Annotated in this window: 54 protein-coding genes and 1 riboswitch (3 of these 55 running past the window's edge); of the genes, 30 read left to right on the plus strand and 24 right to left on the minus strand. The window is 33.8% G+C overall.

The genetic code is table 11. The features are described from left to right. Positions 1–57 carry the 5' portion of a DUF4249 family protein gene (locus OF897_RS17100; RefSeq protein WP_407648342.1) on the minus strand. The gene continues 597 nt to the left of window position 1, outside the view, so 57 of the gene's 654 nt are visible here — the first part of the coding sequence; it begins with the start codon at positions 55–57; its stop codon lies off the left edge, out of view. Further along, positions 1–2,281 carry the 5' portion of a TonB-dependent receptor gene (locus tag OF897_RS17105; protein WP_267266891.1) on the minus strand. It extends 56 nt beyond the left edge of the window, so only the first 2,281 of its 2,337 coding nucleotides appear in the window; its start codon is at positions 2,279–2,281; its stop codon lies beyond the left edge, outside the window. Before OF897_RS17105 ends, OF897_RS17100 begins: the two co-directional genes overlap by 113 nt. Positions 2,282–2,446: 165 nt before the next feature. Continuing rightward, entirely contained in the window at positions 2,447–3,088 is a 642-nt protein-coding gene (locus OF897_RS17110) for a DUF4272 domain-containing protein (RefSeq protein ID WP_267266892.1), read from the minus strand. A 216-nt stretch (positions 3,089–3,304) separates the two neighbouring features. Beyond that, positions 3,305–3,397, plus strand: a riboswitch (TPP riboswitch). A gap of 60 nt (positions 3,398–3,457) precedes the next feature. On the opposite strand from OF897_RS17110, the gene thiM reads away from it, so the two are divergent. From thiM to tenA, 4 genes are read left to right on the plus strand one after another with little or no spacing between them, the layout of a single operon-like run. Continuing rightward, positions 3,458–4,255 carry a hydroxyethylthiazole kinase gene (thiM, locus tag OF897_RS17115; RefSeq protein ID WP_267266893.1) on the plus strand — a complete coding sequence of 266 codons (798 nt, stop codon included), beginning with the start codon at positions 3,458–3,460 and terminating at the stop codon, positions 4,253–4,255. Further along, positions 4,252–4,887, plus strand: coding sequence for a thiamine phosphate synthase (thiE, locus tag OF897_RS17120; RefSeq protein ID WP_267266894.1), 636 nt, complete (start codon positions 4,252–4,254; stop codon positions 4,885–4,887). The genes thiM and thiE overlap by 4 nt, the downstream gene beginning before the upstream one ends. Then, positions 4,884–5,717 (plus strand): bifunctional hydroxymethylpyrimidine kinase/phosphomethylpyrimidine kinase, encoded by an 834-nt coding sequence (gene thiD, locus OF897_RS17125; protein ID WP_267266895.1) that lies wholly within the window; start codon positions 4,884–4,886, stop codon positions 5,715–5,717. The genes thiE and thiD overlap by 4 nt, the downstream gene beginning before the upstream one ends. Next, positions 5,704–6,354 carry a thiaminase II gene (tenA, locus tag OF897_RS17130; protein WP_267266896.1) on the plus strand — a complete coding sequence of 217 codons (651 nt, stop codon included), beginning with the start codon at positions 5,704–5,706 and terminating at the stop codon, positions 6,352–6,354. Before thiD ends, tenA begins: the two co-directional genes overlap by 14 nt. A gap of 176 nt (positions 6,355–6,530) precedes the next feature. On the opposite strand, the gene OF897_RS17135 is transcribed toward tenA, so the two are convergent. The 3 genes from OF897_RS17135 to OF897_RS17145 form a co-directional block, all read right to left on the minus strand. Continuing rightward, on the minus strand, positions 6,531–7,442 hold the full coding sequence (locus tag OF897_RS17135) for a helix-turn-helix domain-containing protein (RefSeq protein ID WP_267266897.1): 912 nt from the start codon (positions 7,440–7,442) through the stop codon (positions 6,531–6,533). Positions 7,443–7,907: 465 nt separating this feature from the next. Next, positions 7,908–8,666 (minus strand): SDR family NAD(P)-dependent oxidoreductase, encoded by a 759-nt coding sequence (locus OF897_RS17140; RefSeq protein ID WP_267266898.1) that lies wholly within the window; start codon positions 8,664–8,666, stop codon positions 7,908–7,910. 85 nt (positions 8,667–8,751) lie between these two features. Further along, positions 8,752–9,693: a helix-turn-helix domain-containing protein gene (locus OF897_RS17145; RefSeq protein ID WP_267266899.1), complete on the minus strand. Its 942-nt coding sequence runs from the start codon at positions 9,691–9,693 to the stop codon at positions 8,752–8,754. Positions 9,694–9,913: 220 nt separating this feature from the next. Here OF897_RS17145 and OF897_RS17150 point away from each other — a divergent pair, with 220 nt between their 5' ends. From OF897_RS17150 to OF897_RS17160, 3 genes are all read left to right on the plus strand, one after another. Beyond that, entirely contained in the window at positions 9,914–13,264 is a 3,351-nt protein-coding gene (locus tag OF897_RS17150; protein ID WP_267266900.1) for a DEAD/DEAH box helicase, read from the plus strand. Positions 13,265–13,750: 486 nt separating this feature from the next. Then, the gene (locus OF897_RS17155) at positions 13,751–14,731 is read left to right on the plus strand and encodes an aldo/keto reductase (protein ID WP_267266901.1); all 981 of its coding nucleotides are present in this window, start codon (positions 13,751–13,753) and stop codon (positions 14,729–14,731) included. 96 nt (positions 14,732–14,827) lie between these two features. Further along, entirely contained in the window at positions 14,828–15,400 is a 573-nt protein-coding gene (locus OF897_RS17160; protein WP_267266902.1) for an NAD(P)H-binding protein, read from the plus strand. A 54-nt stretch (positions 15,401–15,454) separates the two neighbouring features. Here the strand turns inward: OF897_RS17160 and OF897_RS17165 are convergent, their stop codons facing one another. Next, complete coding sequence (locus OF897_RS17165; protein ID WP_267266903.1) at positions 15,455–15,769, minus strand: nuclear transport factor 2 family protein; 315 nt, start codon at positions 15,767–15,769, stop codon at positions 15,455–15,457. A 111-nt stretch (positions 15,770–15,880) separates the two neighbouring features. Then, positions 15,881–16,672, minus strand: a complete 792-nt coding sequence (locus OF897_RS17170; protein ID WP_267266904.1) for an SDR family oxidoreductase — start codon at positions 16,670–16,672, stop codon at positions 15,881–15,883. Between the two features lie 128 nt (positions 16,673–16,800). Between OF897_RS17170 and OF897_RS17175 the strand changes: the two genes are divergently transcribed. From OF897_RS17175 to OF897_RS17190, 4 genes are all read left to right on the plus strand, one after another. Further along, positions 16,801–17,169 (plus strand): winged helix-turn-helix transcriptional regulator, encoded by a 369-nt coding sequence (locus OF897_RS17175; protein ID WP_267266905.1) that lies wholly within the window; start codon positions 16,801–16,803, stop codon positions 17,167–17,169. Positions 17,170–17,267: 98 nt separating this feature from the next. Then, positions 17,268–18,143, plus strand: coding sequence for a helix-turn-helix domain-containing protein (locus OF897_RS17180; protein ID WP_267266906.1), 876 nt, complete (start codon positions 17,268–17,270; stop codon positions 18,141–18,143). Positions 18,144–18,265: 122 nt separating this feature from the next. Continuing rightward, the gene (locus tag OF897_RS17185) at positions 18,266–18,961 is read left to right on the plus strand and encodes an NAD(P)H-dependent oxidoreductase (protein WP_267266907.1); all 696 of its coding nucleotides are present in this window, start codon (positions 18,266–18,268) and stop codon (positions 18,959–18,961) included. A gap of 21 nt (positions 18,962–18,982) precedes the next feature. Continuing rightward, complete coding sequence (locus tag OF897_RS17190) at positions 18,983–19,588, plus strand: NAD(P)H-dependent oxidoreductase (RefSeq protein WP_267266908.1); 606 nt, start codon at positions 18,983–18,985, stop codon at positions 19,586–19,588. Positions 19,589–19,656: 68 nt separating this feature from the next. Here OF897_RS17190 and OF897_RS17195 read toward each other — a convergent pair whose 3' ends face one another. Then, positions 19,657–20,541 (minus strand): DMT family transporter, encoded by an 885-nt coding sequence (locus OF897_RS17195; RefSeq protein WP_267266909.1) that lies wholly within the window; start codon positions 20,539–20,541, stop codon positions 19,657–19,659. A 66-nt stretch (positions 20,542–20,607) separates the two neighbouring features. Here OF897_RS17195 and OF897_RS17200 point away from each other — a divergent pair, with 66 nt between their 5' ends. Further along, complete coding sequence (locus OF897_RS17200) at positions 20,608–21,465, plus strand: LysR family transcriptional regulator (RefSeq protein ID WP_267266910.1); 858 nt, start codon at positions 20,608–20,610, stop codon at positions 21,463–21,465. On the opposite strand, the gene OF897_RS17205 is transcribed toward OF897_RS17200, so the two are convergent. Genes OF897_RS17205 through OF897_RS17215 form a run of 3 tightly spaced genes read right to left on the minus strand, consistent with a single transcriptional unit; the run spans position 21,457 to position 22,889 of the window. Further along, a complete protein-coding gene (locus OF897_RS17205; RefSeq protein ID WP_267266911.1) occupies positions 21,457–21,903 on the minus strand; it encodes a GNAT family N-acetyltransferase in 447 nt (148 codons plus the stop codon). The genes OF897_RS17200 and OF897_RS17205 overlap by 9 nt on opposite strands. Before the next feature lie 4 nt (positions 21,904–21,907). Further along, the gene (locus tag OF897_RS17210) at positions 21,908–22,429 is read right to left on the minus strand and encodes a GNAT family N-acetyltransferase (RefSeq protein ID WP_267266912.1); all 522 of its coding nucleotides are present in this window, start codon (positions 22,427–22,429) and stop codon (positions 21,908–21,910) included. A gap of 4 nt (positions 22,430–22,433) precedes the next feature. After that, positions 22,434–22,889, minus strand: a complete 456-nt coding sequence (locus OF897_RS17215; protein ID WP_267266913.1) for a GNAT family N-acetyltransferase — start codon at positions 22,887–22,889, stop codon at positions 22,434–22,436. Between the two features lie 251 nt (positions 22,890–23,140). On the opposite strand from OF897_RS17215, the gene OF897_RS17220 reads away from it, so the two are divergent. The 3 genes from OF897_RS17220 (at position 23,141) to OF897_RS17230 (ending at position 25,265) form a co-directional block, all read left to right on the plus strand. Next, positions 23,141–23,941 (plus strand): SDR family oxidoreductase, encoded by an 801-nt coding sequence (locus OF897_RS17220; RefSeq protein WP_267266914.1) that lies wholly within the window; start codon positions 23,141–23,143, stop codon positions 23,939–23,941. A gap of 63 nt (positions 23,942–24,004) precedes the next feature. Continuing rightward, the gene (locus tag OF897_RS17225; RefSeq protein WP_267266915.1) at positions 24,005–24,922 is read left to right on the plus strand and encodes a helix-turn-helix domain-containing protein; all 918 of its coding nucleotides are present in this window, start codon (positions 24,005–24,007) and stop codon (positions 24,920–24,922) included. A 10-nt stretch (positions 24,923–24,932) separates the two neighbouring features. Next, on the plus strand, positions 24,933–25,265 hold the full coding sequence (locus OF897_RS17230; protein WP_267266916.1) for a nuclear transport factor 2 family protein: 333 nt from the start codon (positions 24,933–24,935) through the stop codon (positions 25,263–25,265). A 48-nt stretch (positions 25,266–25,313) separates the two neighbouring features. Here OF897_RS17230 and OF897_RS17235 read toward each other — a convergent pair whose 3' ends face one another. Continuing rightward, positions 25,314–25,712: a winged helix-turn-helix transcriptional regulator gene (locus OF897_RS17235; RefSeq protein ID WP_267266917.1), complete on the minus strand. Its 399-nt coding sequence runs from the start codon at positions 25,710–25,712 to the stop codon at positions 25,314–25,316. A 126-nt stretch (positions 25,713–25,838) separates the two neighbouring features. Here OF897_RS17235 and OF897_RS17240 point away from each other — a divergent pair, with 126 nt between their 5' ends. The 7 genes from OF897_RS17240 to OF897_RS17270 all read left to right on the plus strand — a co-directional run bounded on the left by OF897_RS17240 (position 25,839) and on the right by OF897_RS17270 (position 30,628). After that, positions 25,839–26,276, plus strand: a complete 438-nt coding sequence (locus OF897_RS17240) for a nuclear transport factor 2 family protein (RefSeq protein WP_267266918.1) — start codon at positions 25,839–25,841, stop codon at positions 26,274–26,276. 121 nt (positions 26,277–26,397) lie between these two features. Then, entirely contained in the window at positions 26,398–27,276 is an 879-nt protein-coding gene (locus tag OF897_RS17245; RefSeq protein WP_267266919.1) for a helix-turn-helix domain-containing protein, read from the plus strand. An 85-nt stretch (positions 27,277–27,361) separates the two neighbouring features. Further along, positions 27,362–27,952 (plus strand): sugar O-acetyltransferase, encoded by a 591-nt coding sequence (locus OF897_RS17250; protein ID WP_267266920.1) that lies wholly within the window; start codon positions 27,362–27,364, stop codon positions 27,950–27,952. Between the two features lie 10 nt (positions 27,953–27,962). Continuing rightward, complete coding sequence (locus tag OF897_RS17255) at positions 27,963–29,000, plus strand: alpha/beta hydrolase (protein WP_267266921.1); 1,038 nt, start codon at positions 27,963–27,965, stop codon at positions 28,998–29,000. A 169-nt stretch (positions 29,001–29,169) separates the two neighbouring features. Further along, the gene (locus tag OF897_RS17260) at positions 29,170–29,589 is read left to right on the plus strand and encodes a cupin domain-containing protein (RefSeq protein ID WP_267266922.1); all 420 of its coding nucleotides are present in this window, start codon (positions 29,170–29,172) and stop codon (positions 29,587–29,589) included. 72 nt (positions 29,590–29,661) lie between these two features. Continuing rightward, entirely contained in the window at positions 29,662–30,483 is an 822-nt protein-coding gene (locus OF897_RS17265) for a carboxymuconolactone decarboxylase family protein (protein WP_267266923.1), read from the plus strand. Beyond that, entirely contained in the window at positions 30,428–30,628 is a 201-nt protein-coding gene (locus OF897_RS17270) for a putative quinol monooxygenase (RefSeq protein WP_267266924.1), read from the plus strand. Before OF897_RS17265 ends, OF897_RS17270 begins: the two co-directional genes overlap by 56 nt. Before the next feature lie 69 nt (positions 30,629–30,697). Here OF897_RS17270 and OF897_RS17275 read toward each other — a convergent pair whose 3' ends face one another. Next, positions 30,698–31,081: a winged helix-turn-helix transcriptional regulator gene (locus OF897_RS17275; protein ID WP_267266925.1), complete on the minus strand. Its 384-nt coding sequence runs from the start codon at positions 31,079–31,081 to the stop codon at positions 30,698–30,700. 278 nt (positions 31,082–31,359) lie between these two features. Between OF897_RS17275 and OF897_RS17280 the strand changes: the two genes are divergently transcribed. Next, positions 31,360–32,283, plus strand: coding sequence for a DsbA family protein (locus tag OF897_RS17280; RefSeq protein WP_267266926.1), 924 nt, complete (start codon positions 31,360–31,362; stop codon positions 32,281–32,283). A gap of 109 nt (positions 32,284–32,392) precedes the next feature. On the opposite strand, the gene OF897_RS17285 is transcribed toward OF897_RS17280, so the two are convergent. Then, entirely contained in the window at positions 32,393–32,725 is a 333-nt protein-coding gene (locus tag OF897_RS17285) for a DMT family transporter (RefSeq protein WP_267266927.1), read from the minus strand. Between the two features lie 153 nt (positions 32,726–32,878). On the opposite strand from OF897_RS17285, the gene OF897_RS17290 reads away from it, so the two are divergent. Then, complete coding sequence (locus OF897_RS17290; RefSeq protein WP_267266928.1) at positions 32,879–33,604, plus strand: NUDIX hydrolase; 726 nt, start codon at positions 32,879–32,881, stop codon at positions 33,602–33,604. Between the two features lie 15 nt (positions 33,605–33,619). On the opposite strand, the gene OF897_RS17295 is transcribed toward OF897_RS17290, so the two are convergent. The 5 genes from OF897_RS17295 to OF897_RS17315 form a co-directional block, all read right to left on the minus strand. Next, on the minus strand, positions 33,620–34,402 hold the full coding sequence (locus tag OF897_RS17295; RefSeq protein ID WP_267266929.1) for a hypothetical protein: 783 nt from the start codon (positions 34,400–34,402) through the stop codon (positions 33,620–33,622). 17 nt (positions 34,403–34,419) lie between these two features. Then, entirely contained in the window at positions 34,420–34,971 is a 552-nt protein-coding gene (locus tag OF897_RS17300; RefSeq protein WP_267266930.1) for a DUF7691 family protein, read from the minus strand. A gap of 137 nt (positions 34,972–35,108) precedes the next feature. Further along, the gene (locus OF897_RS17305; RefSeq protein ID WP_267266931.1) at positions 35,109–35,468 is read right to left on the minus strand and encodes a response regulator; all 360 of its coding nucleotides are present in this window, start codon (positions 35,466–35,468) and stop codon (positions 35,109–35,111) included. Between the two features lie 48 nt (positions 35,469–35,516). Next, positions 35,517–36,677, minus strand: a complete 1,161-nt coding sequence (locus tag OF897_RS17310) for an FAD-dependent oxidoreductase (protein WP_267266932.1) — start codon at positions 36,675–36,677, stop codon at positions 35,517–35,519. A gap of 24 nt (positions 36,678–36,701) precedes the next feature. Next, positions 36,702–37,448: a helix-turn-helix domain-containing protein gene (locus OF897_RS17315; RefSeq protein ID WP_267266933.1), complete on the minus strand. Its 747-nt coding sequence runs from the start codon at positions 37,446–37,448 to the stop codon at positions 36,702–36,704. 126 nt (positions 37,449–37,574) lie between these two features. On the opposite strand from OF897_RS17315, the gene OF897_RS17320 reads away from it, so the two are divergent. Next, positions 37,575–38,927, plus strand: a complete 1,353-nt coding sequence (locus tag OF897_RS17320; protein WP_267266934.1) for a WG repeat-containing protein — start codon at positions 37,575–37,577, stop codon at positions 38,925–38,927. Positions 38,928–38,936: 9 nt separating this feature from the next. Here OF897_RS17320 and OF897_RS17325 read toward each other — a convergent pair whose 3' ends face one another. Next, positions 38,937–39,713 carry a DUF4919 domain-containing protein gene (locus OF897_RS17325; protein WP_267266935.1) on the minus strand — a complete coding sequence of 259 codons (777 nt, stop codon included), beginning with the start codon at positions 39,711–39,713 and terminating at the stop codon, positions 38,937–38,939. A gap of 1,122 nt (positions 39,714–40,835) precedes the next feature. Here OF897_RS17325 and OF897_RS17330 point away from each other — a divergent pair. Both OF897_RS17330 and OF897_RS17335 read left to right on the plus strand, forming a co-directional pair. Beyond that, complete coding sequence (locus OF897_RS17330) at positions 40,836–41,048, plus strand: SMI1/KNR4 family protein (protein WP_267266936.1); 213 nt, start codon at positions 40,836–40,838, stop codon at positions 41,046–41,048. 840 nt (positions 41,049–41,888) lie between these two features. Next, positions 41,889–47,582 (plus strand): Ig-like domain-containing protein, encoded by a 5,694-nt coding sequence (locus OF897_RS17335; RefSeq protein WP_267266937.1) that lies wholly within the window; start codon positions 41,889–41,891, stop codon positions 47,580–47,582. A 684-nt stretch (positions 47,583–48,266) separates the two neighbouring features. Here OF897_RS17335 and OF897_RS17340 read toward each other — a convergent pair. Further along, positions 48,267–48,683, minus strand: a complete 417-nt coding sequence (locus OF897_RS17340) for a hypothetical protein (RefSeq protein WP_267266938.1) — start codon at positions 48,681–48,683, stop codon at positions 48,267–48,269. A gap of 235 nt (positions 48,684–48,918) precedes the next feature. Continuing rightward, positions 48,919–49,629: an ankyrin repeat domain-containing protein gene (locus OF897_RS17345; protein WP_267266939.1), complete on the minus strand. Its 711-nt coding sequence runs from the start codon at positions 49,627–49,629 to the stop codon at positions 48,919–48,921. Between the two features lie 311 nt (positions 49,630–49,940). Here OF897_RS17345 and OF897_RS17350 point away from each other — a divergent pair, with 311 nt between their 5' ends. Then, the gene (locus tag OF897_RS17350) at positions 49,941–50,117 is read left to right on the plus strand and encodes a topoisomerase C-terminal repeat-containing protein (protein WP_267266940.1); all 177 of its coding nucleotides are present in this window, start codon (positions 49,941–49,943) and stop codon (positions 50,115–50,117) included. Positions 50,118–50,230: 113 nt separating this feature from the next. On the opposite strand, the gene OF897_RS17355 is transcribed toward OF897_RS17350, so the two are convergent. Continuing rightward, positions 50,231–50,539, minus strand: coding sequence for a hypothetical protein (locus tag OF897_RS17355; protein ID WP_267266941.1), 309 nt, complete (start codon positions 50,537–50,539; stop codon positions 50,231–50,233). A 415-nt stretch (positions 50,540–50,954) separates the two neighbouring features. Here OF897_RS17355 and OF897_RS17360 point away from each other — a divergent pair, with 415 nt between their 5' ends. Further along, on the plus strand, positions 50,955–52,814 hold the full coding sequence (locus OF897_RS17360; RefSeq protein WP_267266942.1) for a hypothetical protein: 1,860 nt from the start codon (positions 50,955–50,957) through the stop codon (positions 52,812–52,814). Positions 52,815–52,862: 48 nt separating this feature from the next. Next, a protein-coding gene (locus OF897_RS17365) for an RHS repeat-associated core domain-containing protein (RefSeq protein WP_267266943.1) crosses the window boundary here: on the plus strand, positions 52,863–57,671 show its 5' end (the start). The gene runs 5,610 nt beyond the window's last position; 4,809 of the gene's 10,419 nt are visible here — the first part of the coding sequence; its start codon is at positions 52,863–52,865; its stop codon lies off the right edge, out of view.

Here is a 57,671-nt window from a genome sequence, read left to right on the forward strand (position 1 = left end):
TTGCTCTTGTTGTTCCAGGATTGTTCGGATTATCTTCAAAAGTAATTGTGTATGCATTTTCTCTTCCATAAACATTGTAAATTCCGAATGACCAGGAACCTTTCCAGCGTTTGTTAGAAATTGGTTCATAGGTTGCGCTCAAATCCATTCTGTGATAAGCAGGCATTCTGTCGGCGTTTCTGTTGCTGTATTGGAAAATAGTTTGTCCGTTCAGTTCATATTTTCCGGTTGGGAAAGTCACTGCATTTCCTGTGCTGTAAAGGAATAATCCAGAGAAAGACCATTTTGGATTTAACTGATAAGTTGCTACAACGGAAAGGTCATGCGTTTTATCTTGTCTTGCATCATACCATTGATTATCATTGATTCCGTCTATTTTTCTCTCGGTTTTAGATAAAGTATAAGAAATCCAACCTGTTAACTTTCCGCTTTTCTTTTTGGCAATTAATTCTAAACCATAAGCTCTTCCTTTTCCGAATAACAACTCACTTTCTACATCTGCGGCAGTATCAAATGAAATTTGCGCACCGTTTTTATAATCGATTTGATTCTGCATTGATTTGTAATAAATCTCGGCATTCAATTCATAATTATTGTTGTTGAAATTTCGGCTGTAACCTGCACTGATTTGGTCTGAAATTTCTGGCTTTACAGTGTAACTGCTTCCAATCCACTGATCGGTCGGGTTTCCGCTTCCGCTGTTGCTTAATAAATGTAAATTCTGTGTATTTCTAGAGTAACCTCCTTTCACACTGCTCACTTCATTAATTCTGTAATTCGCTGTAATTCTGGGTTCAAGATTGATATACGTTTTTCCGAATTTTCCTTTTTCTAAAAATTCAGAATCAGTTAAAACTCCATTTTGATAAGTGTTAAAAGTATCGCCACCCAAAACACTGAACATTGCCAATCTCGCTCCGTAATTAATTGTCAGTTTTTCAGTTGCTTTAAAATCATCGTTGATATACACTGCATTTTCCCAGGAATATCTCGGGTTTCGTGGAAAACTACTTACACTCGTTCCCGAAGCACTACTTGGCGTAATCGTATGATAAATAGATTGTAAACCAAATTTAACTGAATGTTTATTTCCTGCAAACCAAGAGAAATCCTGTTTTAAATTCCAGTCTTCAATTTCAGAATCCAATCCGAAAGTATTGTTGTTACTGCTCAACGCAACATTATAATTGTAATTGCTGTAAATGAATGAAGTATTTGAAAATAATTTACTGTTGATAATACTGTTCCAACGCAAAGTTGCTGTTGTATTTCCCCAGTCTGTTGAAAAAGTATCGCCCAAACCTAAAACATCTCTTCCAAAATATCCCGATAAATACAAACGGTTATTGTCATTAATCTGATAATTGGCTTTTAAATTTAAATCATAAAAATAGAGCTTACTGTCTTTAAAATCATCCGTTGCTTTCAAAAAAACATCGGCATAAGTTCGTCTTCCCGAAACAATAAATGAAGATTTTTCTTTCTGAATCGGTCCTTCTACGCTTAATCTACTACTGATTAATCCAATTCCTCCGTTTACGTTATAATCTTTGTTGTTTCCGTCTTTCATTTTAACGTCTAAAACAGAAGAAAGTCGACCTCCGTATTGAGCCGGACTATTTCCTTTAATGATACTCACATCTTTCAACGCATCACTGTTGAAAGTACTGAAAAATCCAAGCAAATGCGAAGCGTTGTATACCGCTGCTTCATCCAATAAAATCAAATTCTGGTCGGTTGCGCCACCTCTTACGGAAAATCCGCTGCTTCCTTCACCATTACTCTTAATTCCGGGCAAAAGTTGAATGGTTTTCATCACATCTTTTTCACCGAATAATACAGGAAGCTTATCGATTTGTTTAATACTTAAAGTTTCAGTTCCCATTTGTGCAGATGAAAGATTTTTGTCTTTCTTCACCGCAGAAATTACAACTTCATCAATTTCTTTCACTCTGTCATTTCCTTCCTGATTCAATTGCAGATTTAATTTTAAATCACTTTCAACTGTAATATTTTGTTGAAAATCTTTAAAACCAGGATTGGAAACAACCAAAGTATAAGTGCCTTGCGGAAGAGAAAGCGAGTAAAATCCGTATTCATTGGCGATAACAGAAATCGTTGGATCTTCGGCAACTTTCACGGCAACTCCAAGAAGTAACTCACCGTTTTTCTGATCTTTAATTGTTCCGCTTACAGAATATTTCTGCTGTGCAAAAACGACTGTGCTGAAACAGACCGCAGCAATAGTTGTTGCAACTTTAAAGGATGTTTTGTGTATCAATTTTTCTAGTTTATTTTTTTAATGAAGGATAAGTTTTAAATTCCAATCAATGATTTTTAACTTTTAATTAAATATTTTAGTCATAGATTTGAGAAATATAAGCTTACAACTGCCTAAACAACGAGGTTGTGGTAGATTTATTGTTTAATGAATATTAATTGTTGTTTACGTTCCCATCTCTATATCATCCCAATCAGAATCTTTATTAATGAGCCATTCCAAAGCTTTTCTTCTCTCGTAGACAATACCTTCATTAATTTTGGCTTCAACACCTTTTATTCTTTCATCCACACAATACCAATGATAACGATAATATAAATCAAGCATATTGTAAATTTCATCATCAGTTCTTAATTCAGTTAGCTGTTCGATTTTTTCATTATTTTCATTTTCCTCAAGATTGGGTAAAAATGTTGCCATGTTTTCGCCACACCATTCTGTTTCATCTATATTTGAAACTACTTTTGTTGCCCACATCAATGCCCAAAGTCCTTCAAGATACCATCGCAGAGAGTTATTTTCGTAATCGCTCAGTTCGTCATTATCTTTAAGCAGAATTTCATTTTCCCAATTGGAAAGATGTGAAGTTAAATCATGTTTTTCAATCCATTTTCTGATAAAAGATATCGGAGCTTCAAATGAAATATTAATTAAAGCATTCATCACCGACATTCTGCCTTTTATTTTGTCTAAACTTCTTGTATTTGGGTCTTCCAAAACAGGAAGCCAAGAATTGAATCTATAATTTTTGTCAGCTATAATTTGATTGTTAATTTCTCTTACCTTAATTTTTTGTTCTTCAGTCATTTTTTTTGGATTTGATAAATGAATGGATTAATATCTCTAATTTGAGATTTATAATTTTTTTTCGTTCGCTAACATACAAAAAATGGTTTTATATAAGGTTCTTTCAGATGTTAATCATTTACTAAATATGTAAGAACTATAAGTTCGTTTCATCATTAAATTTGAGATTTCATCATGATTATTTTTGAGTTTAACTCCAAAATATTGTATATTTGTTTCACGCTTTAGGGGTATTCTGAAAAGAATTGAGAGAGTCCCTTTGAACCTGATACGACTCACATCGACGTAGGGAAAAGCAGGAATGCATCTTTTGATGTTTTCTTTCTTATTCTATCTGTTTTCCTAAAGCTTATTTAAATCAAAAAGTAAATGGAAAACAACCTTTGGAATTACATTCAATCTGTAAAAAATCAATCGCCGCTTGTTCATAATATTACCAATTTTGTGGTAATGAATAACACCGCCAATGCGCTTTTGGCAGTCGGAGCTTCACCGATTATGGCTCACGCAAAATCAGAAATCAAAGAAATAGTCGCCATTTCTAATGCCGTCGTTATCAATATAGGAACACTCAATGAATATTGGTCTGAATCGATGTTGATTGCTGCAGAAGAAGCTTTGAAACTTAATAAAACTTGGATTCTTGATCCGGTGGGAGCGGGTGCAACTTCTTTCAGAGATGAGGTTTTGGCGAAGCTTTTACAATTCAAGCCAACTGTAATTAGAGGAAATGCCTCGGAAATTATCGCTTTAGCCAAAGCCAATAAAACTGTCACAAAAGGAGTTGACAGTACAGCAGAAAGTAATGAAGCAATTAATGCCGCAAAATATCTTGTTGAAAACTATCAATCTGTAGTTTGCATTTCGGGAGCTACAGATATTATTATTGATGATAAAGAAACTTATTTTGTTGAAAACGGACATCCATTAATGACCAAAGTAACAGGTTTGGGTTGTTCTGCTTCAGCAATTGTTGGAGCTTTTGCCGGAATTTCTGAAAATAAAAATGAATCTACTGTTGCTGCGATGGCACTTCTTGGAATTGCAGGAGAATTATCTGAAAAAATTTCAAACGGACCGGGAAGTCTTCAAATGAATATTTTAGATAAGCTTTACAATATTTCTGAAAAGGAATTTTTTGAAAATGTAAAAGTTTCTAAGAAATGAGTTTAATACAATCATTTCCTTATCAATTATATCTTGTGATTTCCGAAGCTGATTGTAAAGGAAGAAACTTTCTTGAAGTTGCCGAACAATCAATTTTAGGTGGAGTAGATATTATTCAATTACGTGAGAAAAATGCTTCTGACCAGGATTTTCTTGAAAAAGCCATTCGTCTCAAAGAAATTACTGACAAGTATGGAATTCCTTTAATCATTAATGATAATACTTTCGTAGCCAAAGAAGTCGATGCTTTTGGAATTCACGTCGGTAATAATGATACTCAACCAACTGTTTTGAGAGAAAATTCATTTCAAAATAAAATGATTGGGTATTCCATCGAGTATTTGGAGCAACTTGAAAATCAGGAAACTGTTGTTTCGGATTATTTGGGAATTAGTCCGGTTTTCAGAACTGACACGAAGACAGATACGGTTACAGAATGGGGATTGGAAGGTTTAATGAAAATCAGAAAACTGACAGATAAACCACTGGTTGCCATCGGAAATATTCACTTAAAAAATGCCAGAGCTGTGATAGATTCAGGAGCAGATTGTATCGCTGTGGTTTCTGAAATCTGCAGTGCTGGAAATCCTCAAAAAGCAGCTTTTAATCTAAAAAATGAAATCAACAAATGACAAAATACAAATATCCATCAGTTCTCACGATTGCTGGTTTTGACGGAAGTGGAGGCGCCGGAATTCAGGCTGATATAAAAACGATTTCAGCTTTAGGATGTTATGCAACGTCAGTTTTGACGGCTTTGCCTGTTCAAAATACGATGGGCGTTCGAAATATTTTTCCGATTCCAGTCGAAGCAGTTTCCGAACAGATTGAATCAATTTTAGATGACATTTTTCCTGACGCCATCAAAATCGGAATGGTTCACACTCCTGAATTGGTTGAAACCATTGTGGAAACTTTAGCCAAATATAAAAAAGCTCCGATTGTATTTGACCCTGTGATGGTTGCAACAAGCGGACATCGGCTGATTGAAGAAGAAACCATTCAGACGATTATTGAGAAACTTTTCCCAATTTCAGATATCATCACTCCGAATATGGATGAAGCTTCAATTTTAGCCAATATGGAAGTGAAAACTTTAGATGATATGAAAATTGCCGGAGAAAACATCAAAAAGTTAGGTTGTAAGCATATTTTATTGAAAGGCGGTCATCAAACCACCGAAAAAATAACCTCTCTATTTTATAGTGATAATGATGATTTTCAAAATTTTGAATCTTTAAAATTAAATACAAAAAATACCCACGGTTCGGGTTGCACATTGTCATCAGCGATTGCTTCTTTCATTGCGAGAGGAAAATCTATGGGTGAAGCTGTGGCTTTTGCTCAAAACTATGTTTCAGAAGCGATTCTTAAAGGAAGCGACGTAAAGACCGGAAAAGGAAACGGGCCTTTGAATCACTTTTTTAATCCTCAAAAACTTATCAAGAATGAATTGGTCTGAAAACGCCTGGAAATCAATTGAAAATATTTACAACGACATCATTGAAATGCCTTTTATTAAGGAATTGTCCGATGGAACTTTAGACAAAGAAAAATTCCAGTTTTATATTGCTCAGGATTCTTTGTATTTGGAACATTTCGGAAGAACTTTAGCCTTAATTGGCAGTAAGGCGCATCAGATTGAAGATGCTTTGGCGTATATGAGATTTGCAGAAAATGCGATTGTCGTTGAAAATGCTTTGCACGAATCTTATTTTAAAGAATTTGAAATTTTCAACAAAGGAATTTTAGAGCCTGTTTGTCATCATTATATTCATTTTTTGAGAAGTACCGCAGCTTTTGAGCCTGTTGAAGTGGCTTTTGCAGCGACTTTACCTTGCTTTTGGATTTATAAAGAAGTCGGAGATTATATTCTGAATCTTGAACAAACCTCAGAAAATCCTTACCAAAGCTGGATAGAGACTTACGGCGGAGAAGATTTTGCCGTTGCCGTTAAAACTGCCATCGAGATTTGCAACAAAGCCGCCGAAAACACAACTCCAGAAATAAGAAACCGAATGAATGAAGCTTTTATCACAGCTTCCAAACTCGAGTTTCAGTTTTGGCAGGCTGCTTATGACTTGAAAGTTTGGGAATAATTTAAACCACAAAAGTCACAAAAGAAAATCTACAAAAAAGCTGAACAAAAGAGCAAAAAAGTTAAGTTTTAAAAACAGATTCCTTTTTTGAACTTTTGATAAACTTAAAAAGTGTAACAACTTTTGTGACTTTTGTGGTTTAAAGATTTTTTATCATTTTTAAACAGCCTCTTAAATCAATTCAAATTCCTATACTCATTCGGGCTCATCCCAACCTTCTGCTTAAACAACCTCGTAAAATGCTGAGGATATTTGAATCCCAAATCACAAGCCACCTGACTAATCGATTTTTCCACATCAAAAATCCGTTCTTTCGCAATATCAATCAACTTTTGCTGAATATATTCCTGAGCAGATTTTCCCGTTTCTTTTTTCACCAAATCACCAAAATAATTAGGAGACAGACTCAGTTCATCCGCACAATAACTCACCGACGGAAAACCAATATTCTGAGGTTTGTCAGAAGAAAAATAATCATTGAGCAAAACTTCAAAACGTTCAAGAACACCTTTGTTAACGTTGTCTCGAGTAATAAATTGACGGTCATAAAAACGGTCGCAATAGTTCAAAAACAATTCGATATTCGAAGTAATCAACTTCTTGCTGTGCTTATCAATCGTCTGTCGTAACTCAAATTCAATATTCGCAAAACAATCCAAAACAACCTGCCTTTCCTTTTCCGAAAGATGCAAAGCCTCATTCATCTGATAAGAGAAAAATCCATAATCCTGAATAATCTTCCCCAGCGAAGTCCCGTGAATCAAATCCGGATGAAAAATCAAAACGTGACCTTGAGGCTGATAATTAGATGTCTCATATTCCACGTTCCAAGCCTGTCCAGGACCCACAAAAACCATCGTTCCTTCCTGATAATCGTAGTAATCACGACCATAACGGATGTCACCACAAACCACATCTTTCAGGAAAATTCCGTACACACCAAAATTCATTTTCACCGTCGTTCCGGCTTTCCACTTGCGTGGCGGACATTTCGACAAATCCAGAATACTCACCAGCGGATGCGTCGTTTCCGCACCACAAGACGTGTTGTAATCGCTCACACTGTTAAAAAATAGGGTTTCATTCATCACACAATCATTTTACAGAGCAAAATTAAACAATCTAACCCGCTAATCATCATTCCTTTACGCCAATCAGTAATAATGGTAAGAGAATCCGTAATCCGTATCATTTTTCGGTGTTTCTGGGCGTATCCCTTTGCATTTTTGCCAGAAGTTTTGGTTTTCGAAAGAACATTTCCACAAGGCAAAAATGCAAGCGGGTCGGGCTATCCGCTATATCTTTTTTGTTATTGCGAACGAAATTAGATAATCAATAGAACCTTTCAGCAATCGCAATAACAAAAAAGGATGCCGCTACTATCCCTTACGCAAAAAGCCCGCTCAACAATTCGTCGAACGGGCTTTTTTATAAATTTTAGCCTGATTTTTAGAACTTATCAATTCAGAATAAGATTTTATTTCTCATCAATTTGACAAATGAAAATTAAAAACTTGCTCAATCTGCAAAATCAGCGAGAAAAAATCCATCAATTAGATTCTAAATCCTCCTGCAACTTCGATTCTCTGCGCATTAATCCATTTAGAATCGTCTGAACAAAGAAACGCAACCACACTTCCGATATCATCCGGCAAACCAACTCTTCCCAAAGCTGTTTGTGAAGAAACCAACTGATTATATTCCGCACTATCACGAACTGCACCGCCTCCAAAATCAGTTTCAATCGCACCGGGTGCGATAGAATTCACTCGGATTTTTCTGCTTCCCAATTCCAAAGCCTGATATCTTGACAAAGAATCGATTGCCGCTTTCATCGCACCATAAGCCGAATATCCTGCAAACGAGAATCTTGCCAATCCAGAAGATGTATTCACAACGCTGCTTCCGTCGTTCAATAATGGTAATAGTTTTTGAGTTAAGAAATAAGGCCCTTTGAAATGGATATTCGTCATCGCATCCAAAATTTCTTCAGTAGTCGTTTCAAAACTTTGATTGATTCCGATTCCTGCGTTGTTGACCAAAGCATCCAATTTTGCAGAAGAAAACTGAGTGTCCAAAACCTCTTTTACTTCAGTTGCGAATTGGTCAAAACCTGCAGTGGTAGAAATATCCAAAGGTAAAGCGAATGCTTTTTGTCCGATGTTTTCGATTTCTTTTACCACTTCATCTGCAAACTCTTTTTTGGTTTGATAAGTCAATATGACATCGAATCCTCTTTTTGCCAATTGTAAAGCTGAATCTTTACCCAATCCACGGCTTCCGCCAGTTACTAATGCTATTTTACTTGCCATTTTTTTATTGTTTTATTTAATGGTACAAAGTTGAAAAATTAGTACATCAGAGTGTTTGCATAAATCAAATTAAAGTTTGTGAAAATCAAACAATCGATAATTCTCGGTAATGTTGTGGCGATTGCTTGCTGTGTTTCTTGAAGAAGTTAGAAAAATGAGCAACTTCTTCAAAACCTAATGTGAAAGCGATTTCCGAAACATTCCATTGTGTTTGGGTCAGCAATATTTTGGCTTCCTGAAAAATTCGGCTTCCAATGATTTCGCCAGTTGTTTTTCCTGTTGTTTCTTTTAGAACTCTGTTGAGATGATTCACGTGAACGCCTAATATTCCTGCAAAATCTGCCGGTGTTTTCAGTTGTAAAAGCTGACTGATATTTTCAATAGGAAACTGTCTTTCCAATAATTCAATGAACAGCGTTGTGGTTCTGGAAGCGGCAGTTTTGTTATTTTCGACAGGTAAAATCGGTTGTAATTTCTGACCAAAATGTATCAATTCCATCACGTAATTTCTCAGCAAATCATATTTATAAACATAATCAGACTTGATTTCTTCGTGCATTTTCAGAAAAATTGCTTCAAATTGATGAAACTGTTCTGTCGAAATTTGAAAGATAAAATCGCTCTGAGGCGAGAAAACCGGAAGAAGGTCGAGTTCCAATCCAATCTTTGAAGTTGGTAAAAAATCTTTAGTAAAAACACAAAAATGTCCCGATTGCTCAGTGCATTGATGGGTGTAATTGTAAGGGATTTTTGGAGAAGCAAAAAGAACGGCGCAATCTTCAATTTCGATGGTTTTGTCTGCATATTCCACTTTATTTTTGCCGTTTATGAGACTTATTTTGTAATAAGTTCTCCTGTTGTAAGGCATTTCGGTTTTCGATTTGCAAGTTCTGTAGATTTCAGAAATATCAAAAACATTGAAGTGACCAATATCCTTATTGATGTTTTCAGTAAGGAATTGATTGATGTCAGGACAAGTTTCTCCCAAAATATCCTGATAAAATTCTTTGATGGTAATCGAACTCATTTTCTTTGTAAAAATCAAAGATACGAGATAATTATTTCAATTGAAAGATTTCCTTAATTTGAATATTTTAATTCCTAAAAATTGTAACGGAAACTCAGCATTTTTTTATTAATTTAGCTCATCTTAAAGTTGAGTATTTCCTTTATTAAATGTACTTATTGACTTTAAATAAACATAAAGAAAATCTGAACTCATCCAAATATCAACCTCTAAAAAAATAATGCAGGAACTTAGAAATCAATACATTTTTGAAAACATCAACTTCTCAGGTTTTTCGATTTTTGATATTCAAAAGCATTGCTCAGAAAGGATTGATATTGAGAAGGAAAATTTGAAGGATATTCAGCCTTATTTTATTGAAATCAATTCCGGTGTGTTTTATAAACCTTTATCGAACATTGATTTTCCCAGCGTTGCAGTCAATTTTATTGGTAGTTCGCTTATTTTAGAATGTCCGTGTGATACTCCAAAAACCAAAATGTGCAGCCACCAAGCTCAGGTTTTGTACACGATTATTGAACGACCGGATTTACGTGTTTTCTTTGATGAAATGCTTCGACGGAAGAAATTGCAAGACTTCGCAAAAGATTATGGTTTAGAAAATGAACCAAATCTTGATGAATATTTCCAGCCGGAACACGTTCATAATTCTTTAAGAATCGAGCCTAAAATTAAAGAATTAATTAAGCTGAATTCTGATGAACTGCAGCAGAAATTATTGCCTAAAAAAAACAATCAATTTCACGAAATTAAAATTCAAAATCCTTCAAAAAAAATGTTTTTGGTCATTAAAAAGCATAAATATTACGACCGATTCGGTATTGAACTTTTTGAAGCAGAAACCACACAATTTGGAAAAATTAAAAATCCAATAATGGCGATTAACCCTTCAAATCTGATTTGGAAAGCCGAAACCATCGATGAAGCAAAATTCTATACCGCTGTTTTGACATTTGAGAATCATCAAACCGAAGAAAAGGATGATGCCGACCTCGAAGCTTTAAAAATGGTGGTGAAAAATCCATTACAATTGCCAACATTTTATCACGACAAAGATATTTCAGAGAATATTTCCACAAAATCCATCGTTTCGGTTGATTTAAAATCATTAAATGCGGATATTGAACTTTCTGTTTTCAAAAAAGAACCTTTCTTCGAAATCACGGGTGGGCTTTGGCTGAATGACGTTTTGCAGCCGTTTAGAAATATTAAAATTCAGTTTAATTATTTCCTTTTCCAAGACAAAACGCTGCATTTGGTTACCAATCTGGATATGCTTCGGGTTTTGGGATTTTTTAAATCGAACAGAGAGATTCTGCTGGTTCACTCATCCAAATTTGAGGAATTTAAACAAAACATTCTAACCAATTTAGAAAAGCAAATCAAGATTAGCTATGCCTACATACAACCCGCTACACAAAAGCAATTGGCGGAGAAATCGTTTGACGAAAAGGTCGAGAAAATCATTTATTTGGCAGACCAGAATGAGTATATTTCGATAACGCCGGTGATGAAATATGGCAATGTGGAAATTCCTGTTTTTTCGAGGAAACAGATATTTGATACCGACCGAAACGGCAATGTTTTTCAGGTAGAAAGAGATGACCAAGAAGAGATAAAGCTTACGGCGATGATTATGCAGCAGCATTCGGAATTTGCCGAACAAATCGAGCAATACGAATATTTTTATCTGCACAAAGACAAGTTTCTGGACGAAAATTGGTTCTTAGAAGCTTTTGAAAAATGGCGGAATGAAGGCATTGTAATTTTAGGTTTTAATGAATTAAAAAAGAACAAGCTCAACGCCAATAAAGCGGTGGTTTCCATAGCGGTTGTCAGCGGAATTAATTGGTTTAATACAGAAATTGATGTGAAATTCGGGAAGCAGAAAGCTTCATTGAAACAATTGCATAAATCTATCCGAAACAAAAGCAAATTTGTACAGTTAGACGACGGAACGAACGGGATTTTGCCCGAAGAATGGATGAAAAAACTCAATCACTATTTCGATTCCGGCGAGATTTATGATGAACTTTTGAGATTGCCAAAAAGTAATTTTTCTGAAATTAAAAACCTCTTTGATGAGAACGTTTTAAGCAAAGAAGTCAGTGAAGAAATCGAAACGTACAACAAAGCGTTGTCTGAAAATCAACACATTCCCGAAACTGAAGTTCCAGCAGAATTGAATGCAACGCTTCGGGATTATCAAAAACAAGGGCTCGACTGGCTGAATTATCTCGATGATTTCAATTTTGGAAGTTGTCTTGCCGACGATATGGGACTTGGGAAAACACTTCAAATCATTGCATTCATCCTTTCACAAAATAAAAAGCATCCTCAAAATACCAATCTTGTCGTGGTGCCGACTTCCTTGCTTTTCAATTGGCAGGCAGAAGTGGAAAAGTTTGCGCCTTCGATTAAAATTTTGACACATTACGGTGCCAACAGAATTAAAAATACGCTTCATTTTGCAGGTCACGAAATTGTGCTCACGACTTATGGAATGCTGCTTTCCGATATTCGGTTTTTAAAAGAATTTAATTTCAATTATGTGTTTCTAGACGAATCTCAAGCCATTAAAAATCCAAATTCTGAACGCTACAGAGCTGCAAGATTATTAACATCGAGAAACAAAGTCGTCTTAACAGGAACTCCTATTGAAAATAATACGTTCGATATCTATGGGCAACTTTCCTTTGCTATTCCTGGTTTGTTGGGAAGTAAGCAATATTTCAGAGATATTTATTCCATCCCGATTGATAAATTTGAAAATACAAAACGGGCGACAGATTTACAGCAAAAAATAAAACCTTTTATCCTCAGACGAACCAAAAAGCAGGTTGCAAAAGAACTTCCAGACAAAACAGAAATGGTGATTTATTGCGAAATGGGAGAGGAGCAAAGGCGGATTTATAATGCTTACGAAAAGGAATTGCGGGAATATATTTCGGCAAAAGACGAGCACGAAATCGCCAAAAACAGTATGCACGTTTTGACGGGATTGACGAAGCTGAGACAAATTTGCGATTCTCCGGCGCTTTTAAAAGACGAAGAACAATTCGGTGATAGTTCGGCAAAAATTGAAGTTCTGATGGAGCAGATTGAAAACAAATCTTCCCAACACAAGATTCTGGTTTTTTCACAGTTTGTTTCAATGCTTGATTTGATAAAAGAAGAACTTCAAAAAAGAAATATCCCGTTCGAATATCTTACCGGACAGACAAAAAACAGAGCCGCAAAAGTCAATCAATTTCAGGAAAATGACCAAGTTCGTGTGTTTTTAATCAGTTTAAAAGCCGGCGGAACTGGATTGAATTTAACCGAAGCCGATTACGTCTATCTCGTAGACCCGTGGTGGAATCCTGCCGTTGAAAATCAGGCCATCGACCGCTGTTACCGCATCGGACAAAAGAAAAACGTCATTGCCGTACGGTTGATTTGTCCCAACACGGTTGAAGAAAAAATTATGAAACTTCAGCAATCAAAAAAAGAGTTGGCGAATGATTTGATTACCACAGACAATTCGGTTTTCAAAAAGTTATCGAAGCAGGATTTGATGGAGATGTTGTAAGAATTTATTTTTTATGGCAGCTTTTCCGCCTTCCGTTCCCGCTTTTTTGCAAATTTCCCAAAGCTTTCCCACTGCTGAAATTTGCAAAAAGAGCTCCACTCAAGTCGGGCTGCGAGATTCGGTTTCATAAGATATTCTCTCTATTATAATTGTTTTATTCCACAATCACTTTAAACAAACTGTAAATACCCCAATCTGTAAAAATGGTAAGCAGAGCAGTAATCTGTATAACAAAAGCTTTGAGGATTCATCGGACATTTGTACTGTGAAAAAAGAACATTTTCTCTCGCAGATTAAGTTGATTTTGCAGATTCATTAAAATTAAAATCTGCTTCATCTGCAAAATCAGCGAGATGAAAAAAAATGACCTTATATAAGCGTTAGCGGCTTTGTGAACCTTAAAAAGTTAGTTAAATAAAAGCTTTGTGAACTTAGTGTTCAAAATTTTCCATCCATAAATAGAGATAAAATAGAATTAAAAAAAATATGAAAACAAGAACTTTAGGACAAAACTTAGAAGTATCCGAATTAGGATTAGGTTGTATGGGATTGACTTTCGGTTATGGTCCTGCAACCAGTGAAGCCGATGCAATTGCATTGATTCAAAAAGCATACGATTTAGGAATCACATTTTTCGATACGGCGGAAGCTTACAGTCAAGGTTTGAATGAGCAATTTCTTGGAAAAGCGGTGAAATCTTTCAGAGATAAAGTGGTTTTGGCTACGAAATTCGGGTTTCCTGATGGTGATGCTACAAAAGGTGTTGACAGCCGTCCGGAAAGAATTCGTCAGGTTGTAGAAAATTCTTTAAAATACCTTCAGACTGACGTTATCGATTTGTTGTATCAACACAGAGTTGACCCAAATGTTCCAATGGAAGACGTGGCGGGAACTGTGAAAGATTTGATTGCTGAAGGAAAAGTAAAACATTTCGGAATGAGTGAAGCCGGTGTGGAAAGCATCAGAAAAGCGCACGCAGTTTTGCCTGTGACGGCGCTTCAAAGCGAATATTCTATGTTTTGGCGTGAACCGGAAAATGAAATTTTGCCATTGTTGGAAGAATTAAATATTGGTTTTGTTCCGTTCAGCCCGCTTGGGAAAGGGTTTTTGACGGGAGCAATCAATGCTGATACAAAATTTGATGCGAATGATTTCAGAAATATTGTTCCTCGTTTTTCCGAAGAAAACAGAAAAGCCAATCAGGAGTTGGTTGATTTGGTAAAAGCGGTAGCTATCGAGAATAATGCGACTTCGGCGCAGGTTGCTTTGAGTTGGTTGTTGGCTCAGAAATCTTACATCGCTCCGATTCCGGGGACAACAAAAATCCATCGTTTGGAAGAAAATGTTGGTGCCGTGAATGTTCATCTAAATGAAGAAGAATTAAACAGAATCAATTTAGCTTTAAAACAAATTCAGATTGTTGGAGAACGTTATCCTGCTTCTTTGCAGGCGAGAGTTGGGAAATAATTGTTCAGTCAATTCAAAAAAAATAGTAGTGTCAATCTGCGGAGAAAATGTTTTCCGCAGATTTTTATTTAAAAGTCAAATAAAATCTAATAAATTATGAAAAAAGTACTGATAATCGGCGCTTCGGGAAGTTTGGCGCAATCTGTAATCGAAGCTTCCAAAAATTTAGAAAATATAGAACTCACTTTGTTTTTAAGAAACAAAAACAGAATTTCAATAGAACTTTCAGAAGATTGTAAAATCATTGAAGGCGACGCTTTGGATTTTAATGATATCAAAAAAGCTGTTGCCAATCAAGATATTGTTTATGTAAATCTTGAAGGAAATCTCGAATTGATGACCAAAAATATCGTAAAAGCAATGCAGGAAGAAGGCGTGCAAAGAATCATCGCCATCAGTTCAATCGGAATTTATGAAACGCCACTGAAACCGGTTTTGGTTCCTTACAGAAAATTGGCAGATGTGATTGAAGATTCAGGTTTGGATTACACGATTTTAAGACCGGATTGGTTTACCAATGCTGATGAAATCGATTACTCGGTCACAATAAAAGGAACGCCTGAAACGGGTTCTGCAATTTCCAGAAAAAGTATTGCAGATTTTGTTTCGAAGCTGATGATTTACCCAAATCTTTATATCAATGAAAACTTAGGAATCAGTAAACCATAATAAAAGGCTGAAGTTCAAACTTCAGCCTTGTTTCATAAATCATAAATATTCGTTTTAAACGATTTTCAAAGATTGAATTAACCCGTCTTCAAATTCGTAATGATAAGTCAATGTAATCGGACTTCCTGGAAATGTTCCGGAAACTTCAGTTTTTAATGTATGTTCGGTTTCGGAATATTCAAGAGGTTTCATCGTTGCCTGATATTCTTTATTGGCCTTTTCTATCCAATTTTCGATTTCTTTTCTTCCGTTGTGCGTTTTTCCTTCGTCAAAAACTACGGCTGTTTCGGTAAAACATTTGGCGTAAGAAACGCTGTCAAAATTGTTTTGTGTTTCAATTAATTCGGTAACTACTTTTGGTAAATTCATATTTTTTGATTTTTATTTTTTGCCACGAATGCACATATTTTTTAGTTTTTCGAATAAAATTTCTTCAAAATAGAATACGATTTTTATTTGTGCATTAGTGGCGATTTTATTTTAAATGGTAGGAACTGTTCCTCCATCAATTATATATTCTGTACCTGTCAGATAATTGGCTCTTGGCGAAACTAGAAAACCAACCAATTCTGCTACATCTTCCGGTTCAGCAGGTCTGCCATTTGGTATTCCGCCCAATGCATTCATAACACTTTGCTGTGCTTCTTCTACAGTACTATTTGCATTTCTCGCAATCTCATCCAAAAAGGCTTTCGAAGCTGTTGTATTAATCCATCCTGGCGAAACAGTCAGCACGCGAACACCTTTAGGCGAAACTTCATTAGATAAGCTTTTACTATAGTTTCTCAAACCTGCTTTTGCAGATGCATACGGCAAAGTAGAGTCATACAAAGGCAGTTTACCCTGAATGGAAGCAATGTGAATAATTACACCATTTTTTCGTTCAATCATTTGTGGTAAAAATCCTCTGTCTAATCTTACAGGTGCAAGCAAATTAGCTTGTAAAGTCGATTCCCAATCTTCATCAGACAATACACTAAAACCACCTGCAGGTGTTGACGAAGAACCAAGATTATTCACAAGAATATCCAACCTCCCATAAGTCGATAACACTTCGTCGATTACTTTTTGCGTTCCTTCTGCTTTACTTAAATCTGCCGAAATGAAATGTAGTTTTTCGTTGGTTGCTTCTGGCGTATTTCTCGCAGTAATAATTACGGTTGCACCAGCTTGTGAAAGTCTTTCTGCAATTGCTTTTCCGGTTCCTTTTGTTCCGCCAGTTACTAAGGCAATTTTGCCAGATAATTCGTTATTGAAATTAAATTGTTCCATTTTTAATAATTATTTATAGGACAAAATTGGAACATAAAAACAGTTTAGACAAGTACGGAATTACGATTCAGATAGGGATAAATTTTTCCCCTATTGTACAATTTGGAACATAGGTTTACATTTGTCTTATGTATGAAAGAAAAATTTTACCGAACCTGAACTGCGGATTAGATTTGATTGGCGAAGTGCTTTATGGCAAATGGAAAATCCGTTTGTTATGGTTTATCAACCAAGGACATCAACGGCCAAGTGAACTTCAGCGAAAAATTCCCGATGCGACAAGACGTGTTTTAAATATTCAATTAAAAGAATTGGAAGACCACGAACTGATTACAAAGAAAATTTATCCTGTCGTACCACCAAAAGTGGAGTACAGTTTAACTGAATTTGGAGAAACCTTAATTCCCGTAATTTCTACGTTGGGAAATTGGGGCGACAAAAATGAGGAACGTCTAAGGTCGGTTATTTTAAAGCGTTTGAATTCTGAAAATCAATAATTTGATTCTTAAAAGAAAGAAAAGGTTTAACCAAATTTGTATTTGAATTAAAAATTGAGAAATTAGTCAAAGAAAAACGTTTTTATATATTTGTTTCAATGAAAATTTTCAAAGACTTCACTTCTTACAACGAATACATCGGTACAACAAAACCGCTGGATAATGACATCGATGTTGGTTATTACGACCCGCCAAATATGTTGTTGAAGTCAGAACCGATTGCGGTAGATTTTTACAGAATTTCTTTTAAAATTAATCTTAAAAATAAAAATACGCCAGACAAAAAACCAATTACGGCTGTGTTTTTCAACAGTCCGGAAATGATTGTCAATGAAGGTTGGGACGTAGAACCGACTTACACCGGAATGTACCTTCAGCTTTCAAAAAAAGTGATTGAAGAAAACAGATTTCTCTTCAAAACTTATCTGGATTACGGACAGCACGAAGCTTTGTATTTGACTAATGAAGAAGTGGCGGAGATTTCTGCGGTTTTTCAATTAATGCTGAAATATTACGAAAGTGAAAAACAACATTTTGGAGTGTTGCTTTCTTACGTTAATGTGGTGGTTTCTTTGGTAGAAGCGTTTTACAAAAGACAATTTTCTACCGACCCGAAACAGTACAATAGAGTAGTCACAGATTTTCAGCAAAGTTTGATTGAATATTATCATCAGCCTGTAAAGCAACTTCCAAATGTGCAGTATTTCGCAGATAAATTGGGATTGACAGCCAATTATTTAGGCGATATTATCAAACATTTTACTCAAAAATCTGCATTAGAAAACATTCACGAATTTGTCATTAAAAAAGCCAAGGAATTATTAAAGCAAAACATAGAAATGAACACGACTGAAATTGCTTACGAACTAGGCTTTGAGTATCCCAATTACTTTTCAAAGTTCTTCAAAAAGCAAGTTGGCTTGAGTCCTAAAGAATATCGATTGCAAATAAAAAAGGAAATTCAAAATATGTAAACAGCGTCTTCGAAAGAAGGCGTTTTTTGTTATCCGTAATTTGTTTCTTTTTTATTGGTAATCTGTCTCCGTCGGTTTTTTCAATCGCTTTTACTTTTGTATTGTCATTAAATATTAAATCAATGAAAGCAAAAAGTATCATTACTCTATTTCTAATTTTAATTTCATTAGGAATAAAATTAAACGCTCAAAAAACTTCTTCAAAAGAAATTCCCAAACAGAAAACTGTTTTGTTGATAAACACCCATTTGACTTATGTCGGTTGGTCTGAAGGTAAATTGAACGCTTCATTTTATAATAAAGCCAAAGAATTTTTTATTACTAAAAACTATCAAGTTCTGGAAACAAAAGTGGAAAATGGTTACAATCCCGACGAAGAAGTCGAAAAGCATTTGCAAGCAGATATTGTGATTTTGCAAACGCCAGTCAATTGGGAAAATACACCTTGGATTTATAAAAAATATGTGGATGAAGTTTTTAACAGCGCCTTAAAAAGCAAAAAATTCCTTTCCGGAGACGGACGTTCGGCAGAAGAAGGTTCAAAACAATACGGAATGGGCGGAAAAATGCAGGGCAAAAAGTTTATGATTTGCGCAACTTGGAACGCGCCGGAAAAAAGTTTTAACGATAAAAATCAATATTTGTTTAAAGGAAAAAGTGCCGATGATGCTTTGTTTAATGTAGGCGCCAATTATTTGTTTACGGGTTTTGAAGTCGTTGCCGGATATTACTGCTACGATGTTTATCACAACAAACATATCAAAGAAGATTTGGAAAATTATCCAAAATATTTACAGAAAGTATTTAAAATGAAATAAAAATATTCAATAGAAATTACAATGAATTCAACTAAAAAAGTACTCTTAATTAATACCCATTTAAACTATCCCAATTGGTCGGAAGGCCTTCTGAATGATGCTTTCAACCAAAAAGCCAAAGCATTTTTTCTGAAAAAAGGTTTTGAAGTTTTAGAAACAAAAGTAGAAGACGGTTACACTGCCGATGAAGAAGTTGAAAAACATATCGAAGCAGAGATTATCATTTTGCAAACGCCCATCAATTGGTTTGGCGCACCTTGGATTTATAAAAAATATGTAGACGAGGTTTTCAATAGTGGATTGCAAAGCGCAAAATTTCTTTCCGGTGATGGCAGAACAAGAGAAGATGTAACCAGACAATATGGAACGGGCGGAAAAATGCAAGGCAAAAAATTTATGGTTTGTGCTACTTGGAACGCACCAAAAGCTAGTTTCGATGACTCAAATCAGGTTTTATTTGAAGGAAGAGGTACTGCAGATGTTCTCATTCAAATTACCAGCAATTACCGTTTTTGCGGTGCAGAAATCGTTGCTGATTATAATTGTTTTGACATTTTTAAAGACGGAGATATTGCCGGAGATTTAGAAAATTATCCGAAACATTTGGAAGAGGTTTTTGGAGTTTAAAAGTGATTTAAATTTAGAAATCAATAAACCTGACGAAAAGACCTTTCAAATCGAAAGGTCTTTTTTATTTAAACTGATTTTACTTTTCTAAGTTTTGAAAATTTAATTTCAGAAATTAAAGTCGCAATCAAAATTAAACTTCCGCCGATTAATAAACGCCAAGTCAGATTTTCATTGAGAATAAAAAACGAAGCAATGGAAGCAAAAACGGGTTCGAAAAGATAAATAATCGCCACTTTTTCTGCGCTGATGTATTTCTGCGCAATGTTTGAAACCGAATACATATAAGCTGTTGAAAGTAACGAACAAAACAAAACGCCAATCCAAAAATTGTTATTTTCCGGAAACCAATTTGCAGAACTATCAAACAAAGATATCAAAAACATCAAGATTGCCGAAGTTGTAAACATCGGAACCAAAGTCTGAATAATACTGTTTTTCCCTGCAAAATGCTCAACTTTTATCAGGTAATAAGAAAATCCAACCGTTCCGATTAAGATATACACATCGCCGATACTGATTGAGAAATTCTTTGTAAGTGAGATTATTCCCAAACCGAGCAGAGCTAACGTTGCTGAAAACCAAATCTTCGGTTCAATAACGCTTTTGTAGAAAACAATTTTTAAAATCGGAATGATGACAACGCACATTCCTGCAACGAAAGCACATTGCGAAGCAGACGTATGTTTCACAATTCCCAAAGTCTGAAAATGAATTCCAAAAGTTAACGGAATTGCCAATCCGATTCCAGCTTTTATGGATTTTAGATTGATGTTTTTCAGTTGTTTATGGAAAATTAAACCTATCAAAATTGACGCAAAAAAGAATCTGTAAAACAAAAATGTCGATTGTGAAATGTTCCCGATGGACATTTTGGTAACAGGAAACGAAATTCCCCAAAATGCTGTTCCGAGAATCAACAAAAAGAGATAAAAATTTTTCTTTTCCATCATTTTATGAATTAATTTTTAATTCGATTTAATTATTAAATTTGAATAACTAATGATTAATTTGCATTAATGGATATTCAGCAACTCAAATATTTTCTGGCTTTGGCAAAAGAGCTTCATTTCTGGAACACTTCTGCGAAAATGAACATCACACAATCTGCTCTCAGCCGGCAGATTCAGTCTTTGGAGAATGAATTGGGCGTTCAGTTATTTTATCGTGACAAACGAAATGTAAAACTCACGCCTGCTGGAAAATTCTTGCAGGAAAAATGGGGACAAGAGCTCAATCAGATAGATTCTTTTCATCAGCTTGCCCGACAAATCCATCTCGGCGAATCAGGAACGATAAGAATTGCACATCCAGATTCTATCTCGTCTTCGGTTTTGCCTGAATTTGTGAAAAAAGTTTCTTCGGCCTTTCCCAATCTCAATCTTGAATTGTTTCAACTGACGAACGAAGCGCAGGAAGATTATCTTAAAAATTACAAAATAGATTTGGCTTTTTCCCGTGATGTGAACACCTCTTCCACGATTAACGAGAAAAAATTAGGATACGAAAATCTTTCATTTGTGGTTCCCGAAAATCATCATTTCAAATCGTTGTCAGACATTTCGGAAGAGACTTTGAAGGACCAAAAATTCCTTTTGACGACCGGAGATTACAGCAGTAGTTACAATTTGCTCGTTCAGGAAGTCATTCATTCTTACAATATTAAGCTTGATTCTTATATCCGATGCGAGTTTGGTTCTACGATTATTTCCTTGATTAGAAATGGGTTGGGAATTTCCATTTTGCCACATTCTTATCAGCTTCATCAGAACGCCGGAATCCGTTTTATTCCGCTTCCTTTCGTGACCGATTTGTACATCCAATGGCGAAAAGATGACCCAAATCCGATTCTCAAAAATATTCTGGAATTAGTTTAAAACCATTTCTATGTGCGGAATTCCGTCTTCATCGTAAGGATTTCCGGTTTCTTTGAAACCTAAAGAATTATAGAATTTCAACAAGTACAATTGTGCACTGATTCGGATTTTTGACTCTTTGAAAATATCTTCACAAGCTTTAATTGAATTTTCCATCAATTGCTTTCCCAAACCCAATCCACGAAATTTTGAACCGATAACAACCCGCCCAATCGAAGCGTCTTTATATGACAAATTTGTCGGAACAATTCGGGTGTAGCCAGCCAATTTTCCATCAACCAAGCACATCAAATGATGACACTTCAAATCTTTCTCATCAATATCCTGATAAGCGCAGTTTTGTTCTACGATAAAGACATCGCTTCTTAATTTCAATATTTGATAAAGTTCGGTCGTGGTTAATTCTTCAAATGATTTTACAAAATATTCAATTTTCATTCTTTTAATTTTTCAAATTCAACTTCATCATAATATCAGTTTGCTCTTCATTTCCGAGCCTGAAAATATGTTTGTCAAATTCCACGAAACCATTTTTCTGATAAAATTTAATTGCTCTCAGATTATTTTCCCAAACGCCCAACCAAACGTAATCCACTTTTTTCTGAGATGCGATTTCAATCGCTTTTTCGTAAAGAATTTGTCCGACTTTCTTCCCGTGAAAATCTTTTGAAACATAAATTCTTTCAATTTCCAGCGCATTATTATCTTTGATTTCGGTTTGTGACGAACCAGTATTGAGTTTTAAATATCCGATAACTTCGTCATTCAGTTTAGCGAAATAGAATTCAGAATTTTCATCATTAATTTCAGATTTTAGCTTTTCTGTTGAAAAACTGGTTTCCAGATATTCATTCATACTTTCTTCAGTATTATTCTCAGAAAAAGTTTCAGAGAATGTTTTTTTTCCGATTTCCTGAAGTTGTAATATCTCGTTTTCGGTAATTTTTGTTACAATGATTTCCATTTTATTATACTTTCCATTCATAATTTAGCCAATCTTTATTTTCTTCTGCACCAAGACGTTCGTAGAATTTTTGTCCGGCTTTGTTCCAAGGTGCGACCGTCCATTTTATCTGAGTACAATTATGCTTTTCTGCTTCGGATTTCAAAGCGCTCATCAGTTGTTCTCCAATTTTTTGTCCCCGATAACCTTCATCTACATATAGCTCTTTCATATAAATGGCTGGTCTGTTTTGTGCAGTGTAAGGAAGGAAATAATAGACCAAAATTCCTGCAATTTTTTGTTCATCTTCCGCAATCAAGCAATAAAAATCTGGCGGGTTTTTTCTGAAACCACTTTCTTTAACAATTTCCGGAGTTATCGCAAAACTGTCAACATACTTTTCAAAAATCGCCAGTTGCTCCATCAAAACCCAAATTTTTTCACTGTCGGATTCTTTAGCTTTTCTTATAATGATATTCATTCTTAATTATTTCTATTTCTGACAGCAAAATTAACAGATTGAATAATTCTGAAAAATGCTATTTTATGATTAAGTGATTTGATTTTTGCATTAATATATTTATAAAAAGAAAATCTGGATATGTTGTCTTTAGATTTCAGCTTATATTTAATAATAGTTCCGTCATTTCGGATACAACCAAACTCATTTTGGCAACATTTTCCTTGGCGCTTCTGCAGACATTTGTATTATAAAATTTAAATAAAGTTACAATGCAAAAAACAATTTTCATCACAGGCGCATCATCAGGATTAGGAAAAGCTACAGCAAAATTATTTCAATCAAAAGGCTGGAACGTTATCGCAACAATGCGAAATCCTGAAAAAGAAACAGAACTTTCCCAATTGGAAAATGTAACATTGCTTCCGTTGGATGTTACGAACTTGGAACAGATTCAGGAAACTGTCAAAAAGGCGATTGAACTTCATACAATTGATGTGGTTTTCAACAACGCAGGTTACGGTTTGATGGGAGCTTTGGAAACGCTGAGCGACGATAAGATTCTTCGTCAGTTGGATACCAATCTTTTAGGCGTCATCCGTGTTACCAAAGCTTTTATTCCTTATTTTAGAGCAAACAAAAATGGTTTGTTTATTTCGACCACTTCCATTGGCGGATTTATGGGATTTCCTTTGCATTCTATTTATCATGCTACAAAGTTTGCTTTGGAAGGCTGGAGCGAAAGTATGTCGTTTGAATTAGGTCAGTTCGGAATTGGTATCAAAACTGTCGCTCCGGGTGGAATTTCAACTGATTTTACTGGGCGTTCACTGGATATGAACAAAAGCAACGAATATCAGAATTTAGAAAATAAATTACTGGAAAATATAGACGCAATGATGCAAAATGCTTCTACTGCAGAGCAAATTGCCGAAGTAGTTTACGAAGCTGTAACCGACGGAAAAGACCAAGTGCGATATATCGCTGGAGCAGATGCCAATGCAATATATTCCAGACGATTGGAAGTTGGTAAGGAAGAATTTAGAAAGGAAATTGGTCAGCAATTTTCATAATAATCAATCAAACAGCTGTCTTATTTAGCCAGTTGTTTGTTTAAATTTGTAAAAGAAAATAAAATGTACATCGTCAATTCCATATCAGAATTTCATAGGCACTTGTCTTTGCCAGAACCGTTGCATCCGTTGGTGAGCGTGATAGATGTTTCGAAAATAAAACATTCAGAAAGCGAAATCTGGGAAAGGTTTTTTGTGAATTTCTACTGTATTTCTCTGAAAAAAGATGTGACTGCAAAAGTGAAATACGGACAACAATACTACGATTTTAATAAAGGCACAATGAATTTTATTGCGCCGAAGCAAATACAATCTTTAAGCATGGAAGACATCCGCCAAATGAATATAGAATGCGGGCAAGGTTATATGCTGATGTTTCATCCAGATTTTTTATATAAATATTCTATTGCGACGAGTATCAAAAACTACGGTTTCTTTTCTTACGCAGTCAATGAAGCACTGCATATTTCGGAACGTGAAGAGCAGAATATTATTGAGATTTTTCAAAAAATAGAAGCCGAATACCAATTTATCGACCGTCATACGCAAGAAATTATTCTGGCACAAATCGATTTGGTGTTGCAATACAGCAACCGTTTTTATGAGCGACAATTTATTACAAGGAAAGCGGTGAATCACGATTTGCTATCAAGAATGGAACAATTGCTGAGCGAATATTTTGGGAAAGAACAAGGTTTGAATAAAGGTTTGCCAACTGTAGATTATCTGGCGACCAAACTCAGTCTTTCGCCAAGATATCTGAGCGATATGCTGCGTTCTTTAACAGGACAAAATGCACAGCAACTCATCCACGAAAAACTCATTGAAAAAGCCAAAGATTACCTCACGACAACTCAACTTTCTGTGGCAGAAATTGCTTATCAATTGGGTTTTGAGCATCCGCAGTCTTTCAATAAATTATTTAAAAATAAAACCAATCAAACGCCAGTGCAATTCAAACAAGGTTTTTATCATAACTAAATTTTTTAAAATGAATATAGAAACGTTTATCAAAGATTGGATTGCAGTCAGCAACAGTTACGACACCGAAAAATATCTGGAATTTTATCTAAATAATGCAGTTTTAGACGACCATTCGGTTGGAAGAAAATTTATTGGTCACGACGGAATTAAAGATTATTTCGTAAGTTATTTTATCGGTTATCAAACCCAAACTGAATTGAGGAAATTAGAAATTAAAGGCAATTCGGCTTATTTAGAAGTTGAGTTTACAGGCGATTTTCCGGAAGGTAAGATTGGCGGAAGCTTTGATTTTATTTTTAAAGATGATAAGATTGAGTTTGTAAAAGCAGCTTTGATTTAAAAATAAAACCTTCATGATAACAAATTAAGAAGGTTTCTTATACTTAAATTACTGTTTTTTCAATTTTCCCGAACCCATTTCAGCTTTCACTTTTTCGCGATGCTGAATTCCCCATCTTGTCATTGCATTGACCAATTCTTCTAAAGTTTGGCTGTACGGAAGCAATTCATATTCAATACTTACCGGATAACCGTTTTCTACTTTTTTGACGATAAAACCATTCAATTCCAAATCTTTTAATTCACTGGAAAGTACACGTGCAGAGATTCCGGTAACTTGTTTTTGAATTTCTGTAAACCGCTTATTTCCTCTCGCCATTGCGATGATAATCATCAGTTTCCATTTTCCACCGATGACATATAAAGCGTCAGAAACTGCTGTTAAAATCGTGTGACATTCTTCGGTGAATGCTTTGTTATCTGTTTGATTTTCTTTTGATTCTGCCATAACTGAGTTATTTGTTAGCTGCTAACCTTTAAGTAACAACTAATAAAATGTAAGCAAATATACTATAATTTTGTTCAAAAAATAATTACAGAAAGTAATTGTAAAATTTAATTCAACAACAAAATTATGACATTAGAAATTCTAAAAACAAAAGAAGACCTGAGAAACTTAATCGATGATTATGCATATTTAGGCGACGAAAAAAAGATTACAGAACAATTGGATTTATTTACTCCGGATGTCACTTACAAAGTCTTTATGAATGGAGCTTTGGTAGCCGATGTTTCTGGAAGAGAAAATATGGAAAGTGATTTTAATCTGCATTCTTCGCAAGTAAAAACCTATTTCACATTGAACGGGCAACACACCACAAAAATCGATGGCGAGACAGCGACAGGCGTTTCTTTTTCTCAGATTAAAATGATTCGTGAAGCCGATGGAAAGGATGTTTTGACGGATTACAGCGTAAAGTATGAAGACCAATATGTTTTCCAAAACGGGAAATGGCGGATTAAAGAAAGAATCGGATATTTTGTAATCATTGAATCGAGAACTATTTCGTAAAATTTCAGTTAACAACATTTAAAGCGGTAGAATTTTTTGTTTCGGCAGAGAATTCTATTGGCGTTTTGATATTTAGGTTAAATTTAAAACAAGATAAGTTTGAATTTCTTAATTTTGTCAAATGAAAGAGAAGATAATCAGAGAAGTTTCACAGTTTAACAATGAATTAAAACTACAAGGCTTTAAAGCGTTTCAGATTGAAGGGGATGGTGCCGAAACCAGAACCTACAGCAGAAAGGAATTCTATAAAATCTGCCTGACTACGGGGAAAAGTAAAATTCATTATTCAGATAAAACCTATGAGCAGGAAGGAACAATTCTTTTTTTTGGGAATCCGCATATTCCGTACTCTTGGGAAACGATTTCTACAACGTATGTAGGTTATACGATTCTTTTCTCCGATGAATTCTTTAAAAATTCTGAACGTTCCGAGAGTCTACAGCAATCTTCTTTCTTTAAAATCGGGGGAACTCCTGTTCTAAAAATTACAGAAGAACAAAGGATTTTCCTTAATACCATTTTTCAGAAAATGATTAGCGAACAGGAAAGTGATTATGTATTTAAAGATGAGTTGATTAGGAATTACATCAGCCTCATTATTCACGAATCTCTGAAGATGGAACCATCGGAAAATTACGAGCAAAATAAAAATGCATCGTCCAGACTAACTTCTGTTTTTCTGGAATTATTGGAAAGACAATTTCCGATTGAAACTACTGCAAACCCGCTTCGGTTAAGAACTGCACAACATTACGCTCAGCATTTGAATGTTCACATCAATTACCTGAACCGTGCTGTAAAAGAAGTAACTGGGAAATCAACAACTTCACACATTACAGAACGAATTATAACTGAAGCAAAAGCCCTTTTGCAACACACCGACTGGAGTATTTCCGAAATTGCCTACGCACTCGGATTTGAATATCCAACCTATTTCAATAATTTCTTTAAAAAACAAACAGGAACAAATCCAAAGGCTTTTCGTTTGGAAGAAGTTTGAATTTCTTAATCTTTGGTTTGAATATCATTACTCCGTAGATTAAAGGTGAAGCTAACTTTGTATCTGGAAATCAAATCCAAATACAATGTCAGATTCAAAACATAATTCAGGTTCTCCATTAATTCAGAAAGATATTTTCGAAAGGCTTTTAGCTGGTGAAACTATTCTTCCAAACGACCCGCAAACAGACAGATTGCGAGAAGAAGCTTTTGCTGTAAAAGTTTTGCTTAATCAGATGAATAATTCTTCAAATCCTGAAGAAATTACAGATTTGTTATCTCAGATTTTAGACAAAAATGTTCAGGATGTTGTTGTATTCACGCCACTTTACATCAATTATGGAAAGAATATCAACATTGGTAAAAATGTCTTTATCAATTTCGACTGTACTTTCCTCGCACTAGGCGGAATCACGATTGAAGATGATGTTCTCATCGGTCCGAAAGTCAGTCTGGTCACAGAAAATCATCCGTTAAATCCCGAACATAGAAAAGGCTTAATCTGCAAACCTATTCTCATCAAAAGAAACGCTTGGATTGGAGCCAATGCAACCATTTTAGCAGGAGTAACTATTGGCGAAAATTCCGTTGTCGCAGCCGGAGCAGTTGTTTCAAAAGACGTTCCCGATAATACCGTTGTGGGCGGAGTTCCTGCGAAAATCATTAAACAAATTTAATCCGACAATAATGAAAAAATTCACATTAATAATCGCTGCATTTCTGATGATTTCAGGACAAATAACAGCTCAAACCAAACAAAAATCAAAGAAAATGAATACGACAGAACATTATACTTTTCAAATCAGCGATAAAGTGACACGACAAAAAGTAAGTTTTAAAAACCGTTATGGAATCACACTTTCCGGAGATTTATATCTTCCAAAAAATTCAGGAAATAATTTATCAGCAATTGCAATCAGCGGACCTTTTGGAGCTGTAAAAGAACAATCTTCCGGTTTGTATGCGAATCAAATGGCGGAACGTGGATTTGTTGCTTTGGCTTTCGACCCTTCTTACACAGGCGAAAGTGGAGGAGAACCGAGAAATATCTCTTCATCAGACATCAATACAGAAGATTTTAGTGCAGCAGTTGATTTTCTTGGACTTCAAAAAAATATCGACAGAAATAAAATTGGAATCATTGGAATCTGTGGTTTCGGAGGTTTTGCTTTGAATGCAACTGCCGTTGACAAACGTATAAAAGCAATTGTTACGACGAGTATGTATGACATTCCGAGAAATACTTCAAACGATTATTACGACAAGAGAACTCCTGAGGAACGCACAAAAATTCTGACCGAAATGAGTCTTCAACGTTGGAAAGATGCAGAATCAGGAAAAACATCATATCCTGAAAACGGATTGGGACAAACAACCGAAGCTTCGCCACAGTTTATCAAAGAATATCATGACTATTACAAAACGCCGAGAGGTTTTCACGAACGTTCTATTAATTCAAATGCAGCGTGGTCAAAAACAAGTGGATTTTCATTAATGAATTTTCCGATTTTGTCTTATATCCAAGAAATTTCACCAAGACCGATGTTGTTGATTGCAGGCGAAAAAGCCCATTCAAGATATTTCAGCGAAGACATTTACAAATCGGCTTCCGAACCGAAAGAATTGATGATAATTCCAAATGCTGTTCACGTGGATTTGTATGATAAAACGGATGCGATTCCTTTTGATAAGATTCAGGATTTCTTTAAAATTAATTTGAAATAAATCAGTAAAAATGGTAAGCAATACCGTAATCGGTATAACAATGATTTGATGAAATGGACAGAACTTTGTTTAACAATAAGAAGTCATCAAAATGAAATATTTTTTAACATTAATTCTATTTGTGTTCGGGCAATTGGTTTTAGCACAAAATACAAAAAATCATAATAAAATGAAAACAGACATTCCCAAAATAAGTGATTTTCCGACAGGCGAAGAAAACACTGGTTTTGCCCAATATTTTACAGGCAAATCTTATTTAGCGCCATTGACGAGCAACAAAGATTTAAATGTTCCACTTTCTAATGTCACGTTTGAACCCGATTGCCGAAATAATTGGCACAGTCACACTGGCGGACAATTGCTAATTGTCGTTGGTGGCGAAGGTTTGTATCAGGAAAGAGGAAAACCTGCCCGTCATCTGAAAGTTGGTGATATCGTAGAAATTGCTCCGAATGTCGAACATTGGCACGGCGCAACTGCGAATAGTTGGTTTTCACATTTAGCAACTACAGGAAATCCTCAAAACAACCAAAATAATTGGCTGGAAGCTGTTTCGGATGAAGAATATGCAGAAGCTAACAAAAAATAATTTTCTATGATGAGCAAAAACAAGTTTTTTCAATGGATAATTCTTTTTGTTCTCACATTAAGTTTTACAAAAATGAATGCACAACAAAATACAGCAACTCAAAATTTGAATGCTAAAGAACAAAGTCTGGTAAAGATTTCTTCTTTAACGGCAGTCGGAAATCTTGAAAATCTGAAAGTTCAGTTGAATGCAGGTTTAGATTCTGGTTTGACGATTAATGAAATCAAAGAAGCTTTGGTACAATTGTACGCTTACTGCGGTTTCCCGAGAAGTTTAAATGCAATCAATACTTTTAAAACCGTTCTTGACGAAAGAAAAACGAAAGGAATTAATGATATCGAAGGCAAAAAAATCATCGTCGAAAATAATGTTGAAGACAAATACGAACAAGGCAGAAAAACTTTAGAAGCACTTTCAAAAACTCCTCAATCGAAACCTGCAAAAGGTTTTGGTGAATTTGCTCCACGAATTGATGCTTTTCTGAAAGAACATTTATTTGCTGATATTTTTGTGAGCGATGTTCTAACTTATCAACAAAGAGAATTGGTAACGATTTCTGCTTTGGCTTCTGTAAGTGGAGTTGAAGGACAATTACAATCACATATAGGTATTGGAAAGAATACTGGAATTACGGATAGTCAATTAGAACAATTAGCGGATTTGATACAAGAATCTGTCAGTAAAACGCAAGCCAATACAGTTCGAAAAATCATCGGAAAACCACTTGTTCCAATTATCGAAAATGATATGATGATTCGTATTTCGGAAATAGAAATTATTCCTGAATTTTTTGAAGAATACAAATCAATTAGAAAAAGGTGTGATTGCCATTTTCCCAATGTTTCAGCAGAAAAATCCGACTCAAATCAGAATTGTAGAAATGTATGCGGATAAAGAAGCGTATCAGTTTCATCTTCAAACGCCACACTTTCAACATTACAAAACTTCGACTTTGAAAATGGTTAAATCTCTGAAATTAGTTGATATGGAAAGTCTTGATAAAGAATCGATGTCAAATATTTTTGAGAAAATTAATTAAATTTAATTCTTAGTCTGCTGTTTTGTTCAAACAATTCTGATTTTATCGTCAAAATTTTACTTAAATATTTTAGCTGGGCAAATCTATTTGCTCAGTTTTTTTATGAAATTTATCTCTGTAATCAATTCCCCATTTTGCGATTTCATCAATGACTGAGCTCAGTGTTTTACCGTGTTCTGTGATTTGATACTCAACAGTAATAGGTTTTGTATCAAGAACAGTACGAATGATTAGATGATTCATTTCCAGATCCTGAAGTTCTTTTGAAAGCATTTTCGAACCAATTCCGTCAACTTCCCTTACCAAATCCATAAAACGAAGTTTGTCTCCCAACATTAAAGTACCCAGAATGTGAAATTTCCATTTACCAGAAAGGATTTCCATGGTATCTTTTATTGCCAGAATTCTTTTTTCACAAATTCTGTTATTGTTAAACTCAGGTTCTTTTTTCATAATTCATTAATAAAATTGAAGGTTTGCAAATGTAGAAAATTTAACTACAGTTTCATAGAGGAAAGTAGTTTCATAGAGGAAACTAAGGGTGATTTTCAATGATTGAATTATAAATTTGCATCGATATTTAAAGTATCAACGACTAGGCATCGTTTTAAAAACACAAATGATGAAAAAAGATTTTTCGAATTAAACTGATGAAAATTAAATCCTTAACACTATTTTGTTTCACCATAACTGCATTCCATTGTTCAGGACAAAATAAAAAGAGAGCAAAAATGACAGATTCGACAAACAATAATCCGTTGATTTGTGACCCTGTAGAAGGTGTTTGCGGAGTTCCTGAAAATAATGAAACACTAAAAATTACAATACAAAAATCTGAAAAACCTGTTAAACTTGTTTATTTCACAGACCCAATTTGCTCTTCTTGTTGGGGAATTGAGCCTCAATTAAGAAAATTAAAGCTTGAATATGGTGATAATATTGAAATCGACTACAGAATGGGTGGATTGCTTCCGGATTGGAGCTACAACAGTGGAGGAATCAGCAAACCTTCAGATGTTGCGCATCATTGGGATGAAGTAAGTCTGCATTATGAAATGCCAATTGATGGTGATGTTTGGTTGGAAGATCCGCTAGATTCATCTTATCCGCCTTCGATCGCATTTAAAGCATCTCAAATTCAGAGTAAAGAAAAGGCTGTTTTGTTGATGAGAGAAATGCGTGAAATGTTGTTTCTGAATAAGAAAAATATTGCAAAATGGGAGCATATTGCAACAGCTGCAGAAAGGGTAGGACTCAATGTTGAGCAATTGAAGAATGATTTTGAAGGTCAGGGAAAAATTCTTTTTGAAGAAGATTTAAAATTTGCTAAAGAAAACGCAGTAAGAGGATTTCCATCGATATTTTTTATGAATGATTCAGGAAATAAAGAGATGATTTACGGTACAAAACCTTATCCTTTTTATGAAACAGCAGTTTTGAAAATGTTCCCAAATGCACAAAAAAATGAATATTCAAAAAATTGGGAAGCATTATTTGAAAAATATCCATCACTTACAGCTAAAGAATTTGCTGTTTTATCAGATTTAAAAAAGATTGAAAGTGAAAAAATATTAGACGACCTTTTTATAAGAGGTAAACTGGAAAAACTGACAACAAAAAACGGTTCTTTATGGACTGTAAAAGCAATTAAATAATAAACCATTTCACAAGATATCAATAAATAAAAGGCATGGATTTAACTTTCATGCCTTTTTGTTTTATAAATTTCGTCAAAAAATGTAAACATTAAATTTCACGAAATACTTAATGTGATGCTGATTTTGAGAAAATATTAATCACTACGACGCCTATTATAATTAAAACGATTCCTAGAATTGCAGGTAAATCTAGAGATTGTTTATAAACAAAATATCCGATTAAAGAAATCAGCACAATTCCTACAGCAGACCAGATTGCATAAGCAATTCCTATCGGAATAACTTTTATTGCGTGAGTAAGAAGATAAAACGAAGCCGACATTGCAACCACAAAAATGATTGTCTGTAAAGGTTTTGTGAAGCCTTCTGAAGCTTTTAGAAATGAAGTTGCCACTGATTCGAAAAGTATGGCAAACGCTAAAAATATATAATTTTTCATGTCATTAAATTTAATAATTTCTTTTAATTAAGGATTGTTGATGAAAATTATTTTTAAAAAAAAGTTTTGAGTTTAAGAGGTTAATTATATTTTGTGAAATTGAATTTTTCCAGTCCTGTTTTGGTTGTTATCTTTGTGGTTTAATAAAACTTCATGAATTCTAATTTTATTCAGACTTATGTTTCCGTAGACTGTGTGGTTTTTGGTTTTGACCATGAAAACCGACTGAATATTTTACTGGTTCAGAAATATCTCGATGAAATGCCTGTAGAAAGGTCAAAAAGATTGCCCGGAAGTTTGATTTTGAGCCATGAAGATGTCGATGATGCCGCACAAAGGGTTTTAACTGAGCTTACAGGAATCAAAAAAATGGTTTTGAAACAGTTCAAGTGTTATGCAGACCCGAACAGAGCGAGTAATGAGGACGATATAAAATGGATGGGCAAGGAATATAAACATCAGATTGAAAGAATTATCACGGTTGCTTATCTTTCTCTCTGTAAAATTGACCACAAAATCAACAGCGCAAAATACGATACTGTAGATTGGTGTACAATTGATAAAGTTCCGACGCTTCCTTTTGATCACAATAAAATCATCACAGAATCATTGATAGAAATCAGAAAGTGGATTGAAACTGATTTTTCAATTATTTTTGAACTTCTTCCTAAAAAATTTACCATCAGACAACTGTATCAATTATACAGTTCCTTGAGCGAAAAAAATATTGATATTAAAAATTTTCATAAAAAGATTGCTACATTTTCTTACATTATTCCTTTGAATGAAATGGAGAAAAATGTTTCGCACAGAGCGGCAAGATTTTACAAATTTGATGCTAAAGTTTACAAAAAAAATTATAATAAGCTGATCAAATGATTTAAATATTTTTGATTATAAATCTTTTACTTCAACATTCTTAAAATCAAAAGGGATTTCTTTCACGGAAGCTTTATTTTCAATTAAAAGGTCGATATTGATTTCATTTCTTTCTGAATCGGTCATTTCTTTTTTTAGTTTAATCATTATATAACTGATGCCTGTTTCAGGATTTCTCAATGTCAAATTATTGTAACCAAAATCTAGTTCATCATTTACTACAGGTAGAAAATCTTGATTCTTACTACTTTTGAAAGCATACATTAAATCATAAGAATTAAAATCAATCTTTTTGAAATTTTCATTGTCTTTTAATTTGATAAAAGCTTTTTTAATCTCATCTGAATCTACAATGCTAAAATATAAAGCATTTTCCTTTGCCGTATTTGGGCTGATTAAATTGGTATTTTTCTTTAAATTTTTAATCTTTCCTAATTTTAAATAGGATTTGTTTTGCTCTGAAGGCTTGAAATATTTGAGCTTGCCTTCAATATCAACTGTTTTAAATTTTTTTGAAGGAATTTGATAGCGAATTAAAACATTTGCTCTTCGGAAAATTTGTTCCAAATCACCATTGTCTTTCAGAAATTCGTCTTTATTGGTTTTCGTAGCAATAGTATCTATTTTTATCAAATGAAATTTGTCGGTTGGTTTATTTTCAATTTCCAGACTTAATTCAATAAAATCATCATACTTTTTTGCATTAGAAATAATTACTTTTTCCTGCGAGTACAAAAAAGAACAGATGATAAATGATGTGAAAATCATTATTTTTCCTGTGACAAATTTACTTTGCATAGCTTATTTATTAAGATTTAATACAGAAAGAAAACCAAATCTTTGTCTTCGTCGATTGCTTTATTAAAGGCAAATTCAAAATCTTCTTTTTCTGTTTTTAAATAATCTGCATCAACTCCTTTTCTTTCGGTTAAGGCTAAAAAATTTGATTTTTCTGTCTGTAAATCTGCAGCATAAATACTGTAAACTTCAGGAAAATCTGATGAAAACGGAATAGGAATAAAAGCCTTATAAGTCTCTTTAGGAATTTCCCAATAATAATTCGTTGAAAACTCATCATTTGGTGATTCAACTATTTCTCCAAAATGTTCACAAAGTTTTTCGTAAATATAACCATACAAATATGCAAGTTCTGGAAATCTGATTTCTCCATTAATAATATCAGTTAGAACAGCTTGTGAATTCTTTTCTTCATTTAAATTATCATCAAAATCGAAATCATCATTCAGCTCATCCAATGAATCTGATAATTCGTTTAGAAGAGAAGTCAATATCTCTTGATCTTTGCTTCCGTAAAGTTTTTTAATCTTTGCTGAATCTGTTAAGTATCCTGTTACGTAATATCCCATTAGATTTAATATTAATATTTGTTTTGTTGATATTCAAATATAACAAAAGACTGTGAATTAGTTTCCTGTTTTTAAATTTAAAATGAAGCAAAAAAATACTCCAATTTAACTTTGGAGTATTCTACTATAATATTTTTTTACTGTGCAGTAAGTTTTTCAATTTTCACCAAAACATCATCAATATCGAAAGGTTTTGGGATAAATTCATCGGCTTCACAAGAATTAATTACATTTTCAGCTTTTGCATGAGCACTGATTATCATCACAGGAATTTTTGAAGTGGCTTCATCTTCCTTAATCTGATTGCATAAATCTGTACCGGAACCATCAGGAAGTCTTACGTCCAGGATAAAAATATCAGGAACTACAGATTTATCTCTGCTGTTGAAAGCTTCAACGGTTGCAAAAGAACGCACATCATAATTTTCGAATGACAGGAGCAATTGTAATGCATCTCTGATGCCTGTCTCATCTTCTACGATAAAAATTGTTTTCATAATCCTTGGTTGGCAAAAACAAAGCCAATCTTCAGACTGCTGAAAAATTTAATGATTAAAAAATTCCAACATTGTAGAAAGTGCATTTTTGCTATGCATTTTTTCTCCGTTTTCAATAGATTCTTGTGCAATTACTGAAGCTCTTTCCCGCATTTCTTTTTCATAATGTAAAATGGATTCTAAAGTAGATTTGTATTCATTATTCGTTAAATATTCACTCAGTTTTAAAGCATCAAGCATCGCCATATTAACGCCTTCACCAGCAAAAGGAGGCATTAAATGCGCTGCGTCACCCAATAAAGTCAAATTGTCTTGAGCTTCCCAAGTTTGATCTAAAGGCATACAATAAATCGGACGTGGAATAAACGGAGTAGAAGTATTTTCGAATAATTCATGCCAAATATCGCTCCATTCTGAATAGTTTGATTTGAACCAATCTAAAACCTTATCTCTGTCTGAGAAATCTAATCTACTCTTTATTACCCAATTTTCTTGGGCTTTAAAACTTACATAAAATCCTATTTCTCCATCAGCTTTCTGTCCCATTAAAATATTTTGCTCATTTCCGAATGCCATAATTTTTCCGCCTTTGAGAATTGAAGAAATCTTCGGAACCGAGTTTTCAGCATCATATATATTTCCCTCAAGCATCAAAATTCCTGTATAAAATGGTTTTATATCCGTTAAATAGGGTCTGATTTTCGAGTTGGCTCCGTCTGCAGCGATAACAATATCTGCATAAACATCTTTTCCGTTTTTAAAATGTAAAATCCAGCCTTCATTTTCTTTTTCCATAGATAAAAAGTGGCTGCCCCAAATAATGGTATTTGGCTCTAATGATTCTAAAAGTATTTTTCTTAAAACACCTCGGTCGATTTCAGGTCGGAAATGTTCATACCAGAAATTCTCTTCTTTTTTATCAGTTTCATGCTCGTTGTAGAAAATTTCGGCTTGTGGATTTGTAATTGTTGTTTTATCGGCTCCAACCATGAAATTCTTTTTAAATTCTTCCATCAATCCTGCTTTTTCCAAAGCCGCCAAACCTGAATTTTCATGCAAATCTAAAGGTGAACCCTGTACTCGTGCATTTTTGTTTGTATCTCTTTCGTACACTTTTACATTGACATTCTTTAATTGTAAAAGTTTGGCCAATGTCAATCCACCGGGACCACCTCCGATAATAGCGACTTGTTTATTTTGTAACAACATTCTTTTTAATTTTATAGAGCAAAATTAAGATTGCTTATAAACTAAAAATTGTAAAAATCGGTCATTTTCGTTTTTGTGTAATTCTTTTGGTGAAACTCCGGAAAATTGTTTGATTTCTTTAATAAAATGTGATTGGTCTGTGAAATTGAGTTGAGGGTAAAGTTCCCCTTTATTGATGTGTGGAAGAGAAGCCTGAAAACGCAATATTTTGCAGTAAGCTTTTAATGAAAGTCCGAACTGATGATTGAAATATCTATTGATTTGGCGTGGACTCCATGATATTTTCTCGGAAAGTTCTTTTATTGTGATTTCTCCGTTTGATTCGAATATCAATTTAAATAAATTAAGCTTTCGTTCATCTATTTCTTTAGGTAAAAGAGAACTTATTTTTTGAGAGATTTTTGAACAAAACTTTTCAAAATCGTTCAAATCTTCAATGGCAATATCCCAAAAATCATTAGGTAATACCTTCCCTGAATTGATAATTTGAGCTACCGATTGATTAAAAATATATTCTACAGCAATCGGATTAAAGCTCACTGCACAAAACGAAGAAATTTGATGACTGGTATATTTGGGCTCGGTTTCTAATCCCAATAGAGCAATTTGAAAATCACCTTTATCATTAATTGAAAAATTCAAATCAATTTTTCCGTTGGGAATAATGACAACATCCTGTTGTTGAGAAAGATTTTGTAAAGAAGAAAAACAATATACGAAATCACTTAACGAGATATCTGGTTCGACGAGTTTGAATTCTAAACTTTCCATTTTTTTCTAAAGTAGATTTAAAAATAGCTAAAAATTATTTAATGGGTATCTGAAAAAATCTAAAACGATTTAAATTATTATAAAAAGATAAAGTAGTTTTAATATATTCGCTGCAAAATACCATCAATGAAAAGATTTTCATTATTTATCTGTTCTATTTTATTATTTAATTTCTCCTGCAAAAAAGGTGAAGTCCAGCAAAATGTTTCACAGCAAACAAAGAAAAATGATATTTTTCTGGTTCCATTTCAAGTAGGCAAAAATTGGGGACTTGCAGATACACTGGGAAATATTAAAGTAAAACCACAATATGATGAGTTGGTAAATTTTGAAATTAATTCTGAAAAAACATTACCTACAAGTTCTTATTACCTCATGCGAAAAGGAAATGAGATACATTTTATTGATTCAGATAACAAAAGATATTTTGAAAATTTTGAGATAATTCAAGACGCTGATAAGAATATTTTTTATAAGAAAAATAATCGGATGGGTTTTGCTTATCCGTCTTTTAGCAATGGAGAATGGCAAATAGATGAAAATGCGGCATCTTATCCTTATGATAAAATTACTAAACTGAAGGATGATTTGTTTTTTTACAGCATTGTAAAAATTGCTAACAAAACTGGACTTTTAAAATATGAGAATGAAACTGTAATTCCTGTAAAATATGATTCATTAGACTATTCTGTTAAAAATAAAACTGCTTTTTTTAAAGCTTATTATTTAAATGAGAAGAAAATCGTTAAAACTGAAACATTTACAATAGACCTTACTGCGCCGCCGCCGCCAAGTGTGATTCAAAAAAAACCTTATGAAGAATGGTTAAAAACCGAAAAAGTTCCCGCAGGTGAAAGTTATGCTGCTTTAAAGGACTATAAAAATATTTTCAGAGTTAAAGAAACGCTAAGTCCGATCATTGTAAAAGATAATAAAAGTAATCAATATGCAATTTTTGAAGCGTATTCAGAAAAACCTCTGGAATTTAAATACGATTTGGTATTGCCGGGATTAGACAAGACTTACAGTAATGAGGGGCAAAAGCTTTTTATTGTTAAAAAAGATAACAAATTTGCACTTTTTGCAACTACATATAACAAAGAAAGTGATTGGTATGATTTTATAGAACAACGTACTTTTTACAATCAATATGGAAATTTTATTCCGTACATCGTTGCGAAAAAAGATGTTAAGTTTGGAATGATTGTTTTTGATACAGAGAAGAAAGCTTTTAAAGAATCCATTCCTTTTCAGTTTGATGATATTATTGATGGAAATGTTGTTGTTAAAGACAATTTGTTTGGAGTTTATAATTCCAGTAGAAATAGTGTGAAAATTCCGCCGATTTATAAGACAAAACCTGAAGTTTATAAGAGAATTTCATATAATGGAGATAAGTATCAGATTTATAAGGCGGTTAACAAGAATGATAAAAAAGTATTGATTTTATATAATGGTTTGGAATTATATCGGGATTAAAAACAAGTATTATTTTAAAACTGTGTAATCTCCTTCTTTTAATTGTGGTTTCCAATGAGATAATTCTGAATATTTGATTAAAATTTGATCCATTGCCGCAGAATATCCGTTGTAAGCTCCAAGAAGTCTCTGTTTTTTATCTAGTATCAAGGTTACTTTTTTAGGTTTACATCTATATGCAGCTTCATAGATCGAAAATCCTTCAAAGAAGTTATTAATTAAAAACGGATTTTCAGAATTTCCATCACCATATTTAAAGATTGATGTTATTATTTTGGACATCATTCCAAGATGTTTTGCTGAAAGATTTTCTTCGCCAATCTTTTTGTATGCTAATGAAATTTCTTTGTGACCTGTAATATTATTCGGACTTTTCTTTAATAATATTTGAGCGGTTTTTATGGCGTCGGTATAATTTTTTTCTTCGTTCAGTTTATAAGTACGGTTTGCCAAACTGTCTAAAAGGGTAGGGTCAATATTATTTTTAGAAATATTAAACTTCGTTAAACTGATAATTTGTTCGGCTGTAACCGTTGAGTCAAGTTGAATAATTTTTTCTTCAACATTTTTAAAATAATAAATCGATTTTTTGTCATTCGATAAAGAAAGCGGAATATTAAATTTTGGAAAAACTGCTTGTACTTCTTCGCCATACATTCTTAATGATGAAGATTTATCACTATTAATTTTTTCTTTTGCAGGTGGTTCTGGAGGCGGTGGAGGGATTTGCCCAAACATAAAGTGAGCTAATAAAAGAAAGAGTAGAGTGAAAAGATTTTTTTTCATTTATGTTTAATTTAAAATTTTTATAAAAGTACCAATATTTGTTGTAAAACAAAAAAAGCTTATTGTTTCCAATAAGCTTTTTTTTATGCGGAGAGACGGACTACAATCGAACATTTGATTCCACTTTTATCATTTATAAACAGAATTACTTGAAATTTAATTTCACCAGAGTTATTAAAAGTATCAAAATATTTTGATGCTTTTAGTCATTTAGGTTTTTGCTAGTATACTTCGAAAAAATGAAATCTATAATAGATGAAGAATATAACAATAGGGACATTAATTTAATAGATGAATTTACAAATACAGAATTGATTGATAAGTTGTTTGAGGAAGGCGTTATCATAATTACATGAGGGATTAATCCATATACTTATCCAATCTATAGTATTGAAAACAAAGAAAAAGTAATTGAATTTTTTGGAGAAAGTTATGATTTCCAAAAGGGAGTATATAATTTAAATGAAGAGATTAAAGAATTATCTATTATACCTGGAAATGCGCTGGAAAATTGGGATGAAGTATGTAAGCAAGTATGGAAAAAAAATACCAATTTATTGTAACGGAAAAAAAAGTAATACTTGAACCTAGGAGACTTGTTGACAGTAACGGAGAAACGACAATTTCGTCTTTTTTGGTATATAAGACTGATACTGAATTTCAAGATAATCCTTTACTTAACATTGATTTGTTATATTCTTAGATCTGATAATATTCTCAGAAATTTAATGTATTTTAAGAAAGCTCATTATCGTTTAAAAATCTGATATTTGGTAATGTTCAAAATTTAGTGATAATCACTTTCAGAAATATAATCGATTGTTTTCAGTATTAACTCAAATTTACTTTATAAAAATGAGAGTAAGATAATTCTGCTCTCATTTATTTTGATAATATTCCAAATGTGTTGGTTTCTTTTAATAATTGGCATTTCACATAATGAAATAAAAATGTAGGAATGGATAATGAATAATGAATAATGAATTTATTAATGGAGCAAAAACCTATTAATTTACTTGATTTTAAAAATCTAGAAAAAGAAATAGACGGGATATTTTCCGAGGATTTTAAAGATTATTATTTAAAATTCAATGGCGGATTCCAATAAAGGATTGCTTTTATATGGATAAGTATAAAACTTATTTATCTATTATTGGTTTTATTCCTATTAAGTATCACTATGAGAATAATGATAATTGGACTTTAGAAGAAGCTTTTAACCATTTTAACATGAAAGGATATTTACCAAGTAATTTAATTGCATTTGCATCCGATTATGGTGGAAGTAAATTTTGTATTGATTTAGAAAGTGGAATATATTTAATGTATATATAGATTAAGTCACTCGGGAGCAGCAATTTTATAGTATAATTCGGATAAAGATATTCTCCTCCTTTGGGTAATATAAAATTCTGTTTCTAGTTAAGATTAATAAAAATTAAAAAAATATGTGTGATAAGATGCTTTTTAATTCTTAATTAAAAAATTCAAGTTCAGAGACGACTATATCAATGGGCTATAATACTTGTACAACTTTTAATCATCAATAATACCATATTTATGGTATTTAATAAATGTGTTGATCAGGCTATATTTGATTTATAGTATGAGATACACAGATGGATAAATTTCTCGAACAGCTTGCTATATGTAAAAAGTAAAATAACAATAATTTATTGGAACGCTGAGTAATATCATTTGGTTGAATATTAAGCTATTATATGTAGTGTTTTACATTGCAGATTTGAAACGTAAATTTATAACTCTGATGAATATCTTATTTTATAACTATTAATGTTTGTATAAGTTTGATGATTAAAACTTAAAAAAGTGCTATGAAAAAGCTCTCTTTTATCCGAGGCTGATATTGAACTTTTGTATGCATGATATACAGATCTATTATTAAAATTCTTTACAGTTATGACATGAACTTATTTCTTCTAACGAATGAATTATGAGAAATCATCTTCTATGGGAATAAAACAATACTGCTTTTTCAGAGAATATGCATTCGGGTTCTTATTAATTATGACAAAATTTCTACGGAAAACAGCTTTCAATAGAAGTAAAATTAACATTCCACAAGAGAAAATATTAAAATTACATTATCACTTAAAGATATTAGGAGTAAACGAAAATCCTTTAATAGAGTAGTATAAATTGAAAAATTACAAAATGAAAATCAAATTATTTTTGTTATCATTATTGTTATGGTTTGGAGCTTTACAATCTCAGACCATAACGATTGATTTAAGTACCGGAAAAAACGATGACGGTACTTTAATGAATGCTCCGCCTCCGGATGTAGCCGGAGGAGCTTCTGTAATGGACCCCGATTGGACAGTAATGCGTCCGGGAGAAACTGTTCAGGTAAGTACTAAAACAAGACACACTTATTCCGGATGGTCTTTTCCTGGTTTAGGTGTAACAGGAAATGCTTTGCAAAGCCGGTGGATTACGGATAAAGATGGATTGTTTAACGTGGGAGACGGTTATTACTATTATTATAGCAAAACCTTTACGATACCTAGTGGAACTACCGATGCAACACTTAATCTCAGATCATTAAGCTTTGTAAGAAACTGGACATATTTGGTAAGGACAGATGTATCCCCAAATACGGAAGAGTTAATTGTCCAAACAACATGGATGAGTGATGGAGCCAAAGGCTGGCTAAACTCAAGAAGTCCGGAAGTTATCAATAAGCCGATTACTCCCGGAACATATATCATAAAAGTAAAATTATATACTAATAATGGTGGAGTAACCAATGCAGTAAATGTACATGGTTTGGTTAGTTATACTCCTCAAACTTGTGCAACTCCTGCTCCGTCAGTAAGCACTCCGATTGCTTACTGCCAAAATACTACTGCATCTCCGCTATCTGCAACGGGAACAGCGTTATTGTGGTATAATGCAGCAACAGGAGGAACAGGAAGTACAACTGCTCCGACTCCTTCTACAAGCAGTACAGGTACAACTTCTTATTATGTTAGTCAAACCCTCAACGGTTGCGAAGGACCAAGAGAGAAAATAGATGTAACGATAAATGCTGGTCCTGTCTCTCCCGCAGTAAATACTCCTGTTACTTATTGCCAAAATGCCGCTGCATCTCCACTTTCAGCAACAGGAACGGGCTTATTATGGTACACTACAGCAACAAGAGGATCAGGAAGCACAATTGCTCCAACTCCTTCTACAAACAGTACGGGTACAACTTCTTATTATGTAAGCCAAACTATAAACGGTTGTGAAAGTACACGTTCTTTAATAGATGTAGTGGTAAGTAGCACTCTTGGTTTACCCGGAGTAAATTCTCAGATTACTTACTGTCAAAATGAAACAGCATCTTCTTTGTCTGCAACAGGTACAGGATTACTTTGGTATACTACAGGTACAGGAGGAACAGGAAGTACTACCGCTCCAATACCGAGTACTAATGTAGCAGGAAGTACAGATTATTGGGTAAGTCAATCTGTAAATAGTTGTGAAGGTTTAAGGGCCAAAATAACGGTAACAGTTAATGCAGGTCCTAATACACCTGCAACTGGCGTTATTACCCAGCCGTCATGCTCTGTATCCACAGGATCGGTAATATTAAGTGGGCTGCCTGCAGGAAACTGGACTATCATCGCCAATCCCGGAGGTGCTACCTTAACCGGAAATACCTCAACAGCAACTTTCACTAATTTGTCACCCGGAACCAGTTATTATTTTAATGTAAAGACCGCTACAGGATGTACTTCTGTATTATCGGATGAGGTAGTAATTAACTCTATATCCGGTATTACGGGTAATGATAAAGTTTGTAAAGGAAGTTCTATTACTTTATTGGTTCCCTCTAGCATACAAGGAGCAGGTACAAACCCATGGAGCTTAAACTCTGCAATTAGCGGAGTAACTCTTATCAAAGATGCTAATAATCCAAATGTGGCGACTATGACAGTAGCAGCTTCAGTAACGGCAGCTTCAGCAATAGTTAGATTTACGACAACTACAGGTTGTGTACTCACAAAAACTGTCAGCATAGGAACAGTTGTAACTCCTACATTTAGCACACCTGCTATACCTTCTTCTATCTGTTTTGGTCAGAATTATACACTTCCGACTACTGCAAGCAATACGGTTATGGTTAATGGAGTTGCAACACCTATCACAGGAACTTGGTCTCCTGCAATAGTCGATAATATGGTAAAAGGTATTTACACTTTTACTCCTAATCAGCTTCAAGGATATTGTATCAACTCTACTTCCGTTACCATTAGTGTTAGTAACAGCTTGGAGAGATATAGCGGAGATGCGTATCAGACAGTAAATGCAGGTACGCCTATTCAAAAAATTCTATACAGAATTGTTGGAGGAACGACTGCTACAGTGGCAGGACTACCGACGGGAGTTACCTATTCTGTTGTAGCAGGTATGGGCAATATAGGTAAGGATATAAAAATTTCAGGAACGCCTACAACACCCGGAACATATAACTTTACTGTTACTGTACCAAATGCTTCTTGTTCGGCAACAGCGACGGGTAAAATTGTTGTAAATCCCACAGGAACCGTGGACTGGACCCTTGCTCCCAACAGTTACATTTTTACAGGTAAAGACGATAAAGATCCCACGAAAGATGTGGATGGTATAAAAATTCCTGTAAAAAAAGCATTTGCTGTTTGGAAAGATGACCGTGATCCTGTCGTTTCATTTAATACACCTGTTCCGGCAGGAAGCCAACTCTCTGCTTATGTGTATTGGGAAGATGTTTCCGGAATAATAAAAAGTGATGCTTCCTATAAATTGAATTTAGACGGAAGCGGAGAAGATGCTAAAATTCTGGTTCCCGTAAATAAAGCTAAAGGAGAAGGAAATGCAGTAATAGCACTACACGCAGGCTCTAACGGAAATAGCAGTGATCCAATATACTGGAGCTGGCATGTTTGGATAACCGATGATCCACGCATTAATGGCTCTGCCTATAATCAGGGATTTGAAAAAGATAAGAATGGAGTAAATGCATTTGCTGATTGGAAATGGATGGATAGAAATCTGGGTGCTACCAATGCTCAGTTTTTAGGGAATGATTGGAATAAATCTGCGGGTCTTATGTATCAATGGGGAAGAAAAGACGCTATTCCTCCAATGACCTATAAAGACGGGACAAGTTATGAAATACATGGGGAAATAGGAAAAGGTAGAAAATTTAACCCTTTTGCTCCGGTAGGATCAGACAAATTTGAATTCGGTTGGAAATTAAGACCTAATAATGCTGTTACCTTAAACAATCATAGTGAGGTCGCTCAAAATTTAAAATATGCCGTAAACCATCCATTACAATTAATTACATATACTAACTTTCTTGGTGAAACATGGTTTTCAGATCAGGAATACAGGGTAACGGGATTTATGGATGGAGCATATTATAGTAACAGAATTTCATGGGATCTGTGGTCTGATAATAGAAACGGTATGTTTTCTCAGCAGGGGCATACTTATAAAGTTGGAACAACAAATGTAATTACTGAAGTAGGATTAGATAGTCAGATATACAAATTAAAATCTTCTTATGATCCATGCCCTTGCGGTTGGAGAATCCCTTCTCATTACGGAGGCAGCTTAGGCGGAGGAACGGGCAATAACAATTCAAGTCCGTGGGGAAGAGGCGGAGGAGGAAATGACGATGCATATAATGACTATACTACTGCATTTGTTTTATCACCTTCAGTAAATGAAGGAAAACCTTTTTCATATATTAGTCTAAAAACTAATAATTCAATGTTGTCTAATATTAAAGTATATCCTTCCTTAGGATTTGATTTTAGCGGACAGTCAAATAGAAAACTTGATTATTTCCCGTTAACAGGAGCTTATGTATATTTCGGACCGCAAGAGAAGGTGGATTATTACCGTGCATCAGAAGGAGTTTCTTATGTTAACTGGCTGGCTACTGCAGGATTTCCAACATCTACATACTCTCCTTGGAACGGAATCCGTGGTATGGGTATCGTTGCAGATTATAAAACGACTCCGGATAAATTGAATCTTAGCTACAGTATTGCTCAGACCTCAAGAATTAAAGGAGCGGGAACTGTAAGATGTATTAAAGATCCTAATGATACTTACATGCCTTCAGTATTCAAAACAGATTATATATATCCTTCTGCTAGTGCACAATATACTGTAGAAAATTTAAAGTCTTGGTCTAAAGAACCGAACAGCTATATTATTGCTCCCGCTGATGTATCCAAAACATTCAGCATTAAGAAGGCTGTAGCAATGCATAAGCTTTATTTGACAGACAATGCAGATTTTCCTGCCGATCTTAGTGTTAGCGTATATTGGACTACTAAAGACAATAATATAGATCCTATAAATGCTGTTTATTCGGCGGGTTCTAATCCTGAAGATGGTAATATCACAATAAATAGAACAGCCGGACAATATGGTAATGCAGTTGTGGCGCTTCATAACGGAACGGCACAGTCTTCTCCGGTTATTTGGAGCTGGCATATTTGGTTACCTGAAACAGAACCTGTAGGTATTGAAGAATACTTAACCGAGATTCCTTATGATATTACCGCAAATAGTACTGCAAGCGGAATTTCCCCAAGTGGACATGTCATAAACAATTCTTATAGTCTTGTATTGCCACCTTTAAAGACTGTTTTTATGGATAGGAATCTGGGTGCTTTGAAGGCTTTTCCAACTACTGCTACATCTATAGATGATAATGAGTACAAAAAGACAATAGGATTGCATTATCAATTTGGTAGGAAAGATCCGTTACCGAGCTTTTTAGATGGAAACATTTACAGAAACGGTCAGTTGATAGGAGCAGCTCAATATAATAGTACAACCGGAGGGTATATCTCCAATTATTCTCAGTATGCCGGTAACGTTACATCCACAAATAAAAGAGAATTTGCTGTAAAGAAGGTATTGAAGTATTCTGCTGAAAACCCGCTTACTTATTTGAATCAGGATATTACAAAAACAGGTACATTGGGAGGTGCTTCGTATGAAAAGCCTAAAGACTGGATCAGTGAAGACCAAGGCATAGCTTTTGAGCGTTGGGGACACGCAGGTGAAAAATCTCCTTTCGACCCGTGTCCTGAAGGATGGAGAGTTCCCGATAATTCTTACTCGTTTGCAAGCAGCTATACCGGAGACGGAGTAAAAGGTAATTCTCCATGGTATCTGGGAGGCAAAGCCATCACAGACCCTAATCCTAACAGCGTAAGTAAAATAGGGATAGGGCAGACATACAAAGCATCAGCCGAAAATGACTATAAAGGAGTTTTGGTAAATTCTGCTTTAGGAAATCATGCAGGATGGGTATTTAACGGAAACAACAATGGCAAGTCTTATAAAATAGGAAATTACCCTCTTGCAGGAGTTAGAACCGGAAGTTCTGTCGTTGCTAATGAAGTAGGAGTATGGTCAGCATCAATGGACGATGCTATGTTTGGTAATGCTCTTGGATTGCGGATAAAATCAGGATTAATGACCACAGGTATAGGAATGAATCCTTATTCTGCGATGTCTTGTCGTTGTGCAAAAGACGAACCTAGATATCTTGGGATACCTGTAACCAATAACTCGGGGGTACAAGCCCGAACAATATTGGCGTCTGAAGAAGTACAGCAAAAAGTTAAATCCGAAAAGCTGGTTCTTTATCCTATTCCTGTAAGTAGCATATTATATATCAGTGCTAATGATAACAAAGATTATTATTACGAAGTGTATAATATGTCCGGACAGCTTGTGAAAAAAGGCAAGTTTGAAAATAAGCAAACTGACGTTTCCGGTTTAATTTCCGGAGCTTATCTGGTAAGGATTAACGATTCGGATGCTGTGGTTAAAATAATCAAAAAATAAAGATAAACTAAGTATCTGAAAGAGCATAAAGATCTGATAACTTTATCTGTATTTTGGATAAAGTGTAACATTAAACCACGCCGAAAGGCGTGGTTTAAGTATTATCAATAAGACTCCCTCTCACACGAACAGATGTTGAGAGAAAAAACCTCTACAAAAGGAAAAATCCTTTATTGAAAGACTTTGTACCAGGTGGTTCAGATGTGGAGTTATTGCATTTGCTTAAACCATTATGAATAATGTTGAAATCAATGTATTCATTGTAATTACAGCTACTACTGTGTTAAAGCAGGAATAACATCACAAAATAAGCAACGCTATCAGTACAAAAAATTTAAAATCAAGCGTATCGATATGGTGTTAACAATGATATTAGGTTACTATATTTTTAAATGTACCAGATTTTATTTTTATGATTCGACATACATTCAAACATATTATTGCTATAGTTTTTGGTAACTATATACTTTATTGTACCTAATAGATGATATTCTTAAAATTTTCCCTTCTAATTGATAAGGATTATAATTTTCATGAAAAATAGTGAAGAAATTTCCTGTTAGTACATATAAGCGTATAGTTTCCAATGTATTACGAAGAATATTTAATTTGTATTTAGTTAATAAGGTTTATATAAAGATTAAGTTTGGTACATTAAAATATATTATTATCTAAATAAATTATTTATATCATTGTTAGTTTGCAATTGTATTTATTAAAGGCAACTTTGATAGCTTTTGCATCGGCTTCATTGGCTACATTGGTCAAAAATAAGGGTCTGTATATTACATATTTACCGTCAATCTTCTCGTAAGTTTCGTCGAGCGTCTTTTTTACCGTTTGAAGGTACGCTGCCGCTTCCGCTTGGCTTGTATTTTTATACTGTTTAATTAAATCAGCTACTGCGGCGGCATCATTACCTCTGGTTTCTAAAAACAACGAATAAGCTGCTCTTTCTCCGGGTAGTACTTTTTGAGTAGCAAGAAAGGTACGTACCTCATCGTTCAATGCGACATTCATGGGTGTAGCTCCACAGAATGTTTTGGTTGGGTAATGTGGCAGGTCTAATGCATGGTTTAAAAACGCTCCTTTAGCTGCCAACAATTTCAGGCATTCGAGATTACCCTTTAAACTTGCCTCAAATACGGCCGACCATTTATAATAGTTAGCTTGAAATTCAGGTGCATTTTTTATGGGAAGCTTGTTTTAGCAAGTGCTTCATCATTTTCGGATCTTCGGCAAACTTGGCTAGTTCAGTCATTTCGTGAATTAAGATCTCAGAACTAAACGTAGCTCCAGCAGCCAGTAAAACATCGATCACCTTCTTCACCAGTGGTTAATACTCTTTTGCAAATTTATTGCCATACCAACCGTAATATCGTTCCAACATTTTCGATAATGGTATATAGCCATTCCTGTTTGTCAAGGTTAAATCTGCACCACGATCGATTAGCAATTGGCACATTTCCGGAGCGTACATGGCTTTGAAAACAGGTGTGTTATCAAAATCATCTTTGAGGTTGATGTCCATTCCCTGGTCGAGTAAAAATGCCATGAATTCTGTTTTTTTGTCCTGACCGGCTGTTTTATGCAGTACCGAATTTTGGTATTGATCCCTGAAATTAAGATCGGCTCCATGATCGATGAGCAATTGAGCGATGGCTATTTTTTTAGCACTATCGGAGAGATATACCAATTCGAGTAAAGGAAAAAATCCGTACTGACAAGCCTGATTGACCGATTTTAGATTCTTTAAGATCTTCTTAATAGTCGTTAGGTTACCACTTTTGATGGCTTGATTCAAGTCTCCAATCAATTCGGATTCGTCTTTTTCTTTGGATTCAAAAACAACTTCTTTGATTGCTTCCTGGAAATCGATATTGCTCCAGTTAGCTTCTGTGTATTGAACAACTAAGGCCTCCACACTTGGATCGATGCTGTAGTATTCGTCGCTTAATTCGTTGTGTAGTTTTTTGAGCATTTTGTTGAACCCGCTTACCTGTATAGAAGGATTGGCGATGAAGGTCGGTCTGATGGATAAAATCAATGAACTTCTGGATAATTTTCAGCCCTTTTTCGCTCTTGATGTTTGCCAATACTTCAATCATGCAACTGGCGTTAAAATCTTCACCCAAATTAGAAAAAAGCTGTTCTATACCTAAGATTGAAAATAATGAGAATGATTGATCAAATTTTCAGAAAAGCATTGAAGATTATGCTTCAGCTATAACAAATGAATTACTTCAGATAAAAATTGTAAGAGAAGATTTACCTGATTTAATCTGCCCAAAGTGTAAAAAAGAAAAGCTTCGCATTCTTGATAAGATTGTTAAATGTAAAGATGATGTCTGTAATTGGTTGCAGTTTAGAATGGTTTGTGGAAAATTATTGACAGTCAATGATATTCAATTGTTGGTAGAAAAGGGAAAGACTTCATTAATCAAAGGGATGAAAAGTAAAGCTGGGAAGAGTTTCGATGCTTACATGATTCTAAATGATGCTGGAGATTCTTCGTTTGAATTTGAGAAAACATAACCTAAGAAAAATTAAAAATTGAATAATGATTATTATGTTATGTTGTTGCAGAATAATTATTTTAATATATAACAATTTGAAAAATGTGTGAAGTTTTTTCCTTTTAAAGTAGGTTAAAAGAACCTCTGACATAAATAGTAACGCATTGCGGCAATTTCTTTTAGTGAAAGATGAGAATTTAGGTTTTGATCAATGTAATCTATTATCCTATCCAAATTAAGCGAGACCATATTTACTTTAGCAAAATAGTTAGTATTCAGTTTTGAGTTAATATTCGGTTTCTTATGAAAATAAGATCTTGGAACCGCAACAACATAATCTCCCGCCGTAGCATAAATAAATTTATCATAAGCCACATTAAAACCTTTCGTTAGTTTATCCGTTGAAAAATCTCTGAATGAAATAAAAGGAAAAAAACACACATTTGTTTTAAAAGTACTATTTAAGCAGTTTGAGCTTCATTTAAAAGTAAGAAGCTTAGTTTTAACAAAAATATTTTTAATAAAGAATTTTGCATTTTTTAGTAATAATAATTACGCAAATATTATAATTATGTTAAATTAACTGATTTTAATTAAAGAAATTTAAAAATAAATGAAAATTTAATTTTTTTATTGGGAAATATTTATATATTCGTAAAAAATAAAATAACTATACACCATTGTGAAAACTTTTTTAAATATGAATACAGATCTCAAATAATTCCTTTTACACTAATCTTAGACAAAAATAGTTACTACAATCAAAAATGCTTGTGGTTTGATTCTATATTCCATTTTTTAAAGTTAAATTCTTCATTTTAATAAGAATAAAATCTGCGAATAAAAACATAATCCAATGAAAAAAATATTTTATTTCATAATAGTATTTATGATATCGTTAGTCAACGCGCAAACAAGCATTTTTGGAGGCGTTTCAGGACTTGCTTACAGAAAAAATAATGTAAGAGATACCATCTTACCAACAGATACTCTTTATAATAAACTGATGAATTTTCATTTTATTAAAGATACTTCTTCAGGAAACTTTTTTAAAAAACTGAGTACAGGATTAAATCAATCTTCCATATTTATGGTGAGCAATAAGTTTGGAGGAGCTGAGAAAAAAGTGTACGCAAAAGTAGGAAGTACCTTTATTAATAGTAATGGCATTTACGATTTTAATGATACTTTAAAAATAAACAGTGCACAACCAGGTCATAAAATAATGACTTTTGCGAAAAGCGATCCTAAGAATAAGATTAACCCTATTATTTTTATAAATAAAAAAACTGATCCTACGCTTTTAATTCCGGAAATACTGGTGTTTAACACTAATTTATCTACTATAAATAAACAGAAGATAGAAACTTATCTTTCAATAAAATATGGAATCACAATAAATGATATTTCTGAGAAAAATTATATTTCTGCTAACAATGAAGTTATTTGGGATTCTAAAAAGAATAAAAACTATAACTTTAGAATAACGGGAATTGGCAGAGATGATATTACAGGTTTATATCAGAAACAATCTAAAAACTGGGAGGATAATAATTTTGCAGCATCTTTAGGCTTAGTGCAAGTGACAAATAATCAAAACTTGAATACTTTGAACACAGATAGTTTTTTATTATGGGGTGATAATAATCAAGCATTATCATTTAAAGAAGCTGATCTCCTGTCTGCTCACCCCAAAAGAGATATGGCGAGAATATGGAAAGCTCAAGTAAAAAATAGCGGAGCTATTCATATAAAAACAAATCTTTATCTTAATCATTCAGGATTAGGTCAAAATGATAAGATAAGATTACGCATTTTTGCTAATGATAGTAACTATCAGACTGATAATTCATTTGATATTTTGGGAGAAAGATTAAATGATTCAGTGTATATTTTCAAAGATGCTATTTTAGATTCTGATCAGGATGGGATTGATTATTTTACATTTAATCTCAATGATAGTCAAAGTGAAATTTCTGTACAAATTACAAGTACTTGTGAGGACTTAGGAAATGGAGTGGTGAAAATATCACTCCCTGAAAACATTTTGCCTTATCAATATATTTTAGAGAGGACATTAACTAACCAAACGGTAGTAAATTCAACTACGGGAACTAGCAGTACAATTGTTTTTAATAATTTACCAGCTGACAAATATAGGCTTCGAATTAGAAAGCAAGGTCAAACAGATATAGTAAGAACATTTGATTTAGAAGGAATTATAAATCAAAATGTAGACAGTCATTATTTATGGGAGGGAGTTCCAATAGAACTGGATTTAAATACAGCAACTTATCAATATAAGCTTATATCTCCTGTGGGAAATATGACGCAAGTTGCACCTTATAAACTTAATGGAACAGGAAATTATCAGCTGAAAATTAAAAATAAGTTGGGTTGTGAAATTACTAAAACACTTTCTGTGCTTAATCAGTCTGACTATGAGTCTTTACAAAATAATTCTTTATTTAAAAGTATTTCTGTGTCTCCAAACCCTTCACATGATGGAAATTTAACTGTAAAAGTTGAGCTTAAATCAGCAAAACCATTGACAATTAAAATATTTAATAGCTTGGGTGTCCTCGTAAAAGAAGGGCAATATAGTTCTGCTACCATTTTCTCAATTCCAATGAGTATTCCATCTGTAGTAGGATATTATAATATTAAAATTCTTATTCCTGAAGAAGGAAAAGGAGTTAACTTCTTGATCAACTAAAACCAAATGATTATACGCTTCAATATGAAAAAAACTTTTTATTCAACTGTGAAAAAAAATATAGAGTTACTGCCTGTTTTTATTCCTATTATTCTTTCTCTTAGTAGTTGGACATTATATAATGTTATTAATAATGATCAGAAAGATATTAAAACAGTAAAGAGCTATAGTCAGAATCAAAGTCAATTTAAAATCAATTGTGATTTTTTAAAGGTTACTAAGGATAATAGAGTTGTAGACGAGTCTGAATCGGATAAAAAAAATGATAGCGACTCCTCGATGATTAATCATTTGTTTGGTGATAAGATTTCTTCTAGTTTCTCAATTAAATCAAATCCTATGTATTCTCAATCATTCCCAGATCAATACTATTCTGAACTTGGCAAATCTGGCTTTATTGGAGAGATAGGTAACCTTGATTCTAAACGGGGAGATGCTAATGCGGCAGATAATATTTTTGATTTACAACTTTCAAGTTATAATGTAAATAAGTCTTATGTGCTTAAATATGAAATAGATGGGTATTCAGATGTAAACTCTGTAACACGAAGCATAAATGGAAGTTATGCGATGGGAGGCTACATTAAAAATAAAAAAAATGGTTGGACTGAAGTTACTGAAATCATTGATCCTTCAATCTTAAAAAAAGGAGGTAATAAAGTATTGTTTAATGCTATCAATAAAGGAGACTACTATACCATTAAAAATGTAAAGATTACAGAAAAACAAAATAATTTTAACGCTCCTTATACTATTGTTTCCAAAACTTACAATGACAAAATTATTTACATTCGTGGTTTTATTAAAGCTAACTCAGGGATTCATTCTATTGATGTTAAAGGAGAGAAAGTCATATTACAAGGCAATGAATTTGAGTATGTTTCTAAAGTGACTTCTGAAAGCGAACCTTTGAAAATGAAATTTTTTGGGGTGAACGATCTTTCAGAGGTAATAATTGAAAAATCAAAAGAGAATTCTCTTTCAACAGAAATAGATTCTTTTGAAAAAAAAGAGCAAGGAGTTGTTTTTCATAATGCATCAATAATCGTAAAAGGTTTAAGACAGATAGATTTACCCCCATCTGATCTTTCGACCATCAATGTGAGCAGTGAGTACGAAGGTTTTCGTTTATCCAATAATACGGCTCAAGAAAAAACATTTAATCTACCTTATGATGAAAGCAAACTTTCAAAGGGTTATAAAGAAAAAGATATTACTGCTCTAAATTTCGATTATACAAAAAGACAGTGGGTGCCTTTTAAGGTAGATAGCATAAATACTGTTAAAAAATATATTGTTATAAACTCTTCATTAAGCAGTGGTGATTTTATGCTTGGTGTTGTAAAACAACCTGAAAGCCCAGATGGAGGTGGACATGCACAAACATCGTTCAATGATTCGCCAATAGCAAATCCAGCTGCAAAAATCAACCTTATTGCTCCGCCAACTCCTAATCAGCAGGGGTCTGCAAATGTATCCTATCCCATTGAAATCCCTGCAGGAATTGGAGGATTTCAGCCAAATGTTTCATTGGTATATAATAGTGATAATAAATTTGGGTGGGCAGGAACAGGATGGGATATTCCTGTGGAAACCATTGATATTGATACACGATGGGGAGTTCCTTCATTTTCAGATCATGAGAGTGAAATCTATTTAATTGCAGGGGAACAACTTGTTTTTAAAGATGAATACTTGCCTAACAAATTACCATATAATGAAGTAAGAACATCTGACAGGAGATTTTACTATCGCAATGGCATTAAGGAAGGATATGTTATTACAAGAAAAGGAAATTCTCCATCCAGCTACACTTGGGAAACATTAGATGAAAGTGGTGTTAAAAAAGAGTATTTGAATATTCTAACTACTAATCCATCAAGTAATTCTTCAGGGAATGTAATTAAGTGGTTTTTGTCAAAAGTAACAGACCGCTTCGGAAATACTATTACATATACCTATACAGACTCATTCGATAGTGGAGGAAAGAATAAATATCTTTCAAGAATAACATATAGCAATAATACCGTTGTCGAATTTGAGAATGAAGGAGGGGTACGAGGAGATATGACATTAAACTATAAGTTTGGAGTAAAACTGACTGATTCTAAAATCTTAAATAAAATCATAGTCAAACGAGCTGATATAAAAATTAGAGAATATCAGTTAGCAAATACTGATATCGGACTTTTTTCTAAAAGACTTTTAACAGAGATTATCCAAAAAGATGGCACTGGGAACGTTTTTAATAAGCATACTTTACAATATGCAAAAAATGTTACTGTTTTTGAAAAAGCAATTACCCATTCCTACAATACTCCAAAGGATAATGCTGATGCAGGATCTTTTTCGGGAGGTCACACTAGTTTTATTTCCGGTACTTATAGCAGAAATAAAAATTTTAGAGGTGCACTTAGTTTTGGTGGTGGATTTTGTTTTTTGTTCGGCATTGATAAAAAAGGTACAGTAGGAGTTACGGCAAGCTATGATGACAATAGGGCTTATGGCAAAAACCAACTCGTAGATATTGATGGAGACGGATTATTGGATAAAGTGTTTTATGGTTCTAATGGAAATATACTTTTCAGAAAAAATAATAAAACAGCTTTTAGCAGTATATACTCTTCTTCAGGTCTTCCTAATGGTACACCTATACATAAACATAATAGCTACAATACTACTGTAGGTTTAGAATATTCTTTTGCAAGTGGAGTAGTAGGTGCTAATTATTCTTTTGGGAATAGTAATTCACCAACCTATTTTTCAGATGTCAATGGTGACGGACTTGTGGATATGATCAATTATGGAGATGTGTTTTTCAGTAAAATAAGAAATGGAGTGCCTCAATTTCAGTCTCAACCTCTCACAGGTACATTGAATGTGACAGAAGAAACGCCGAATGCAATTCTTGCGGGAAGCGCTGCCAGACAAGAAACAATAATCACAACAACATTTACAAAATCTTTGGCAAATATTGTGAGAATGTGGGAGGCTCCTGTGGCAGGATTCGTTCGGATAAATAGTAATTTTCATTTAACTCAAAATTCTCAGGATGGTGTAGAAGTTTGGATTGAAAAAGGAGAAATGTGGAAAGTAAATGAAGATATTAATGGGTATAATCCTTCAAATTCAAGTAATATTTCGTCAGTTGTAACTCTAACGACCCAAGGCCAATCTCAAGTTCTTGGCGCTACGACTCATGTTCAAAAAGGGCAGAGAATATTTATAGTGGCATCATCTAAAGGTAATGAAATCGGTGACAGGATCAGGGTAAATTCAGATATTATATATACTTCTGTGTCAGGAGTTACCGATTTGGGAGTCCAAGATGCAAATAGCAATAATTATTTTAAATTTAATTCAAAAAGTCATTATTTGGCATCCAGTCAAAAACCGAACATGGTTGCAGACCAAAGTAAGGTTAGGATTTCCTGGGATAATTTAAGCGATGAAATTTTTACGGATGATGTTGATTTTAAGATTTATAAAAGCGTACGAAATGTTTCTGATACAACTTCAGTAATATCTCCTTCATCTGCAACATTAATCTATCATCATAAGTTGATTCAAAATGATAATCAACACAATGTTACACCAGCCAATAATCAGATTCCTAATATTGATATTACAGATATGTTGGTTAATTCCAACGGTAACACTGTAACAATGTTTTATTTTGATGTTTCATCAGACACGAATGTTTCTTGGGAAAAAATCAAATGGCGACCAACTATAACAGCCATGAATCCTACAGATACTACTGCTGTCTATGCTTTGGTACAATACAATCCTTATTCAGAAAGATTGATTAATACTTTGCCAAAAGACTTCAGAAAATATTTAGATCGACATTATTGTAAGGATGGATGTGTGAGATGTGACTCGGATACTTCATATCTATTTCCTGATTTTAACGGAAATCAGAGTATAGGTACTAATTATACGATTAATCTCCCTTCCTTACATTCTACAAAAGTTACTTTTTCTCTAAAAATAAAAGATAATAATGGAAATGTATATACTGAAAAAAATACAGTAGATGTAGTAAATAATGTAATGCCTATTCCTAAAATAAGCCTCTGTGCACTTTTAAGGAAAATACCGCTTAGAATAGGAGAAGTTTTTTCATTTCCGTTTTATTTTGAAATAAGTTCTGCAGATTATGTGGTTGCAAAAAAATTATCTTCAGTAAATCCGTATATTTTTCATTCCGAATATTTATCGGATCCATACTTCGCTAATACTGACCACAAAGCCGATTATTTTGGATCTCGTTCAGCTAATACCTATTATAATGTGAATACAGGTTTGGTATATCAAGGTTGGGGTGGTTTTAGCTACAACGGATCTAAATATCCTACTGAACCAATTCGTGAAATTGAGTTTGCAAGTAATACTTTTGCCAATGTTCCACTTCCGGGTGGTGGTTCGCCATGTAATCCATCAGCTCCAGATTATTATACCTGCATGACAAACTATATTATGCAGCAGAACAACAATCGCTATTTTACACCTTTGGAATTGGATGCAGAGAAGTATGCTTACATTTCACCAATGGAACCAGCGGAACTTGGAGAAGAAGAAATGCAGCCTTATCTTTTGGGGGTTTCTTCAACAAACGCAACGGTTATTACAACACCTCTATTTGCGGTACCTAACCCAAGGGGAATAATCCTTCGATCCACATTCGATTCATTCCACGCATATGTCTCCGGACAAATAATACCTTGGTTGGGAATTAGTGCTCATGGTGGAATTTCGACAGACAGAACTTCAGATTATTTTCAGGATTTTAATGGGGATGGTTATCCAGATGTTATTTCAGGAAATAAATATCAGAAGACCAATATATTAGGT

The sequence above is a fragment of the Chryseobacterium formosum genome (assembly GCF_026460885.1).
In the GTDB taxonomy this organism is placed as follows: Bacteria; Bacteroidota; Bacteroidia; order Flavobacteriales; family Weeksellaceae; genus Chryseobacterium; species Chryseobacterium formosus.

Excerpts from the sequence above, each read along its gene's own strand:
- tenA (WP_267266896.1), top strand. The coding sequence starts at position 5,704 with ATGAATTGGTCTGAAAACGCCTGGAAATCAATTGAAAATATTTACAAC.
- OF897_RS17175 (WP_267266905.1), top strand. The coding sequence starts at position 16,801 with ATGTATGAAAGAAAAATTTTACCGAACCTGAACTGCGGATTAGATTTG.
- OF897_RS17285 (WP_267266927.1), bottom strand. The coding sequence starts at position 32,725 with ATGAAAAATTATATATTTTTAGCGTTTGCCATACTTTTCGAATCAGTG.
- OF897_RS17280 (WP_267266926.1), top strand. The coding sequence starts at position 31,360 with ATGACAGATTCGACAAACAATAATCCGTTGATTTGTGACCCTGTAGAA.
- OF897_RS17200 (WP_267266910.1), top strand. The coding sequence starts at position 20,608 with ATGGATATTCAGCAACTCAAATATTTTCTGGCTTTGGCAAAAGAGCTT.
- OF897_RS17305 (WP_267266931.1), bottom strand. The coding sequence starts at position 35,468 with ATGAAAACAATTTTTATCGTAGAAGATGAGACAGGCATCAGAGATGCA.
- OF897_RS17180 (WP_267266906.1), top strand. The coding sequence starts at position 17,268 with ATGAAAATTTTCAAAGACTTCACTTCTTACAACGAATACATCGGTACA.
- OF897_RS17190 (WP_267266908.1), top strand. The coding sequence starts at position 18,983 with ATGAATTCAACTAAAAAAGTACTCTTAATTAATACCCATTTAAACTAT.
- OF897_RS17165 (WP_267266903.1), bottom strand. The coding sequence starts at position 15,769 with ATGAATTTACCAAAAGTAGTTACCGAATTAATTGAAACACAAAACAAT.
- OF897_RS17320 (WP_267266934.1), top strand. The coding sequence starts at position 37,575 with ATGAAAAGATTTTCATTATTTATCTGTTCTATTTTATTATTTAATTTC.
- OF897_RS17330 (WP_267266936.1), top strand. The coding sequence starts at position 40,836 with ATGGATAAGTATAAAACTTATTTATCTATTATTGGTTTTATTCCTATT.
- OF897_RS17140 (WP_267266898.1), bottom strand. The coding sequence starts at position 8,666 with ATGGCAAGTAAAATAGCATTAGTAACTGGCGGAAGCCGTGGATTGGGT.
- OF897_RS17240 (WP_267266918.1), top strand. The coding sequence starts at position 25,839 with ATGACATTAGAAATTCTAAAAACAAAAGAAGACCTGAGAAACTTAATC.
- OF897_RS17335 (WP_267266937.1), top strand. The coding sequence starts at position 41,889 with ATGAAAATCAAATTATTTTTGTTATCATTATTGTTATGGTTTGGAGCT.
- thiM (WP_267266893.1), top strand. The coding sequence starts at position 3,458 with ATGGAAAACAACCTTTGGAATTACATTCAATCTGTAAAAAATCAATCG.
- thiE (WP_267266894.1), top strand. The coding sequence starts at position 4,252 with ATGAGTTTAATACAATCATTTCCTTATCAATTATATCTTGTGATTTCC.
- OF897_RS17255 (WP_267266921.1), top strand. The coding sequence starts at position 27,963 with ATGAAAAAATTCACATTAATAATCGCTGCATTTCTGATGATTTCAGGA.
- OF897_RS17315 (WP_267266933.1), bottom strand. The coding sequence starts at position 37,448 with ATGGAAAGTTTAGAATTCAAACTCGTCGAACCAGATATCTCGTTAAGT.
- OF897_RS17220 (WP_267266914.1), top strand. The coding sequence starts at position 23,141 with ATGCAAAAAACAATTTTCATCACAGGCGCATCATCAGGATTAGGAAAA.
- OF897_RS17270 (WP_267266924.1), top strand. The coding sequence starts at position 30,428 with ATGTTTCAGCAGAAAAATCCGACTCAAATCAGAATTGTAGAAATGTAT.
- OF897_RS17265 (WP_267266923.1), top strand. The coding sequence starts at position 29,662 with ATGAATGCACAACAAAATACAGCAACTCAAAATTTGAATGCTAAAGAA.
- OF897_RS17290 (WP_267266928.1), top strand. The coding sequence starts at position 32,879 with ATGAATTCTAATTTTATTCAGACTTATGTTTCCGTAGACTGTGTGGTT.
- OF897_RS17210 (WP_267266912.1), bottom strand. The coding sequence starts at position 22,429 with ATGGAAATCATTGTAACAAAAATTACCGAAAACGAGATATTACAACTT.
- OF897_RS17205 (WP_267266911.1), bottom strand. The coding sequence starts at position 21,903 with ATGAAAATTGAATATTTTGTAAAATCATTTGAAGAATTAACCACGACC.
- OF897_RS17110 (WP_267266892.1), bottom strand. The coding sequence starts at position 3,088 with ATGACTGAAGAACAAAAAATTAAGGTAAGAGAAATTAACAATCAAATT.
- OF897_RS17245 (WP_267266919.1), top strand. The coding sequence starts at position 26,398 with ATGAAAGAGAAGATAATCAGAGAAGTTTCACAGTTTAACAATGAATTA.
- OF897_RS17225 (WP_267266915.1), top strand. The coding sequence starts at position 24,005 with ATGTACATCGTCAATTCCATATCAGAATTTCATAGGCACTTGTCTTTG.
- OF897_RS17300 (WP_267266930.1), bottom strand. The coding sequence starts at position 34,971 with ATGGGATATTACGTAACAGGATACTTAACAGATTCAGCAAAGATTAAA.
- OF897_RS17250 (WP_267266920.1), top strand. The coding sequence starts at position 27,362 with ATGTCAGATTCAAAACATAATTCAGGTTCTCCATTAATTCAGAAAGAT.
- OF897_RS17160 (WP_267266902.1), top strand. The coding sequence starts at position 14,828 with ATGAAAAAAGTACTGATAATCGGCGCTTCGGGAAGTTTGGCGCAATCT.
- OF897_RS17155 (WP_267266901.1), top strand. The coding sequence starts at position 13,751 with ATGAAAACAAGAACTTTAGGACAAAACTTAGAAGTATCCGAATTAGGA.
- OF897_RS17235 (WP_267266917.1), bottom strand. The coding sequence starts at position 25,712 with ATGGCAGAATCAAAAGAAAATCAAACAGATAACAAAGCATTCACCGAA.
- OF897_RS17150 (WP_267266900.1), top strand. The coding sequence starts at position 9,914 with ATGCAGGAACTTAGAAATCAATACATTTTTGAAAACATCAACTTCTCA.
- OF897_RS17170 (WP_267266904.1), bottom strand. The coding sequence starts at position 16,672 with ATGGAACAATTTAATTTCAATAACGAATTATCTGGCAAAATTGCCTTA.
- OF897_RS17360 (WP_267266942.1), top strand. The coding sequence starts at position 50,955 with ATGAAAAAAATATTTTATTTCATAATAGTATTTATGATATCGTTAGTC.
- OF897_RS17145 (WP_267266899.1), bottom strand. The coding sequence starts at position 9,693 with ATGAGTTCGATTACCATCAAAGAATTTTATCAGGATATTTTGGGAGAA.
- OF897_RS17185 (WP_267266907.1), top strand. The coding sequence starts at position 18,266 with ATGAAAGCAAAAAGTATCATTACTCTATTTCTAATTTTAATTTCATTA.
- OF897_RS17325 (WP_267266935.1), bottom strand. The coding sequence starts at position 39,713 with ATGAAAAAAAATCTTTTCACTCTACTCTTTCTTTTATTAGCTCACTTT.
- OF897_RS17295 (WP_267266929.1), bottom strand. The coding sequence starts at position 34,402 with ATGCAAAGTAAATTTGTCACAGGAAAAATAATGATTTTCACATCATTT.
- OF897_RS17275 (WP_267266925.1), bottom strand. The coding sequence starts at position 31,081 with ATGAAAAAAGAACCTGAGTTTAACAATAACAGAATTTGTGAAAAAAGA.
- OF897_RS17195 (WP_267266909.1), bottom strand. The coding sequence starts at position 20,541 with ATGATGGAAAAGAAAAATTTTTATCTCTTTTTGTTGATTCTCGGAACA.
- OF897_RS17260 (WP_267266922.1), top strand. The coding sequence starts at position 29,170 with ATGAAAACAGACATTCCCAAAATAAGTGATTTTCCGACAGGCGAAGAA.
- OF897_RS17230 (WP_267266916.1), top strand. The coding sequence starts at position 24,933 with ATGAATATAGAAACGTTTATCAAAGATTGGATTGCAGTCAGCAACAGT.
- OF897_RS17310 (WP_267266932.1), bottom strand. The coding sequence starts at position 36,677 with ATGTTGTTACAAAATAAACAAGTCGCTATTATCGGAGGTGGTCCCGGT.
- OF897_RS17135 (WP_267266897.1), bottom strand. The coding sequence starts at position 7,442 with ATGAATGAAACCCTATTTTTTAACAGTGTGAGCGATTACAACACGTCT.
- thiD (WP_267266895.1), top strand. The coding sequence starts at position 4,884 with ATGACAAAATACAAATATCCATCAGTTCTCACGATTGCTGGTTTTGAC.
- OF897_RS17215 (WP_267266913.1), bottom strand. The coding sequence starts at position 22,889 with ATGAATATCATTATAAGAAAAGCTAAAGAATCCGACAGTGAAAAAATT.